The following is a 54,390-nucleotide window of genomic DNA, read 5'->3' as shown; positions in this document are numbered from 1 at the left end:
AACGACTCTGTTGCCAGCTTCGCTCCAAGACTCGCTATTGGTGGCGTGGCTTCGCCTTTTCCAAGCAGGGTTTCCACCTGCTAAGTTACTCAACCTATGCTCGGTCGCTCTGATTTTTCACATTCGTTGGCTGGTTTTCGCGCGGATCGAGCGGTTTTATATGGTTTAATACGAAAATTAACCTCCGCTAATGGCACATCGCCCTCGCCAACTGCCTCTTCGGAGCTCCGTTATACGGATTTCCCGTACATCTCCCTCTCCAACTGCCTCTCCAGAGCGTCGTTGTACGGATTTCCCGTACATCTCCCTCTCCAACTGCCTCTCAGAGCGTCGTTGTACGGATTTCCCACACATCTCCCTCTCCAACTGCCCCTTCGGAGCGTCGTTGTACGGTTTTCCCGTACATCTCCCTCTCCAACTGCCTCTTCAGAGCGTCGTTGTACGGTTTTCCCGCACATCCCCTCTCCAACTTCCTCTTCGGAGCGTCGTTGTACGGGTTCCCGGCACACTGTTCCTGGACACGGGTAAACTGGAGCGGCGATGGGCGTGGGAGGGACCGAGATGAGTTGCCATTACTCAAGTGCGGGCGTATGAGCTGGCATGGTGGGGGCAGATGAGTAACCACGACTCAACTGGAGTGGCGATGGGCGCGCGGAGGGTCCAAGATGAGTCGCCATTACTCAAGTGCGGGCGTATGAGCTGGCATGGTGGGGGCAGATGAGTAACCACGACTCAACTGGAGCGGCGATGAGCGCGCGGAGGGACCGAGGTGGGTCGCCATTACTCAAGTGCGGGCGTATGAGCTGGCATGGTGGGGGCAGATGAGTAACTCCACTAACTCTGCCCACCCAGCCTCTTCACAGCAGGTTTTTACAGCCACGAAGACTGCGTACGGAAAATTTTCATTGCAGGGATGACAACGATCCCTGTTGTCACAGAGGTTAATACGAAAATACGGGTTTCCCGCACCTCTCTCTCTCCCACCGCCTCTTCGGAGCCCCGTTACACGGGTTTCTCCACTAACTCCGCTCCTGCTGCCCTCCGCAGTTGGCTTTTCATCACTGCGAATGGCCTCATACGAAAAATTTTCATTGTAGGGGGTGACAACTGTCCTTGTTGTCATAGTTGTTTTTAGCATACATAGCGTACTTCGGTCCGGAATTGCCGCCATGTATGTGATTTTTCGCATAAAATCGGCCAAACGGCACGTTACGGAGCTTCGCCAATGTGATTTTTCGCATAAATTCCCGGCCATCACTGGTAACACGACCTCGCGGGCTCCCTCTCCGCCCTCAACCACCCCCACCAGACCAGACCACTTGTTCGAGCATGAATAGCCAATTTTTGAGCATTCAGCGTCTCGAGAACGACTGTTCGAGCGTGAATAGCCAATTTTTCAGCATTCAGCATCTTGGGAGCGACTGTTCGAGCGTGAATAGCTAATTTTTGAGCATTCAGCGTTTCGGGAACGACTGTTCGAGCGTGAATAGCCAATTTTTGAGCATTCAACGTCTCGGGAATGACTGTTCGAGCGTGAATAGCTAATTTTTGAGCATTCAGCGTCTCGGGAGCGGTTCGCCGCAACTCATCCGAAGCTTCACTCGGCTCAGGTTGCCGCTTCGTGCTTCCGGTGGAAGTTTACTCAGAAAAAAGCGCCCATCCCCCTTGTCCGCCGACTTGCCGGAAACAAAGGAAACAAGCGCTTGTTCTTGCCGCACTGTTAACGTTACTGTCATCGTCACTCGTACCGATACTCATACCCGATACGCTTACCGCACCTCGGGCCGCTCCCGTCCTTGCCCTTGCCGACACTTTTGCCGCCGCCGATCCCGTCCGTCAGTTCTGCATCACGAAGTCCTTCGCGACCTTCTCGTTCTCGTCGTCGAACACGCGGAGGACGTTGTACTGCGTGTCGCGCTGGGCGGGGATGCGTCCCGTCTCGCGGATCAGCTTCAGGCACAGCTCGATGTTGACCTTGTGAGTCGTGCCCGCCGCCGAGACGACGTTCTCTTCCATCATCGTGCTGCCGAAGTCGTTCGCGCCATACTGCAGCGACAGCTTGCCGACCTCCGGTCCCATCGTGACCCAGGAAGACTGGAAGTTCGAGATGTTGTCGAGCGCGATCCGGCTGATCGCCAGCGTCTTGAGGTATTCCTCCGGCGTCGCCTTCTCGCGCTTCATGTTCGTGTTGTCAGGTTGGAACGTCCACGGGATGAACGCCAGGAAGCCGCGGGAAGGATAGCCGTTCCGGAGGCACTCGTCCTGGGCATCGCGAATGCGGAGCAGGTGAAGCGCACGCTCCTCCATCGACTCCCCGAAGCCGATGACCATCGTTCCCGTCGTCGTCATGCCGACCCGGTGAGCCGTCGACATCACGTCGATCCAGTCGCGCCAAGAGCCCTTCAGGCGGCTGATCTTCCTGCGCGTCCGGTCGTCCAGAATCTCGGCTCCACCGCCCGGCAACGAATCAAGCCCGGCCTCGTGAATCTGGCGCACGACTTCCTCCAGCGAGAGACCGTCCGACACGTCGACCATCTTGCGAATCTCCGCCGGGGAGAACGAGTGCATCGTGATGTTCGGGAATCTCTCTTTGATCTTCTTAAGAAGATTCGTATAGTAAGAGAACGGCAGGTTCGGGTTCGTCCCGCCCTGCATCAGAATCTCGGTTCCTCCGACGTCTACCGTCTCCTGGATTTTCTGAAGGATGGCCTCGTCCGGCAGCACATAGCCTTGCTCCGAGCCCGGAGCCCGATAGAAGGCGCAGAAGCGGCAATACACATCGCAGATGTTCGTGTAGTTCACGTTCCGCCCGACGACGAACGTCGTGATCGGTTCCGGATGCCACTTGTTCATGATCTGATTGGCCGCATGGCCCATCTTCTCGACTTCGTCGCTCTCGAACAAGGCGATGATCTCTTCCTGCCCGAGCCGCTGCCCGCGAAGCGCCTGCTCCAAAATTCCATCGATGTTGCTCATGTTCCTTGCTCCTCTCCTGAACCGCTGGTCTGTTGCGTTCGCGAATAAACCGTCACAGCCTATCGTAGCATAAAAAGACCGCCGCAGTCACCTCAAGAGGCGACTTGATCGCGGCGGTACTGAATTCGTTCCTTCGTCTCCTGGAATACGTGCCGCTCATGCTCGTGCAGCAGCACGTTCGGCCTTGCGAAGTAATAGCCTTGCCCCATCCCGACGTTAAGCCGGAACAGCACGTCCGCTTCTTCCTCGCGTTCGACGCCTTCGGCCACAACCTCGCAGCTCATCTCCACGGCAGCCGTCACGATCGCCTTAAGCAGACTCTCCTTGACCGACATGCGATCGACGAACTGAATGACCGATCGGTCGATCTTGATCAGCTCCGGCGCCATCTCGCCGATCCATTGCAGGCTGGAATAGCCCGCCCCCATATCGTCGACGGCGAAGCGGAAGCCGTGACCGCGGAATTCGTTCAACACTTGGAGCATCGACTCGAAGTCTTCCACCTCGTGCCGCTCGGTAATCTCGAAGATAATCTGGTCCGGCGCGAGGCCCGGATGGCGGCCGAGGCATTCGAGGACATGCGATAGGAAAAGCGGGTGGTTAAGCGTCACGGCCGTCACATTCAGGAACACCGGCTCCCGAATCCGGCGGATCGACACCTCTTCGAGCGCGAACTTCACAACCATGAATTCGAGGCGGCTGAGCTGCTTCGTCTGGCTGGCGAACTTGAACAGCTCGTCGGGGCGATGGAAGATGCTCCCGGCCGGCCCTCGGGTCAGAATCTCCCAGCCGAACACATCCCCGTTCTTCAGGTTCATGATCGGTTGGGCGAGCACGGAGATATCGCAATCTTCCAGAATCTGCTCAAGCTGTCGCCGGGCGGCCAGCACCTGGGACGAGAGCTGTTCGGTCGAGAGGGCTTGGGCGAAGCGATACGATTCGCGGAGAAGATCCTCGCCGTCCATTCCTTCCTGATAGGAGGCGGACAGCGGAACGCAATTGCCGACAAGTTGAATGCGGCCCCGATGCTCCTTGGCGGAGCCGGCCTCGCGCTCGACGGCTTCCCGGAGCGATTCCAGCCGGCGAAGCAGCGAGGAAGGCACGAACTCGGCAGCGGACGGCTTCTCCCCGTTGATCAGCATAACGAAGTCAAGCGGTCCGAACTGGTCGATTCCGATCACCTCGGAATCGTCCCAGCGCTCCCGAACCAGGGAGGTTAAGCTATGTCTGGTCTCCAGCCGAAGAGTCGGCTGAAGCTCCTTCAAGCGGGACAGATAGGCTTCCGGACTGTCCCAGCGGAATAAAGCGAGATAACAGCAATCGCCGCGCTTCAAGTGCTTGTCCAGCATCGCCTGCACCGGCTTGCGAATCGTGAAGTCAGGCGGGAATATGCGCAGCGAACGGTCGGTCATAAGCAGTTTGGCACCGATAAGAAGTCGATTCAAGATATTCTGTACATTCACAACAGATCAGCCACCCTGTCTTCTTGTAACCGCATCGTAATTGTAACATGAATGAAAGAGCCCTGAATAGAATATCTTGACAATTTGTGCTTCTCTACAAGTCGAGCGCCTGCTCCAAATCGCGAATCAGATCGTCCGCGTCCTCAAGTCCGACCGAATAGCGGACGAGCCCGTCGGTGATTCCTCTCGCGAGGCGAACGTCGCGAGGCATCGCCGCGTGGGACATCATCGCCGGATAGCTCAGGATGCTCTCGACGGCGCCGAGGCTGACGGCCACGAGCGGCAGCTTCACCCGGCCCAGCATGCGCCGCGCCCGCTCCCCGCTTCCGACGTCGAAGGAGACAACCGCGCCGAAGCCCTTCGACTGCTTCGCGTGAACGTCGCCGCGCGGATGATCCGCAAGCCCCGGATAGTATACCTTCTCCACGCCGGGATGCGCCTGAAGCCATTGCGCAAGCTTGATCGCGCTCTGCTCGCTGGCTTCCATGCGAACCTTCAGCGTCTTCATGCCGCGCATAAGCAGCCAGCTCTCCTGCGCGCTGAGCACGGCTCCCAGGCCGTTCTGCAGTTGCTTCACCCGGCGGCCGAGCGACTCGTCCGCCGTGACGACCAGGCCGGCGAGCACGTCGCTGTGGCCGCCGAGGAACTTGGTCGCGCTATGGATGACGATATCGACGCCAAGCTCGATCGGACGCTGGTGATACGGAGTCATAAACGTATTGTCCAGCATCGTCAGCAGTCCCCGTTCCTTCGCCCAGGCCGCTATCTCTGCGATATCCGTGATTTTCAGCGTCGGGTTGGACGGGGTCTCCATGAACACCGCCTTCGTGTTCTCCTTAAGCGCCTGCTTGACCTGCTCGAAGTCGGTCATGTCCACGAAGGTGGAATCGATGTTCAGTCGGTTCAGCACCGTCGTCAGCAGCCGATACGTGCCGCCGTACACGTCTTCCGTTACGATGACGTGATCTCCCGCCGACAGCAGCAGGAATGCCGTCGAGATCGCCGCCATCCCCGAAGCGAACGCGAAGCCCCTGGACCCGCCCTCCAGAAGAGCGATGTATTCCTCAAGCGCTTCCCGCGTCGGGTTGCCCGAGCGGCTGTAGTCGTGAACCGGAGGGTTCTCCAGGTCGAAGTGATGGAAGGTCGACGCTTGGAAGATCGGCACGCTTGAGGCTCCGGTCTCCTTGTCGATCTCCTTGCCGAAGTGAATGAGCTTCGTCGAGAACTGCTTGTCGGATTGCGTCATGTTCGTTATACCCCCTCAATCTCTTGCAGCGCCGCGTCAATCGCCCCGCCCAGATCCGTTATCAAATCTTCGACATGCTCGATGCCGACGGAGAAGCGCAGCAGCCGGTCGTCGACGCCGACCTTCTTGCGAATGTCCTCCGGAATGTCCGCATGCGTCTGAATCGCCGGATAGGTGAGCAGAGACTCGACCCCGCCAAGGCTCTCCGCGAAGGCGATCAGCTTCAGATGGCGAAGAATCGGCTCGACGGTACGGGCATCCTTCATACGGAAGGAGAAAATCCCGGTGTTGCCCGACGATTGCTTCTTCTGCAGCTCATAGCCCGGATGATGCGGTAGCCCCGGGTGATACACTTCCTCGATCGCCGGATGCCCCTTGAGCCATTCCGCGATCTTGACGGAGTTGTACTCGTGCCGCTCCATGCGAAGGGCCAGCGTCTTCATCCCTCTCATCAGCATGAACGAATCCTGCGCCCCGAGTACCGCCCCGAGCGAGTTGTGCAGGAACGCCATCTGCTTGGTCAGCTCCTCGCCCTTGGTTACGATCAGCCCGGCGAGAACATCGTTGTGGCCGCCAAGGTACTTCGTCGCGCTGTGGATGACGATATCGGCGCCCAGCTCGATCGGCCGCTGCAGGAACGGCGTCAGCAGCGTGTTGTCCACGATAGTCAAGTACCCCTTCGACTTGGCCCAGGACGACACCTTCTCGAGATCCGTAATCATCATAAGCGGATTCGTCGGCGTCTCGATCAGCACGGCCTTCGTTCCCGGCGTACACAGCTTCTCCATCGCTTCGATGTCGTTCGTGTCCGCATAGGAAGCGGTAATGCCGAAGCGCGACAGAATCTGCTCCAGCAGCCGGTACGTGCCGCCGTACAGGTCCAGGGAGACGATGAGATGATCGCCTTGTCCGAACAGCGCGAAGATCGTCGTGAGGGCGGCCATGCCCGAGCTGCAAGCGAAGCCGCCGTCCCCACTCTCAAGCTCTGCCGCGGCCTGCTCGAGGACGGACCTCGTCGGACTCTTCGTGCGCGAATAATCGAAACCCGTGCTCTGCCCGAGACGGGGATGGCGGAATGCGGTCGAGAGATAGATCGGATAGTTGACGGCGCCGGTGCGCGGGTCCTCTTGCGAACCGATTTGAGCGAGACGGCTTTCAATGTTCATGAATCGAATCCTCCTGCACAAGGGGTAATGGGGGGCAAAACGGTTCGTCTGCGTACTGACTTCAGATGCCTGCGCCGAGATCGAACGGAGTCATCTGGTACACGTAGTAGTTCAGCCAATTGGAGAACAGCAGATTCGCGTGGGCTCTCCAACTGGACAGCGGCAGCTTCGTCGGGTCATTTCCCGGAAAATAATTCCGAGGAACGTCGATCCGGAGTCCTTTGGCGCGATCCCTGTCATACTCCCACTTGAGCGTGAGCGGATCGTATTCCGAATGGCCGGTCACGAAGATCTGGCGGCCGTCCCTCGTCGCCGCGAGATAGACGCCGGCCTCTTCGGATTCGGACAAAATCTCGAGCTCCGGCACGCGGGCGATATCCTCGCGCCGGGATTCGGTGTGACGGGATTGAGGAACGTAGAACAGTTCGTCGAAGCCTCTCAGAAGCGGAACGTTCCGCTTCTCGATCGTGTGCGGGAACACGCCGAACAGCTTGCTCGGCAGATCGACCTTCGGCACCCCGTAGTGATGGAACAGGCCTGCCTGCGCGCCCCAACAAATATGGAACGTGGAGGTGACGTTCTTCTTGCTCCAGTCCATGATCGTCTTCAGCTCTTCCCAATACGTCACTTCTTCGAACGGGAATTGCTCTACAGGCGCCCCCGTAATGATCATCCCGTCGAACCGCTGATGGGCGATCTCGTCGAATGTCTTGTAGAACGTCTCAAGATGCTCGGCAGACGTGTTCTTGGACGTGTGCGTCTTCGGATGGAGAAGCACCGCCTCCACTTGAAGCGGCGTATTCCCGATCAGTCGCAGCAACTGCGTCTCCGTCGTCTCCTTCGTCGGCATCAGATTCAGGATCGCAATGCGAAGCGGTCGAATATCCTGTCGATAAGCGACGCTCTCATCCATCACGAAGATGTTCTCTTCCGCCAGAATCTCTCTGGCCGGCAACGAATCCGGCACTTTAATCGGCATGACGATAACCCCTTTCCTTCTGTATCATGCAAAAAGACCCTTCCGATGAGAAGGGCCGCAACAAGTAAACGTACGCGCCTCTCTCATCTGTCAGCAACGCGACCCATTCGTCGCGCACCGCAAGAATTAGCACCGTGCGTCGAATGTCGACGCCGGTTGCCGGGCTTCATCGGGCTAGTCCCTCCGCCTGCTCTTGATAAGGATGGCAAATCTTATTCAGTTGAATTCCGAATTCGAAACTTCTTCTAATGTAAACCATAAAGACCGACCCCGTCAAGGAGCGGAATGCCCTGCAAAATGTCCTTGTAAGGGCCACGGGAGAAGATTATACTTATCACGAATTGCGCTTATTGCTTAATGAGAACGATAAAGGGGGGAGCCGGCCATGGAAGGGGATAATCCCGGGCGAAGTTGCACGTTAACGGGAATAGAAGCAGGACGACAAGTTGCCGTTTGGCGCTCGGATGAAGCCGGCTCTCCGCCGACTTATATAGAGGGATAATGCCGAGCGGACGTACGCCCTGCATGATTTATCATGCGAAGGAGCGGATTCCATATGAAGATTCGGCTGGTTAACAAAGGCGTCTTCACGCCGATCGAAGACATTACGACGACACTGCTTCCGCCGGAGCAAGGATTTTACTGGATCGACGCCGATGTCGAAGAACTGCTCTCGCTCCAGCCTCTGTTCGGCATTCACGATCTCGCCGTGGAGGACTGCTTAACCGAAGAGGAGCAGCGCCCGAAGCTTGAAGTGTACGAAAGCCATTATTTTATCGTGATCAACAGCATCCGATTCGACGATGAGGAGATCTTCCTGAGGGCGCTCAACATGTTCCTCGGCCGCCATTATCTGATAACGGTCACTCGCCAGAAGATCAACGAGCTGCGAACGATCAAGCCGATTCTGTGGGAGCAGGAGGTCGACAGCGCCGACCGGCTGTTGTACCACCTCGTCGACAGCGTTGTCGACAACTACTTCCTCGTCGGCGACCGAATCGAAGCGAGAATCGAGAGCCTTGAGGAAGACATCCTCATGCACACGAAGAAGTCCCATCTCACCGAGATCATCGGTCTGCGAAGCGAGATTCTGTGGCTGAAGAAGGTGCTCGGTCCGCAGCGCGACGTGATCGGAGCGCTCAACAAGAAGGAATTGAAGCTGTTCGACGTGCAGTTGCAGAAGTACTTCGGCGACATTCACGAGAACGCGGTGAAGATTACCGAAACATTCGAGACGTACCGCGACCTCATGGCGAACTTGCGAGAAGCTTACCAGTCGAGCGTCGCGAACCGGGCGAACGAGATCATGCGGGTGTTCACCGCGCTGACGACGATCTTCATGCCCCTCACCTTCATTACGGGCATCTACGGGATGAACTTCGACTTCATTCCGGGCATGCACGACCGGTACGGGTCCATCGTTCTTCTGTTCATTATGGCCGCGCTCGGCTTCGGCATGTTCTACGTCTTCCGCAAGAAGGATTGGCTGTGATATTGGCAACGGCGAATTCGGATCGCGGGTCGGACCGAATGCAGTGTCATTAGCGCCCCTCAGGCGCCCGCGAAGGGCGTCCGAGGGGCGCTCTTCATTACGAGACGGCGGACTTCGCTCCGCTGCGGCGGAAGCGGATGCGAATCATCCGCAGCTTCTCATACTGGCGCTCCGCCTGCCCGGCCGCTCCGGAGGGGGCCCCGTCCGCAGCGTACAAACGCTGGTATATCGGCTTCAGATAACGATCTCCGAGCTCCTGCATCGCGGTCTCGACCTGGTCGATCTCCTCGGCCGCAACCTCGGCCAGCTCGCGGGCAACGAGCGGCAGCACGTCGTACCCTTCCTCGTCCAACCGATCGATTCTCTCCACGAGCATTCGGCGCGGAATGCCCAGCTCCTTCTCCAGCTCGGCGATCGAGCTGCCTTGGCGAATGCCGGTCAGCAGCTTCTTCTTCTCCTGCACAAGCGATATGTCCTTCCCGTACTTCTCCTCCTTCTGAAGGAACAGCCACGCGGCGAGCTGATCTTCCGTCACGGCCTCCTCCACCCATTGGAGCGGGAAGGAGTGGTCTCTTGGCATGGCCGCCGCTTGCTCGAGCAGCTCGGGCCCGTACTTCTCCACCTTCAGCTTGCCGAAGCCGGGAAGCTGCTCGAGCTCTTCAAGCGTTCTTGGCACGAAGACGGCGATCAGCCGCAGCTCGCGATTCGTCGCGACCAAGTATGCGGAGCGCTTCTCCTCCGCCGCCTTCGCCCTGCGCCACTGGCGAAGCGGAGCGATCAGCTCCTCCGTTCCGAGCCGGTCGGCATAGCATTGAAGCACGGACGCGAATTGCTGGCGCCGCTCCCAGAACGGAGAGTCCTCCAGCATGCCGTCCAGCAGCGGGCGGAAGCCCAGCTTCATCTGCCCTGCGACCCCATAGCGGAACGAGGCGAGCAATTCCTCCCAGCTCGTCCCTTCGTACCAGGTCATTCGGCCGTCTTCCCCCTGGTCCGGAATCGAATGCCATCCGACGCTCCAGATGCCTTGGTATTCGCCGATGAACACTTGGCCTCTCTCCACTTCGGACTTGCCAAGCGCCCGCTCGAAACGATTCAGAAATACGATCTCCATGCTTGCTTCCTCCCCGGCGCTTCTCGCGCGATATGGTCAGGTCCGACGCTTCCGAGGCGAGGGCTGACGAACGGGAGGATCACGGTCCCCGAACGACAAGAAAGCACCCCTCCGCACTTGGCGGTGAGGTGCTTCCTCATCACGACGACTCGAACCTTGTAGTACCAGATTAGCAGATCAGGATGGTTTTGGCAATAGGGACGGGAACATTTGTTTCGTTGTCGTCACAGGATATTCTTTTGCCCAAGGATGGCGCCTGTGGTACTGTTAATTCATACATCGAAGGACGTCAGCCGCAGGCCCGTCGCGGAAAGGCAGGCACAACAAGATGCAGCATATCGGAAGCAGATGCCCCTTCTCGGGAGCGCTGCACTCGGAAGCGGAGAACTTCGTCCGCGGCAGCCGCGGGGAGCTGGGCCAACAGGCTTCCGAGATTGCGGCTCGAGTAGAAGAAGTAGGCCGGGAGCTCGACGAACGAGGCCGTTACGACCACACGTCCGAAGAGCTGATTCACGGGGCCAAAATGGCATGGAGAAACGCGAATCGCTGCATCGGCAGATTGTTCTGGAATCGGATGCGCGTGTTCGACGAGCGGGGCTGCGAGACGGAGGAGCAGGTGTTCAAGGCGCTGCTGCGGCACTTGGAATTCGCCACCAACGGAGGCGAGATCCGTCCGTCCATTACGATCTTCAAGCCGGCTCTTCCCGGCGAGCCCGACCCGGTGCGCATCTGGAACCACCAGTTGATCCGCTATGCCGGCTACGAGACGGAGGACGGCATTGCCGGGGACCCGGCTTCGCTAGCCTTCACGAAGGTGTGCCTGGCGCTGGGCTGGCGGGGAGAAGGCACACCGTTCGACGTGTTGCCGCTCGTCATTCAGGTGAACGGAGGTTCGCCCCGCTGGTTCCGCATTCCGCCCGAGCTCGTGCTCGAAGTGCCTCTGTCCCATCCGTCGGCCGATCTGTTCGGCTCCTTCCCGGCGAAGTGGTATGCGGTGCCGATCATCTCGGACATGGCGCTCGAGATCGGGGGCATCCGCTATCCGGCGGCGCCGTTCAACGGCTGGTACATGGAGACCGAGATCGGGGCGCGCAATCTCGCCGACGAATCCCGCTACAACCTGATTCCGCTCGTCGCCCGGCAGCTTGGCCTGGATATGAGCAGCAATTCGACGCTGTGGAAGGACCGGGCGCTCGTCGAGCTGAACGTGGCCGTGCTCCATTCGTTCCGCGAAGCGGGAGTGAGCATCGTCGACCATCATACGGCGGCGCAGCAATTCCGAATGTTCGAGCGCAACGAAGAGAAAGCGGGGCGTGAGGTGACCGGAAGATGGTCGTGGCTGATCCCTCCTCTGTCTCCTGCTCTCACTTCTATTTTCCACAGCAGTTATGCCGACACAACCGTTCTGCCCGGCTTCCTCGCTCAGGAGAGGCCTTACGCTTCCGGCGTTGACGGGTAGAGCGGCGATTCCATTCGAGGAGGACTTCCGCATGCACCTCAAGGATTACGACTTCCTGTCCGACAGCACCGAGATGACCTCGACCCGCTTCGTGACCTTCATCACGCCCGGGCTGCACCGATTCGACCTCGCAATCGTCACGACGAGCCGCTTCTACGGCAAGAAGCTGGTCATCGACATGCAGTCCGGACGCAGCGGCGTGCTGGCCGCGGACGATCTGGAGGAAGATGGCGTGATCGAGTCCGTCTTCCGCGTGGACGAGGAGGCGGCGGCCGAGCTGAGCGCGTTCCTGCACCTGGTGCTGGGGGACGTTCACTTCACCGATTAGTCTGGTCTGGGCAAAAGTCCCCCGCTATGTAGGCTAACAACGCGGGTTGACGGGCGCAAGCGAGGGGCGGCGGCGAGGAAAAGCGAAAACGAGCAGCGAATGGCGACAATTGGCGGAGAGCGGCTGCGGCGGGCGAACGATCGAAGCGGCACGGCGGAAGCTCCGCCGCTGCGGCGTGGGTCCGCTTGCGCGAAGAGTGGCGACGAGCCGGGCGGGGCAACCTAATTCGGACAAACAGCACGAAGGAGGTTGTTCCATGCCTTGGTTCCGACGCGACAAGCGGTCGTATGACGAGGAGCTCGACACCGTCCGGTCGCAGCGCAGCGAGCTCGTTCCCGAGGAGTTCCCCGAAGGTCCGTACGGGATGGAGCTTGGCGCCGGCGAGTCCGGTTCCGGGGAGATCGCGCCGCGAACGGACGACGCGCATCCGCTGAGCGCGTTCACCTACGAGAACCGGGAGCTGCACGCCGGCCTCGAGCGCGAATACCCCGGCGACCATCCGACTCACAGCGAGCAATAGGCGCGACTCCTCTCAAGTGGCCACAGGCGCGTGGAGGCTCAGCTAAACAATAGTTACTTAAGTGCTGATGTTCGTGCCGGTATGATGGGTGCATGGGTGCAGTTGAGTCACCACGACTCATCTTGGGGCTCCATGCGGCGATGCTTGGGGCTAGTTGAGTAACCATTACTCATCTGGAGGCTCTATGCGTCGCTGTTCAGGGACGGTTGAGTCACCACGACTCATCTTGGGGCACCATGCGGCGATGCTTGGGGCTAGTTGAGTCACCACGACTCATCTGGTGGCTCTATGCGGTGCTGTTCGGGGACCGTTGAGTCACCACGACTCATCTTGGGGCTCCATGCGACGCTGTTTGGGGCTAGTTGAGTAACCACAACTCATCTTGGGGCATCATGCGGCGATGCTTGGGGACGGTTGAGCAGCTCGAAGCCATTCTTCTCAATAGAACAAGCCCAAAACGGCCGACTCCCATCAGGAGCGGCCGTTTTGGGCTTGTTTGAGCGTGCTTGCGCGCTTGCGACCTTGCATTCATTCCTGCGTGTCTTGCGCGCTTGCACGCTTTCATGTGTGTCTTACGCGCTTTGCACGAATTCGTGCGTGCAGGCGCTCGCCGCCCTTATTCGATCGCCTGCAGCAGACGATCGAGCATGACCGCCGCCTGCGCGCGGTCGGCGCTTGCGAGCGGCGCGAAGCTGCCGTCCGGCAAGCCGGTCACGACGCCGGCCGCAGCCAGCGCCGCTGCCGCCTCTTGCGCATAGCCGGCGATCGAGGAGCCGTCGCCGAAGGCAACGGTCTCGCCGGTTGGCGCAAGTCCCAAGCCGGCTGCGTTCAAGGCGCGGTAGAGCATGACGGCCATATCCTGCCGCGTGATCTCGTCCTCCACGCCGAACGTGCCGTCAGGCTTGCCTTGCACAATGCCAAGGCTTTGCGCCGTCGCTATCGCCTCAACATACCAGGCGCCTGCCTTGACGTCTTTGAACTCAACCGCCGTCCCCGACGCGGCCTGCAGATCGAACGCACGGACGAGCAACTGCGCGAACTCGGCTCTCGTTACTTTTGCCCCTGGGGCGTAGGCAGTGTCGGACACTCCCTTCACGATGCCGCGGGCCGCCAGCCCCACAATGCTGTCGCTCGCCCAAGCCGCACGATCCAAATCCGTGAAGCCAACGGCTGCCGTCGCTACAGCATACTGACTGAAGTGGCCGGTCCTGAAACTTACGGTGCCGGTCGCGGCATCGTAGCGTCCGTTCTTCACGACCTCCGCCTGCCCGGACTCCGAGACATAGTAGACTACAACCTGCGGCGCGCGGGCTCCCGAAGGCAGCGTGTACGGAAGATCGATCCGAACCGTGCGATTGTCGCCGAAGCTTCCGACCGTCTTGCCGTCGACGCTCAGAGCAAAGTCATAGACGGCTGCTCCTCCGAGAGCTGCTCCTGACAACACCGGCAACGAGGAAGCATCCACGCGGCTGACCGTTACTTCCGCGTCATCCGTGCCCGTGCCGATGAGCAGCTCGATCGGAAGGATCAGCTTGGCGAGCCCGCTGCCGATCGCAATCGTCTTGGCCCCCGCCTTGGCGGCCGCCTTCAGCTCCTCCGCCGGCAGCTTGGCGACAACCGACTTGATATCGGCCGGAACCGGAATGTCGAACGAGAGGAGACCGTCCTTTGCCTTGTTCAGCGCAGCCTTGAACGCCTCCGCTCCGACGGTCGCCGTCGCCTTCCCGTTCCCGTCCGTCTTGACCGCGATCGGATCGGTCGAGGCCGGATTCGTCGCGCTCGGGGAAGTTCCCGGGCTCGTGCCCGGATCGGTGCCGGGATTCGTCGTCGTATCGCTGTCCTTCAGCTCCAGGACGCCGAACCGGGACGTGTTCATGTACGATTGACCGGTCGGGTCGCTCCAGATGAAGACGCTGTCGCGCGTTCCGCCGTTCTGGTCGTTGTTGACCTGCAGATCGAAGCCGATCAGCGTTCCGGCAACCGGTGCAATCGTATCGAGCGCAATCGCCGCCTCGACGATGTAGCCGCCGTCGGTCAGCTTCGTCGCGGACGTATAATTGCTCTGGCTGGCATGGCCGCCGACGGACTTCACGTTCTTGTAATTGATGCGGTATTGCCCGTCGTCCTCCTCGTAGCTGCTCGTCTTGCCGTTGTTCTGGTCGACAAAAATCTCCACCGAATCCTGTTCCCACGCGTTCGAGATCGCATCGCTCAGCATGCTGTCGGTCACGACGGCGTACACGTACAGGTACTGCGAATCCCACAGCGCGCGGAATTCGGCCTTCGCCTCTGCGCCTCCGCTCTGCTCAACAACGACATCCGTCGTGTAAGTCGGCGCATCGGCCCAGACTCCGTCCAGCTCGCCGTCCACTTCAGGCGTCCCGCGAAGGGCGATGCCCAGCTTGACCGCGTCAATATACGTCAGCGTTCCGTACCCTTCGCTGTCGCTGTCCTGGGCGCTGCGCGGATCGCTCCAGGAGACGATGACGCCGTTGCCGCCTTGCTCGGAGCCGTCATTGATTCCTTGGTCGGTGATCCGAACGTCGAATTTGACTTGCCGGCCGAGCGTTCCTTCAAGCGGAACGGCCGTCTCCAGCACGTACCCGCCCGTCGTCTCGGAGGTTGCTGCCGCTCCCCTTGCGAAGGTGCTTTTGACCATATTGCCGTCATCTACGAACAGCTCGATCTGATCGGTAGCGGTCACCGTCGCATCCGACACGGCAACCCGCACGTACAGATAGCTCTCGTCCCACAGCGTCTTCACCGAAGCTGCAAGCGTTCCGCTCGCCTCGGTGCTAATCGCAGGAACGGTATTCCAGACAGTGTCGGATGCGCCGGTCGGCGTTCCCTTGGCTGTCGTCGCCGCCTTCGGCGAGATCGGCAGCATGGACGGGCTGAGCGTCTTGACCGCTTCGACCATGCCCCAGTACGCATATTTGGCCTGATGACGATAGTCGAACGGGAACGGGGCGTCCGTACGCGGATTGCTCGACATATTCGTCAGCCACGTATGATCGTCGGAGATGCCCCACAACGTCACATTGCTGATCCAGCCCTCCGGATTGGCCTCCGTCCGACCGAGCTCGTCGAGGCGCACAAGCTCCTTGAACAGCTCCTTGTACCGGTAGCCCTGCTTGACCAGAATCGCTTCGGGAATCTCTCCCTCGTCGTACTTCGTCCCGCTGTCCGTATAGACGGACACGTCCAGCTCGGTGATCTGGTTGTCGAAGCCGGCCTCCCCGAACTTGCGAATCGAATCGGATATCTGCTGAATGGAAGGTCCGCTGATATTGATATGCGTCTGATGGCCGACGCCGTCGATCGGCACGCCTTCACCCTTCAAGCTTGTAACCAAATTGTACAGAAAATCGCGTTTCTTCGGGTCATGGGTATTGTAGTCGTTGATGTACAGCTTGGCGTCCGGCAATTCCTCGTGTGCAACCTCGAATGCCGTCTTGATGAAGTCCGTGCCGGTAAGCCGGTACCACTCGCTTCTCCGCATGCCGTCCGCCTGGCCTTCGTCGATAACCTCGTTGACGACATCCACCGATTGAATATCGACGCCCAGCGTCTTCATATGCCCCGCAACGGTGCGAATGTACGTCTCCAGGCGCTCCAGCACGAGCTCCTTGTTCTCTTCCGTTGCAGCGAGAGCTTCGCCCGAAGAGTCCTTGAACATCCATTCGGCCGCCTGGGAATGCCAGGCGAGCGTGTGCAGCCGCAGGTCAAGCTCATTCTCCTTGGCGTAATTCGCCACCTTGTCCGCGGCCGTCCAGTTCCAGACGTCCTCTGACGGGTTAAGCGAGCCCGGCTTCATGGAGTTCTCGGAGACGAGCGAATTGTAATGAAGGTCGAGCAGGTCCTTCGCGCTGCCTTCGATCTGCGCCTGCTCGACGGCCGCGCCGATCTTGAAGTAGTCGGCATACAGCTCCTTCAATTGATCCAGATCCGTCTGCGCCGGCAGCGGTCCTTCGACCGCCTCGTCATAAGCCAACACGAAGTCGTCCAGATAGAACGAACGAGCCTCGTCAGGAGCGTTGGCCGCTTCCACGTACACCTTCAGCACAGTCGGAGCCGCCGACAGCGTGAATGTGCCGCTAAGCTGCGTCCAGCCGTCCGAGGTCACCGTTGCGTTCGCGGATACGTTCGTGAACGTGCTGTCCCCGGACTGCACCGAGATGCGCAGGATGGTCGAAGCTTGCCCCTCCGCCATGCGAACCCACCCGGACAGGGTGATCTTGTTGCCGGCGTGCATGCCGCCGAGAATGTCCAGAATAGGGCCGTCGTACTGCTGTGAGACGGTCGTCAGCAAGCTGTATTGACCGCCGTCCGTATGGTTCGCCGCATCGCTGATCGCCACATCGCTGCTGCCGAACCGGCGCGTCCAATTGCCGATTCCGTTCTCGAAGTCCTCCGTGAAGCCGTCCGGCGTTACGTCCGTGAGCACAACCTCATCGATGTAGATATCGGCCGTCGAGGTGGACGAGCTCGACGATTCCAACCAGATCGTCACCGCCGTCGCGTCCTCCGGCACTTCGTAGCCTTCGAGCGCGAACGTGGTCCAGCCGTCGGCCGTGACCGTCTGGTTGCCGACAAGCCAAGGATACTTGTTGTCCAGGGATGCCGCTTCCACGTTGGAGCCGAGATGCAGCTCATCCGTTCCTTCGCCAAGCCGCACCTTCAACGACAGATCGTAGGTGCGTCCCGGAAGCATGAGGCCGGTCATGCTCTTCAGCACGCTGCTGGCTCGCGAGTCCCGACCGCTGAACTTGAGCGACTTCGTCCCTTCAGACGCCACATCGGACGAGACGCTCACCGCGCCCTCGCCGGCCCAGCTCATATTCTCCCAGCCGCCTGTCAGATCGTCCTCGAAGCTCTGCGACAGCACGACATTGCCCGAGCTTGTCCTCGCATCGCTCGGAGCAGGTCCTCCGATCTTCGCGGCGAATGTTGCCAATGTGTCGGCAACGACCATCATCTGCCGGCCAAGCCCATACTTGTCTTCCGCAGGCGTCGTGATGCTGCCGCCCACCTTGAAGGCGAACTCGATGCCCGCTTCCTCGGCCGCCGCCGCGACATCCGCGTTGTAAGCTCCATAGGGGTAAGCGAGCAGCGCAGACTGCTTGCCTGTTACTCCCTCCAGAAAGTCGCCGGCGGCGACGATGTCATCACGCGCAGCCTCATCCTCCATCGTTGTCAGGTCGGTGTGCGTCTTTGTATGATTTTCCAAGTCGAGGTTGGGATCGTCCGCGAGCGTCTGCAACTGCTGCAGCGTCATCCCGTACTTGTTCTCGCCGATCCAATCGGACACGATGAACAGCGTCGCCTTCATGCCGTACTGCTGCAGCACCGGCCACGCGTTCGTGTAGAAGTCCGGCGTGCCGTCGTCGAACGTGAGCAGAATCGGGTTATCCGGTGCCTCCGCCTCGCCGTTCATAATATCGGCGTATTCGTTCGCGGACAGCGTCGTGTAGCCGTTATCGTCCAGGTACTTCATCTGCGTGGCGAACATGGCGGCGCTCACCTGGTAGTCGTTGCCCGACTCCAGCGTCTGGTTCACCTTGTGGTACACGACGACCGGCACCTTAACGACCGGGTCCGATTCCGTATCGGGCAGCGCAACGAGCTTCACCGCGAACGTATCGACATAATAATCGACCGTTGCGCTCGTCGAAGATTGCACATAAATCTGGAAGCCGGTCGCATCCGATTCGAGCGTCAGTTCCCCCTGCAGCTTGACCCAGGCATCGGCCGTGACAGAAGCGTTGGCGACCCAGGCATACTGCTTGCTGGTATCCGCCGCGTTCTGCTGATTGATCGTCAGCACAAGCGTCTCCGCCCCGGTCGTTCCTTCCTTCAGCTTCGCGTAAATCGAGAAATCGTACGTCGCGCCCGGAACAAGCTCGTTCGCGCTCACGCCCGGACCGTTCCAGTCCGACGTTCGTCCTGTCGTCAGCAGGCTTCCCGCTCCGCTCTGCGCGGTCGTTGTCGCCTGCGCTACCGTCTCGGTGCCCCGCTTGAACCAATTGTCCGTGCCGCTGTCGAAGCTTGCGCTCATGACCGTATCCCCGGTCTCCGCCGCATCCGCCTCCCGCGCTCCCCAAGCGGCGGGCACGACAAGCGCTGCGCTAAGCAGCAAGGCGATGACGGCCTTCATCCTTCTCCGCATCTCTCTACTCCTCCCTGATGCCAGATAATAGATTCACGAATTTGCTTCCGCCCATTTGTAAGCGCTTCACCAAATTCGTATTGCTCCCTATTATGAAGGCTTCGGAAGGCAAGCTAAACCTGACAAACTATGGTTTGTTCCCTAGAAATTATAGCATTGCAGCAGTCGCGCTCCACGTGCGGCAAAAACCCTCGAAGGCCCCGAGGCCGAAGACGGCGGACGGAGTCGACGAGAGTCGAACGGTTGGAGCTCGGGTCGTATACCGGCGTTATGCATTCGTCAGCTTGCCGATTCGATCATGCTCAGAAGGCTCGTCAGACGGTACCGGTCGAAGAGGGGCCTTGCGGCATCAAACGGGACGTTCCACAGGCAATCGTCCAGAACGCACTCGACCGGGCTGTCGATATGAATCCGGGCAAGCGTGCGCGAGAGATGCAGCATCTCCAGATCATTCTCGATCTTCGCCTTGATGCTCGCGGACAACGAAGAGAGATTCGCCAGAATGCCGTCGATCGACTCGTACTCCAGAAGCAGCTTCAGCGCTGTTTTCTCCCCGATGCCCTTCACGCCCGGATAATTGTCGCTCGTGTCACCCGTAAGACCCTTCAGCTCGATGATCTGGAACGGGAGAACCCCCTTATCCTCCTTAAGGAAAGCCAGGTCGTACACCGCATAATTGTTGCGGCCCTTCTTCATGATGACGACATGCACCCGCTCCGAGACAAGCTGAAGCATATCGTGGTCGCCCGTCAGCACGTAGACGCAGCCTTGCTCGCACAGTCGGGTCGCCAGCGTGCCGATGCAATCGTCCGCCTCATAGCCCTCGATGCCGAGATTCGGGATGCCGAGCGCGGCGACGACGTCCTTCACGAGGGAGAACTGCGGAACGAGGTCATCCGGTGCGTCCGGCCGATTGGCCTTGTACCCCGTATACATATCCGTGCGGAACGTCTTGCTTCCCATATCCCAGCAGCACACGACGTGCGTCGGCCGGAACTCGTTCACCGTATCGAACAGGTATTGGAGGAAGCCGTAGATCGCATTCGTCGGCGTCCCGTCCGGCGTCCTTCTCGCGCTGTAGGATTGGGCGAAATATGCCCGGAACAGCAGCGCCATTCCGTCCACGATCAAAATTTTGTTGTCGTTCATTCGAGATTACCGTCCATTCTCCTTAAGGTTGCGGCTCAGCGCTTCCTCTCTATCTTATCGGAGAGCAGCAGCCGTGACAACGGCAGAACGGTTGGCGGATTGTGTCAGACGGCCGCCCGGCTACCTCCGCCGGGCGCGATAGTCGGATAGATTGTAGCCGGTATACCGCTTGAACAATCGGTTGAAGTAGCGGCTGTCCGAATAGCCGACGCGCTGCGCCACCTCGTACGCTTTGATTCCATTCTCCTCCTCCAGCAGCTCCTTTGCCTTCTCGACCCGCAGCTCCGCCAGATATTCGCTGATGTTCTGCCCCATCGCGTCCTTGAACAGGCTGCAGACGTAGTTCGGCGACAGATACGCGATGTCGGCCAGCTTCTTCAGGCTGAGCGGCTCGTCGTAATGCTCGCGCAGGTAAGCGAGCGTCGCTTCCAGCCAGCGCTCCCCTCCGCCCGCCGACTCCCCCTGTGCCGGCTCCCCGTCTGCCGGTTCCCCGCCGGAGGACGGCGGGGCCGTCCCGCCTCCTTCCGCGTTCTCGGTTCGCGCATCGCGGGCCGCCGCTTCGTATGTCCGCAGCCGCTCCAGCTCCGCAAGCTGCCGCCGCTGCCGCTCCAGCTCCTCCTTGACGTCCAGCACGGCGGCCACCAGCGAGTCGGGCATGATCGGCTTGAGCAGGTAATCGGAGGCGCCGAGCCGAATCGCTTCCTGCGCATACTTGAAGTCCTCGTACCCGCTCAGAATGATCACCTTCACATCCCGGCCGTCCTCGCGGATGGCGCGCAGCAGCTCCAAGCCTTCCAGCTTCGGCATGCGAATGTCGGTCACGACGATATCCGGTTGCTTCGCCTCGTACATCGTCTTGGCCAGCATGCCGTCCGCCGCCGCGCCGACCACCTCGATGCCATGCTCCGTCCAATCGACGATGTTCACGATCCCGTCGCGAATTATCCGCTCATCGTCGGCTACGAGCATTCTGATCATGCCGCTCCTCCCCCTCTCCCGTCGATTCCCGCCGCCAAGCGCACCTCGACGACCGTTCCCGAAGCGCCGTCCTCCCTCGCGCGGAACGTCAAGCCGTATGCGGGACCGTAATAGAGCTTGATCCGCTCGTTCACATTGCGCAAGCCGTAGCCCGACGATTCGTCTGCCGATTGCGCCGCCGGCTCCTCCAGCATCCGGTTGATCGCAGCCGCATCGCAGCCGACTCCGTTGTCGAGAATGCGAATCTCGATCGCGTGCCCGTTCTTGCGCGCCTCGATCCGAATCAAGCCGGGATAATCAATCCCTTCGAAGCCATGGAGAATCGCGTTCTCGACGAGCGGCTGCAGGATCAGCTTGATGACCGGCTCCCGTTCCAGTCCCGGCTCGATGGCGACGTCCAAGCTGAACTCGTTGTCGAAGCGAATCTGCTGGATGGCGACGTAACATTCGACGTGCTCGATCTCGCTTGCGAGAGCCATCTCTTCTTTGTCCTTGTTCAGGCTGAGCCGGAACAGCCGGGCCAGCGAGGTGACCATGGAGCTGATGTCCCTGGCCTTGTACCTGGTTGCGGCCATCCAGTTGATCGCATCAAGCGTATTATATAGAAAATGCGGATTAATCTGATGCTGAAGCGCCTTCATCTCCGCCGTTCGCGCCCGCTTGTTCGACTCGCCGATCTCTTCGACATAATCCTTGAGCTCCGACGACATGCGGTTGAAGTGGTCGTACAGTTGGGAGATCTCGTCGTTGCTGCGCCGGGACGGCTTCGCCTGAACGCCGATCAGTCCGCCCTCGAGCTTACGCATCGCTTTGATCAGATTGCCGATCCTTCTGGCCAAGCGGCTGGACGTATAGACGGAATACACGATGGCGAGTCCGAAGCAGACGAGTGCGCTGACGATCGCCGCTACCTTGATGCCTTCGATCCGGCTGCGCAGCTCCTTCGTATCGACGAACCCGACGAGCTTCCACGTCGTTCCTTCAATCGCTTGGTAGACGAACAAATACGTCGTGCCGTCGATGCCGATCCGGAAGTCTCCCGATTGGCCCTCCGCACGAATTCGCCCGAAGTACGGTTTGTCCGCCAGGCTCTGACCCAGCAGCTCTTTATTGTAATGCGACACGATCCTGCCCGAATCGTCGATGAGGAAGACGAAGCCGGTCTGTCCGATCTTGACGTCTCGCACGATGTCCCATATTCGCGTCTCGGGCAGGCTGATCGTCATCGCGCCGATGTCCCTCTCGTCCGTCATGCTGCGAATTCTGCGGATGAGCGTAATCTCCGGTTCGTCCGAGGCGCGCTCGATCGGCAGCGCATCCGCGGTCCAGTACATGCCGTTAAGCCTTTCGGTCGCCTCGCGGTAAGCCTCCGCGCTCTCGAGCGAACCGATCGGCCTCAGTTCCCCGATGTCGAAGCCGGACGGGAACTGCCCGACGTCGCGGTAGAACAGCCGAATCGTGTACAGCTTCTGGTAATTCGTAATGTTGGCGATCGTCTCTTGCAACTGCTTGATGTCATCTTGATAGACAGCCAGCTCCAGCTTCGTCCGGTTGCCCAGCATCGACTGAACCAGGCTGTTGATATAGACGGTGGTCGACAGCTCGACCGCCTGATCGATATGCACCTTCAGGTTCAGGTTGACTTGCTGAATCGTCGTCTTGACCGAGCTGGTAACTTCCTCCTCAATCGCACTGCTTACTTTCCCATAGGAAAATAAGCCGACGAACAACGATGGGACGATAATCGCAATCAGAAAGGAAAGCAGCAATCGGGTGTAGAGCGGCATACTCCACCTCGGCATCCGGGTTTATCATTCCGTCGATTCCATTGTAGTTCCTGCACCCGAGAGGGACAAGCGCACGGGCCGCTATTCTCCTCCGCTGCCGCTTGTTGTCGTCCACATGTCCGGCTGACGGCCGGAAGCGAGCAGATGGGCCTCCATGTAATAGTAATCGCCCCAGATGGCGCTCAGCTCCGTCACGACGCCCTCGACCCGGCCGTAGCAGCGCTTCAGCACGGCTTCCTTGTCGGCTTCTTCAAGCAGCGTATAGCGCTTCCGCAGGGAAGCGAGCATCCGCAGCGCCCGCCGCTCGTACCCCAAGCGGCGCTCGGTCTCGAACAGACCGCAGCGGGACAGCTCAAGCAGGCCGCAGCAGGCGATCGCCGCCGCCGAGGCGTCCTTCGCCGCGTCGACCGCCTCCCCCTCCGGCAGCTTGAAGTCCCAGAGCGGCACCTCGTCTTCCGGCAGGCGGGCGACGAAGTAGTCGGCCATCGCCGCTGCCGCCGCCGCGAACGAGGGATCGCCGGTATGGCGGTAAGCAAGGGCGAAGCCGTAGATGCCCCAAGCCTGGCCTCTGGACCAGCACGATTCGTCGGCATACCCGCCCTCGTTGAAGCCGCCGATCGGCTCTCCGGTGTCCGGATCGAAGTCGAACGTATGATAGGACGATCCGTCGGGGCGAATATGGTGCTTCATCGCCTGCCGCGCGTGCCGCTCCGCGGCGGAAGCGTACGCGGGATTGCCGGTCAGCCTCGTCGCCGACCAGAGCAACGGCAGGTTCAGCAGGCAGTCGATGATCATTTTGCCGCGGAGTCGATCCTCCTCAAGCCGTCCCCACGCCCGGATGAAGCCGCCGGCCGGATTGAAGCGCTTCAGCAGCTCGTCGGCCGCCCCGACCGCCAGGCTGCGGGCGCCCTCCGCTCCCGTCGCGTCATACAGCTTCACGGCGTACAGTTGGTACAGGAATCCGACGTCATGGTCCAAGTATCCCTCCCGCAGCCGATGCTCATAGACCGGCAAATAACGAGATAAATAGGCTAGCCATTCGGAGTCTCCCGTCAGCCGATAGGCAAGCAGCACCATCCCCGTCCAGAACGAGCCGGTCCAACTGCCGTCTTCGTTCAGCCGATTCGAATACACGCCGTCCCGCGAGAGGTGCGGGAACCTCGTGCCGTATGCGGCCGCCCCCTTGCGGATGCGCTCCGTGATGCGCTCAAGCTCGCGTTCGGCTTCCGCCGTCCATCCTTCCGCTTCGTAACCCGTCTCCACCATTGTTCACTTCTCCTTGCGGCGCACCGACATCCCGCAGAGGAAGCTGCGGGATGCCGGACGGAGCCGTCATTGTCGTGGTGCACGCTTATCGTCGTTGCATCTTCAGCCGCTCGTCCGCTCCGACGTCAGCCCAGCGGATTGAAGCCTGGAATCGTATACGATTCGCGGGTGTACGAGCCTTCGGCTATCGCCTGATCGAACGCTTCGTTATACCGCTTCGTCAGATCGGCCAGGGCGTCGTCGACCTTGCGCTGCCCGTTGATCACCTGGATGAACACCGCCTGCATGGCGTCCCCCTGCAGCTTCAGACCCGGAGGGAACGGCGGCCACACCGTCTCGTCGTCGTTGATCTGGAACTGGTCCAGCAGCTTGAGGTCCGACTGATAGGCCGGATTGCCGGCAATGTCCTTCAGCAGCGAGATGCCGCCGGCCTGCTTGACGAGCTCGCCCATGAACCCTGTGGAGAAAATAAACTCCATCGCCTTCCATGTCTTCTCTTTATCCTTCGCGGTCGCGGACATCATGTAGCCGGAGCCGGTCTGGATCGACGACTTGCCCTTCGCGGTGCCGTCGATCGTCGGGAATTCCGCGACGCCGACATCGAAGCCGATGTCCATGCCCGCATAGATGCCGGGGTCCCAGGAGGCTCCGCCGAACATGCCGATCGAGCCCTCCGCGAACTTCGCCCGCCCCTGGTCGGCGCTCACCAGCAGAGCGCCTTCGAGCATGCTTCCATCCTGCTGCATGCCGGAGAACAGCTCAAGCAACGGCTTATACGGCGCGAAGTCGAACTTGCCCTGCGCATGATCGAACCCGCGATTAAGCCCGATCGCGCTGTACCCCAACGTATTGAGCATCGCGACGTCGATATTGTAGCCGTCGGCCATCGGCAAGCCGAAGCCGGCCGCCTTGCCGCCGCTCGCTTCCTTGATCTTCTTCGCATAATCGCGCAGCTCGGCGAACGTGGTCGGCGGCTTCTCCGGATCAAGGCCCGCCTCCGCGAACAGGCTCTTGTTGTAGAGCAGGCGCATCGTCGAAGCCGAGTCGGTTAACGTGTAAATCTGTCCGCCGATCACATTGTTGTTCTCGACCCACACGCCGTCGAGGAATCTCGCTTTGAACTCGTCCGTGATGAAGTCGTTCAACGGCTGCCCCCACTTGTTGTCCACCATCTTGCGCGTGCTGGACGGTCCCGTGATCGTGAAGATATCCGGACCTTCCCCCGTCGAGAAGGCGAGACTGAGCACATCGTTGTACTTGTCCGCGACGACGTTGAGGTCGATCTCGATGCCGTCCGTATTCGTGCGGTTGTACTCGTCGATCAGTTCGGTCATCTTGTCCTTCAGATTGGACTGATGGGACCAGAATGCAATCTTCGTCTTCGGTCCCTCGCTTGCCGGCGATTGTTGCGTCAGCTCCTCGTTCGCCGACGGCGAAGCGCCGGAGGTCGATGTCGCTGCCCCGTTATTGTTGTTGCCGCAGCCGGCTGCGATCGCCGACAAGCCGAGCGTCAGTGCCAGCGTGAGAGCGAGCCCTCTGTTCTCCTTGCTGCCTGCCCACTTCATGGTTCCGTTCCCCCTTGATTGGATGAATTCATTATATATGAAGCCGGGGCATGTGCACGATGCCTGCGGCACTCATATCCGCTATTATCAACTCGATCAGCCTTAACTCGATCAGCCTTTGATCGCGCCGGCGGACAAGCCGCCGACAAAGAACCGGTTGGCCCACAGGTAGACGATTGCGATCGGCACGATCGCCATGCAGGACCCTGCGATCAGCAGATCCCACTGCGCCATCCCTTGCTGCCCGGTGACGTAAGCGAGCGACGTAACGCCGACCGACAGCGGCCGGTTGTCCGGCTGGGTAAGCGTCAGCGCCAGCGGCAGCATGTAGTTGTTCCACGTTCCCTGGAACGTGATCATCGTCACGACGCCGATGACCGGCGTCAGCATGGGGAGCAGCACCTTGGCATAGACGCCGAACGCGCCGCAGCCGTCGATGATCGCCGATTCGTCAAGCTCGCGCGGAATGCCCTTCAGGTAGCCGATGACGAGCAGCGTCGGCAGAATGGAGCTTCCGCCGAGCGTGGCAAGAATGAGTCCCAGTAACGAATGATGAAGCTGCGCGCCGACAATGAGCTTGAATACCGGGTAGATCGTCACCGCGCCGGCGACAAACATCGAGAAGTAGAAGCTGCCAAGCATAAACTTCCTGCCGGGAAAGCGCTTGCGTTCGAAGCCATAGCCAAGCATGGTCGAGAACAGCACCGTGCAGGCGGTGACGATGCCGGCATAACAGACGCTGTTCAGCGTATAGCGGGAGAAGTTCGCCGCGTTCCAGGCGGTAACGTAGTTGTCGAACGTGAACTTCTTCGGCAGCAGCCTCGTTCCGCCGACGAGCAGCTCCTGCGGCGTCTTGAACGACGCCATGAAGACGTATGCGACCGGGAACAAAGCGACGGCCGTTGCCGCGATCAGCAGCAGGTAGAGCAGCGGCTTCGCCGCCGCGCGAGCCCCGAACGGCCTGGAGGAGCTCTTGTGCGTTCTTGTCATCAACGAATCTCGTCCTTTCGTTCAATCGTAGTCGGCAAGCTTGCGGCTGAGCCGGAAGTACAGCAGCGCCACAAGGCTGATGACGAGGAAGGCGGCAACGCTGGCAGAAGCCGCATAGCCTTGCTGGGCGCGATAGCCCTCCATCTCGAAGAAGTAGTTGAAGATATACGTCACCATCGTCTCCGATCCGTGATTCGGCTGGCCCCTCGTCAGGACGTTTACAAGGTCGAATATTTTCAACCCGTTCAGTACGCTCAGCATCATGATCGTCTGCAGCATCGGCCCGAGCTGCGGAATCGTAATGTACGCCAGCTTCTGCCGCTCGTTCGCTCCGTCGATGATCGCCGCCTCGTACAGCTCGCTTGGAATTCGCTGCAAGCCCGCGAGCATAAGCGTCATGTTGTAGCCAAGCCCCTGCCACACCTCGATCAGAATGAGTGTCGTGAGCGCCGCCAGCGGCGAGGCGAGCACGTACAGCGGCTTCTCGATCAGCCCGGACGAGAGCAGCAGCGCGTTGACGATGCCGGTATCCGGGGCGAGCAGGATGCGGAAGATAAGGCCGACGATGGCGGCGCTGATCAGCACCGGGAAGTAGAGCGCCGATCGGAAGAAGATCTTCCCTTTGATTCGGCCGTTCAGGATGACGGCGAACACGAGCGCCAGCGGAATGCCGATCGCCAGCGATCCGAAGGTCAGCACCAGCGTATTGCCGACCGCCTTCCACCACACCTCGTCGTGCAGCAGCACGCGGAAGTTGTCGAACCCGACATAGCTTGAGCGTATGCCGTCGTAATCGTAGAACGCATAACGCAGAATCCAGAGCAGCGGGAACAGCACAAACGTCATGAACAACAAATAAGGAATGCCGACCATCGCATAGACCGAGACCAACTCCCGGGTCCGTGCCCGTCGAATCGTCATCGCACGCTTCATCTGTGAACTCTCCTTTAACCGGCGGGGGCGACTTCGAAAGTGCGCGAATGCGCTTTCCGTAGTTCTATCTTATTGGAATCGCTTCCGCGCTTAAATGCGGCTGCATTCCGAAGATGTGTCGTAGATTCGGAAAATAGAGTTTGGGAGTTTAGGAGCCTGAGGGGTTGGGAGTTGGGGAGCTTGTCCGGACAGACGAACGGCGGAGGCAGCAAGGGGTTGCCCTTGCGCCTCCGCCGCACGCTCAGTCGAGAGGAGTCTAGTCAAGCGCGACGAGGCCGATATCGTCGAAGGAAGCGGCGCCATCCAGCGAACCGACGCCGATCGTCCCTCCGCGCAGCTCGCGATCTGCCGCGCGCAGAATAACTTGCTTGTCCAGGCTGACGGCAATCGTGCCCGCCGGTCCGTCGCGATCGATGACGACGGCGTGCAAGGCGTTGTCCTGAATCCAGTCCGCAGACGTCGAATCGGCGATGACGCGGGCAATCCCTCCGCTGACCTTGTACAGCCGAACCTGCTGAGCGTCATTGTCCAGCCTCAGATAATAATAGTTGGCGTCATCCTGATAGTTGAACAGCACAACGGCGTTCGCGTCCGGATTCGCGGCAAGATCGTCGTCAACGCCGACCTTCAGCGACAGCCTGAAGCTGTCCGCATCCGCTCCGCCGAGCAGCGAATACTCGCCCGGACGGTCGCCGCTCTGCGGCGAATAGCCGGAAGCGATCAAGCGGTACGTGCCGCTGGCCGAGTCAACCGTCCATCGGCTTGCGTTCAGCGGCGTCCACCCCGGCGAGGTGCCGTCGTCGAACCCGCTGACAGCCGCCGCCGCATCGGGATACATCGTCAGCTCAAGCTGCCACTTCGCCACGTCGTTCTGCGCATTCGCGACCCGATTCGTCGTGAACGACAGGACGTCTCCTTGCTGCACCTGCACGAGCTCGCTGATCGCATACCCTCTCGTGTCGGCGCGGCCGACCGTCTGGAAGCCCGTCTTCGGCCAGACGTTGACTCCGTTCTGCTCCACCTTCACCTGGAAGTTGTCCCCTCCGGCGAAAGCGTTCTGGCTGGCGACGTTCCCGTGAATATGCACCGTTCCGCTCGCCGGAGCGACCCACCGCATTACCGCGTCAAGTCCCGTGCCCGGGATCGTATAGTCCTTCGTGTGGATCGGCGTGCTGGCCGCCGTATTCTCCACCCATCTGTCCGGCAGCAGTTGCGTGACATGGAAGTAGTCGAAGTCCGCGTTCTTCGGCACGGTGCTCGCTGCCGTGTTCATCGCGTGCATTCCGATCTTCATCGTGTCGGACGGAATCTGGTACGTGCTGCCGAACGTCGTCCAATTCGTTCCGTCGCCGCTGTACTCCGCCTTGAGCGTCACCCCCCGCTTCGTCAGCCGGAACATGATGTCGGAGCCGACCAGCGGATCGGGAATCGCATCGACCGCACGGAAGAACGTATCGGATGCAGTCTGGAATTCGCGGACGACGCGAACGATCGCTCCGCCGCGCGAGGAGTCGTACGCGCGGTCGAACTTGATATAGTTGTCCTCGTCGGCGTACAGAATCAGTCCGGCCGCCTGGTAATTGGTCGTCGGACTGAATTCAAGCTTCGTCTCGACTTGGTAATCGGGGAAGAACGGCACCTGCAGAATCAGGTTTTTCTGCCCGGTGCTCGTCGCCCATAGATCGCCCGGCTGCGTCTTGATGCGCATATAGCCGGGACGCTCGACGACCGTCCAGTAGGCCCGATCGTTGTTCGTGACGGACCAGTGGCCTTGAACGACCGTCGAGCTGAAGTCGTCCGTGCCGAAGGCGAAGCCGCCGGCGCCCGCCGGCTGCCACAGCAGCGGCTGCGTTCCCCCCGCCGACTTGTATTGCCAGCCGTAGACGGCCGAGACGACGCCGAAGTCCTTGGCATAGTCGTAGACGACCGACGCGGGACGAACCGCATACACATATCCGCCGGATGCCGCGAACGGAAGCTCGACGCCGTTCAGCGTCACCTTCGTAATGCCTGCGGCGGCGATGCCGATCGCCCGCGAGCTGTCCGCATCCGCCACGAGCTTGCTGCCGCTCAGCTCCAGCGTCGCGCCGTTCCACCTCACGGCCATGTCCTCCAGCTCTTCCTTGGCCGCGATAATCGTTGTCCCCGACTCCGATAACGTGCTGCCTCCGATCAGCGACACGGAATCGATCGTCCCCGCTCCGTTCTTCTCGACATAGGCCATTTTGCCGTTGAAGGAGTACGTGCCGAAGCTTCGTTCGACAACCGCGTTGCGCTCCCGGGACAAGTAATAGGCCGCCGTGCGCCCGCCGCTGTCCAGATCGATCGCCATCGCCGTTGCCGCGTTCGTCGCGGGCGCTACGGCCAGCGCGCTCGCCGTCACGCTGCGGCTCTCGCCGACGCCCGTCGGCACGAGCACCGTGTCGAACGTCACCGGCCCTGCGGCTGTCTTCGAATACTGCACGAATTGCTCGTTAGGCGCGGAAGTCGCTCCGTACCATCCGTCCTTGACGACAGCTCCGCCGAGGGAGGACGGGGAAGCGGGAACGATCGCGATATTGGGCTGGTCGGAGAACTGCGTCGCCGCCGCCTTGGTCGTCCCGTCGATGAAGGGATTCGCCCCCGGCATCGTATGCCAATTCTGCTCGAACGTATGGGTGCCTGTCGCCGTCGCTTCGCCGCCCACCCAGTCGGACACGATCCAGTAATCCGGCTTGACGAACAGCACGGAACGGGTATGCTCGAAGCCGGTCGTCGCATAGGTCGTTCCCTCGCTGAAGTCGAACGCCGAGCCTTGTCCGGTATACGTCATCGTGTCCTTGCTTACGGCGTTCAAGCCGTTGTACTTGCTCTGCGGCTGGCCGTCGATGCGGATCGTATTGTGCGATTCGACGTCGTCGAACTGCCACTTGGAGATCGGATTGGACGTGTTGTAGTCGTTCACGCCCGTATCCGTCAGCAGCACCTTGCCGTATGCGTAGGCAATCAGCGCATTCTGATCCATATGGCCGTGCGTGCCGGTGCTGTTCGTGAACAGCATATACTTGTCGTCCGGCTGCCAACCGGTGCGCATCGTCACCTGTTTCGTATCCGGATAATAGCTGCTGTCGTGCTGCGGCTCGGTACCGGCTGCGCCCATGCTGGCGAAGTATTGCAGCTCCTCGTCGCCGAAGTCGTTGGCAATCTGCGCATACGTGCCGAGCGCCTGGAAGGAACCGCCGTCGCCGTACACCGGACTGTAGCCGCTCGGCAGAGTGAAGTCCATCATATAGCGGGCAACCTTCACAATGTTGTTCTTGAACGTCTGCGTCATCGTATCCCCGTACAGGTCCGCCAGCCGCTTGAAGTCCCAGAACACCTGAAGCGCGACGAGGGAGTAGTTGTACGAAGCCTCGGTGTAGCCTCCGTCCAGGAAGACGAGTCGGGAAATCTGCTTGTCGATCCGCTGCTTCTGCGTATCCGACCAGACTGCTGCATCCGTGAATTCGGGAAAATAAAGCGCACTCGCATACACACCCTTCGCTTCGATCAGGGCCCAGTTGTTGCCGCCTTGAGCGTTCGGATCGAAGTTCAGCCAATTCTCCGTCTGCCAGACATTCTTGAGCAGCTCGGCGAACACGTCCGGCGTCAGCCAGGGCGAAGCGTACAGATGCTCGAGCATGCGCGGAATCAAGTAGGGCCGGAACGATACGTCGATGCTGCGCTTCGCCTGCGAAGTGCTCGGCACGTTGTAGGCGCTCGGCTGGGAGATGAAGTCCTCCAGCAGCCGGAGCGATTCCCGGGCGTACTTCTCGTCCCCGGTGGCCGCATAAGCGCCGACGATGTCGCCGAAGAACTGGAAGCGGCTGAGCGTCCAGACGTATTCGACCTGCGCCCCGGAGGGATTCGTCCAGTCCGGCCCATCCGCAAGTCCATTGTAGGAGAAAATATCCGAGCTGGAGTTGAGCCAGGTCAGCGTATCCGCCGAGTAGCCGAACCCGTTCCGCACGACGAGAACGTCCACGCCGCCGGAGCCGGCCGATGCTTGGCCGTACACCTTGAGCACGGCGGAGGTGATCGTTCCGGTCACGCCGGTCGGAATGCGGAACGACAAGTAGGCGCGCCGCGAGTTCTCGTCAAGCGGAGCGTTCGCGGCGATGCCGCTGTCTTGAACGTACAGCGTCGGACTCGCTCCGTATGAGACGTTCTGATAGGCCGAGCCGGCGCGGATGTACGAATCCTGGAAAGCCGGAACGGAGACGGTCGTTCCGCCGGCGGTAATCTCGAGCATCGGCCGGTTGGCCGACTGCTCCGAGCTGTACAGCTCGGCGTAAGCCGTGTCGTTCTTATAACGTCCCATCAGAATGTAGCTGAATTCCTTCTGCCCGCCGGCGAACGACGCGCTGACGCCGCTCGTCAGATCGACGGAATATTCCGCCTCCGTCTCGCCGATCGAGAATTCCGTCTCGGGCGTGGCGCTTCCTCCCGAACGCCAGAGAATATGGTCCGCCGTCAAGTCGGCGGTATAGGTTCCGTTCGCCGACAGCGGGAACGCCGAGAAGCCGGTTCTTGTCTTGTAGTAATCGAGCAGCTCCTCCTTGGCCAGCGCATAATCGCCCGCCTTGACCGCCGCCTCCACCGGCGTCAATCCGGAGCTGTAGCCGTAATCCAGCTTGCCGGCCGTCGTCCAGGCCGACGTTGTCCCGTCCCAGGCTCCGAACAGCTCCTCATCCGTCAGATGGCCGTTCGCATCCGTCGCCTGCGCCTGCCGCAGCGGCATTCCGGGCAAGCCGGGCAGAGGCAGAACGCCCGCCCATGCCAATACCGCGCACAGCAGCAGCTTAAAGCCCAGTCTCGATTGTCGATTCACGATTCTGTATCCTCCCTCGTCTATGTACCTGCTATCGCTCGCTCCACGCCTTGTGCAGCGCTTACATTTTGGCCTGCGCCTCCTTTCGCACTCATCATAGGACGAGCTCGAAGCGACTGTAAACGGGGCTGAATTCGAATTTGGTGTCGTCAATTCCAATTTTCCGGTTCCTCCCCTCCGAACAACTCGTGCCATTCGGAATAATCGGTGCCGAGCGGTGGATGGAGTACCATACATCGGCCGGAATTGGGAGGGAATAGCGGCGTTTTATGTGATTTCCAACCGCCTCTTCAGAGCATCGTTGTGCGGGTTCCCGCACATTGTTCCTAGACACGTGTCAAACTGGAGCGGCGATTGGCTCGCGGAGGGACCGAGATGAGTGAAATTTCGCATAAATCCGGCAGCGACAAAAAAAGATATCCCGCAGCCCGGCCGCTTGCAAGCCGGACTGCGAAATACCTTCTATCTGCCTTGGCTTATTGCGATTCGCGGCCGTCACCCTTCACCGGATTCGGAATCGGAATCGGAATGCGATAATCGCGGGATGCCGACATAATATCGGCCCATGCCCAGTAATCTGTCGGCACGTCCGTCCACAGCACCGGCTCCGCTCCGGCGAACGGCTCGCGGCCAAGCGCCGCATTCAACGCCCGGACGGCCTCCGCGCGAGTCAGTCCGTTGTCGGGGCGGAACGTCCCGTCCGGATAGCCTCGCATCCAGCCCTGCGCTTGAACGGCTGCGATCGCTTCCGCCGCCCAGCTCAGCTTCACATCTGCGAAGGCCGATTCGCCGCCGGCTGCGGCATCCAATGTGTTCCAGCGCGCGAGCACTGCTGCCAGTTCGGCCCTTGTGACGGTCTCGTCCGGCCGGAATTGGCCGTTCCCGCTTCCGGTCATAATTCCTGCGGCATACACCCGGTTAATGGAGTCGGCCGCCCAGTGATCGGAGGCAACGTCAGCGAGAATAGTCTGAGCGCTGCGGACATCGGATGGGTCCGGCATATTGCGCGCCACCATTGCCGCCAGCTCCGCCCGCGTGACCGGCTTCGAAGGGCGGAACGTCCCGTCCTCGAAGCCATTGATGTAACGACGGTATTCGCGAATCTCCGGTTCGGCCAGACGAAGAACCGTGAAGGTGCTGAATTTATCGACCTCGATCTCGACGCCGACCGGCTCTCCCTTGTCGTCATAGCGGATGTCCGCCTGTTGAAGCACCTCCTCGCCGTCGCTGTGCTCGATGAACACCGCCAGCGACGCGAGATCGTCCTTCCTCTCCGAAGTGTCGATGGGGAACATCAGCTTCGTCGGAAGTCCGGAGTAATTCGTCTCAACGATAACCGGAAGCCCGACCGCCTGCGCTTCCCCGTACTCCTCGGCCGCCTTCACGGCCGAAGAGTCGAGCGCCCTCCGCTTCGCCTCAGCCTGCTCCTTATCGCTGCGAATCGGCACGATGCGCACCTTCAAGCCGTCGGCCTTGTCGCCAAGATTCGCCGCGACGTTCTGCGGCAGCGTGACCGTCACGTCGCCGGTCCGGACTTCCAGGACAATGCGGCGGTCCGACAGCAGTCTCGCCACGGCCAGCGGTACCGAGAGCGTATATTCATCCGCCTTGTCGTTAGGCAGATCGTCGAGAAGGATAACCGCTTTGCTCTGTTCTGCGGAGATCGCTCCGCTCACGATCGCCTCCGCCATCGCCGCATCCAGCTCAACCGCATCGACCTTGCCGCCGCTCGCCGTCACCGTTCGGACAATCCGAATCGGAACAGCCATGCCGTTATCGGCTCCGAAGCTGACGACCGCTTCGCGGACTTGCCCGGGGCTTGCCGTGTTGGCGGCGGCATTGCCGGGGGCGGTCGAATCGACTGCAGTCCACTTCGCATACAACGTTACCGCCGAGGCCCCCATAACAAGCGTTTCGCCTGCGGCGTAATCCGTCCCGCTCCCGTCGGGAGCCGTATTCCAGCCCGCGAATTCACAGCCCGTCCTTGCGAGATTGCCGTCGTTGCCCAGCACGATGACGCTCAAGCCGCTCTCGTAGACGTTCCCGTCCGTCGGCGCGCTTCCGCCCGTATGTCCGTTGCCGTCATAGCTTACGCGATAAGCTGCCGCCAACGGCGGCGCCGCATAGCCGAACGCTTGCAGCTCTGCAAGCTGCATCCGGTACGATCCGTCCACGCTCATCAGCCTCGTGCCCTCGACCTTCACATACCTCGCGCGCGTCTCGTCGAACGCGAAGCTCTGCGCCCCGGCACCCGGCCGGGCAAATTCCGTTCGTGACGCGACCGTCGCCCAATGGATCGCATCCGTCGACACCTGGATCGTGAAGTCCACCGGGAACCCCTTGCCCACATCGTCCTCATTGCCGTTCCGCGGATACAAGTCCACCCGATCGATCATGTAGTCCGCCCCAAGATCGACGCTCAGCCATTCCGTATGGCTCTCTCCAAGCTCCGAATCGCTGCTCCAGCCGTTCCCCGCCGTCTGGCCGTCGACCGCAGCCTCCTTGGAGAAGCCCCAGCCCTCCACCGAGCTCGACGCCGTTACCGTCTTGTTCAATGCCTGATTGACGAATACGGCGTCAGGGGCCGCAATCCATTGCGCATACAACACGATAGAGGAAGACGCCACGACAATCATGTCCCCCGGTGTGTACCCCGTCCCGCTCCCGTCGGGAGCCGTATTCCAGCCCGCGAATTCGTAGCCCGTCCTCGCGAGATTGCCGTCGTTGCCCAGCACGGTTGCGTTCGAACCGCTCTCGTAGACGTTCCCGTCCGCCGGCGCGCTTCCGCCCGTATGGCCGTTGCCGTCATAGCTTACGCGATAAGCTGCCGCCGACGGCGGCGCCGCATAGCCGAACGCTTGCAATTCCGCAAGCTGCATCCGGTACGCCCCGTCCACGCTCGTCAGCTTCGTGCCCTCGACCTTCACATACCGCGCGCGTGTCTCGTCGAATGCGAAGCTCTGCGCCCCGGCACCCGGCCGGGCAACATCCGTTCGGGACGCGACCGTCGTCCAATGAACCGAGTCCGTCGACACCTGAATCGCGAAGTCCACCGGGAACCCCTTGCCCACATCGTCCGCGTTGCCGTTCCTTGGATACAAGTCCACGCGGTCAAGCATATAGTCGGAGCCAAGATCGACGCTCAGCCATTCCGTATGGCTCTCTCCAAGCTCCGAATCGCTGCTCCAGCCGTTCCCCGTCGTCGTGCCGTCAACCGCCGCATCCTTGGAGAAGCCCCAGCCCTCCACCGAGCTCGACGCGGTCACCGTCTTGTTCAGCGCCTGATTGGCGAATATCGCGGCATTGATCGTTAACGGCAGCTCTCTGCTTGCCGTCGCGCCGCTGCTGTCGGTGACCGAGACCCGAACAATCGCTGTCCCGGCGGCGGACGCCTCGGGCATCCCGCGCAGCTCGCCCACAGCCGGATCGATCGTCAGCCCTGCCGGCAACCCGTCGGCGCTCCACGTATACGGCTTCAGCCCTCCGGTCGCATACAGATTATCGCGATAGTCGACAGCGACCATGCCGGCATTCAAATATCCGTTCCAGATTCCGAGCGGGCTTGACGAATCCGGATTGCCGAACGCCTGCAATTCCGCAAGCTGCATCCGGTACGATCCGTCCACGCTCATCAGGTTCGTGCCTTCGACCTTCACATACCGGGCGCGCGCCTCATCGAACGCGAAGCTCTGCGCCCCGGCGCCCGGCCGGGCAAATTCCGTTCGGGACGCGACCGTCGTCCAATGAACCGCATCCGTCGACACCTGAATCGTGAAGTCGATCGGGAAGCCCTGGCCGACCTCCTCGTCGCTGCCGTTCCTCGGATACAGATCCACGCGATCGATCGCATACTCCGCCCCGAGATCGACGCTCAGCCATTCCGTGTGGTTCTCGCCCAGCTCCGAGTCGCTGCTCCAGCCGTTCCCCGTCGTCTGGCCGTCCACCGCAGCCTCCTTGGAGAAGCCCCAGCCCTCCACCGAGCTTGAGGCGTCCACCGCCTTGCCTTCCGCCAGATTAACCGACTCGCCTTGATCCCGAACCGTTATCGTCACATCCCGGCTGGCCGTCGCGTTGACGCTATCCGTGACGGCGACATGCACGGTGGAGACGCCCGCCGCCTCGGGTACGCCGTAAACCTCGCCCGTAACCGAATGAATGCTTAATCCCGCCGGCAGATCCTCCGCGCTCCAGGAATAAGGCAATACGCCGCCTGTCGCATGCAAGACCGTGCTGTATGCCGATCCCGCGGTCCCGTCCGCCAATCCCGCCTCCGATACGTTCAGCGCGCCTGCCCCATTATCGGCCACGATGTAGATCGGACTTTGCGTCAGATGCACGGATACGGCATTGCCGTTAACCGCAACGTTCTCGGCATTCCCGAACATATCCAATACCTGTACGGATTCCGCCTGGGTGGGGAAGTTTATGTCCATCGGAGCGGCATTCGTCTCTCTCCATAACGCAATGATGCTTTGCGAGCCCTTCGTGAACGCATAGCCCCACGTTCCGGGCTCCGTGCGAATGCGGCCCAGCCCTGTCGCATTGTTCAATATGCTGGCCATCCCGGCTTGCGCGGCGTAGACCAGCTTGGGCACATAGCCGTTGTAGAACATGCCGTAGCTGGCGTCGACGGCCTGCGCATCGGCTTGATTGGACAGCGGATCGATCATCGCGAACCAGAATACTTTATCCACCTTGCCGCTGCCCGCGCTCATCAGATATTGGCGCTGCATAAGCTGGGCCTGCAGCAGCTCGTTCGCCGCATAGTCGGCATCGTCTATAGCGGGGTAGGCGGTCTCCGTGATGGCTAGCTTCTTGCCTGCCCCGCCGGGCGACGACTGCACAATCTGCCACAATCGATCCAACTGCTCCTCGTAGGCTCCCGAGGACAGCGACTTCTCCGGCCCGATTCCCAATCTTCTCTGATCGTAAGGATGAATATCGATCGTATCGAACTTGCCGAAGGAGCCCGTCCCTCCGAACTCCTCGAACCATTCCGGGAACGGCCCCCAATAATCCGAAGCATCGTCGTTCACCGGAGCGCCGAGCGAAGGGCCGACCAGCTTGATCGTTCCTCCGGCATTGCTCGCGGCGGTCTCGATCAGATTGACCATATCGACATATTCCGGAAGGCTCTCCATCGAAGTCTGGGTCGTATCCCAGAACTCGGGGCCGTTCGGTTCATTCCACGCCGACACGTAGGGAATGGCATTCTTGTAACGGTCGAAGAACGCTTCGACATACTCGGCGAAGTTGTCCATGCTGTCCGGGCGGGGCGCCCAGCCCGTCGATCGCTTGGCCCAATCCGGCGCGAACGCCATAATGTCGAAGTAGCCGATTCCGTACGGCTCCAGCATGGCCAGCGTCTTGTCCAGAGGCTCCCAGTTGTACACGCCCGCTTCCGGCTCCTGAACGGCCCAGATGTTCTCGCCGTCCAGCCATGGCCGAATCCACTTCATCCCCGCCTTGGCCGTCAGCGGAATTTGGTACGCCTGCCACGTAATCTGCCGCCAGAACGTATTCATTCCGAAGGTGATTCCCGAATCGGCCACGTCGTTCACATCCTGCTCGGGAACGATGGCCAGACGCGTCTGAGCCGAGGCGCCGCCTGCCTGAACGGCAACCGTATAGACCCCGTTGGGCAGCGCGCCGGGCGCAAGCCGAACGGTCCGTTCGGAGCGGGCCGGCACAAGCTCGTTCAAGATCTGTCCCTGCTCGACGCTCTCCGTCCCTCCTATCGGCGTTATGGTGTACTCGACCGCAACCGGAGCGGCGGCGGCTCCCGTATTGAACACATTCAGCGTCAATTCCGCCTGTTCGCGATCGGTGTACACTCCTCCTACAATCGGGGAGGCCAGCCGCAGGTTAACGCCTTCCGGCTCATAATGCTCAATCGCAACCAACGGAATCAAGGCCTCGTAGTTCGGATCTCCTTCGCGTGCGACTCCGACGTACAACGTGTTTACGTAAGAGCCGTCCAACGGAGCGTCCAAGTTCGACATCAGCTTGAGATAATCCGTGCGGAATGCCAGAGTCAGCGGCTCGCCCGTCCCCCGCTCGGCGGGAGCGGTCAGCACGCCGTCGATCGTGGCGACATCGTCGATCTCCATCCGGTATCGGATGTCCTGCTCGGATGCCGCTCCCGGCTCATCCGATACGATCGAATCGGCCGAATCGCGGGTTACTGTCTCGTAATATGTGACATAAGCCGGATCGTCGGGGTGATCGGAAGCGCTTACAGCGGCAATGAGGGCAAATCGATACTCCCCCGTGCTCTGCGGCGTCCAGTTCCCCAACATATACGTGGGCGTATCGAGGATGCTTTTTCTGCCGAACAGGTCGTAGAACATCCATTGCTGCCGATACAGCCCCTCCCACTCCACGGTGACATTCGGCTGCTGCAGCGTCGGACTTCCCGTCTCCGCCAGTCTCGCCGTATCCAGCACCGTTGTGAGCGGAGGCTCGGAATCCGCAATCGGCGTCGGATCTCCGTACGCCTTAAACAATCTTAACTGCATTCGATACGAGCCTTCTACCGTCCTTAGATTCGTCGCTTCGACCTTCACATAGCGGGCGGCTATATCGTCGAACGCGAAGCTCCGGGCAGCGCCGTCCGGCTTCTCGTAGCCGGTCACCGTCCTGACGGTCGTCCACTCCAAGGCGTTCGTCGATACTTGGATCGTAAAGTCGATCGGGAACCCTTCCCCGATGTTGCCATCGTCGTTGCGCGGGAACAGCTCGATCCGATCGAGCGTGTGCAGAGCTTCCAGATCCACGCTGAACCATTCCGTATGATTCTCGTACAAGCTCGACGAGCTGGACCAGCCCGGCTGAATCTTGTTTTCCTTTAACAGGCTCGCACGCGAGAACCCCCAAGCTTCCACGGAACTGGATGTCGTCACCTCGATCGACTCGTTCACCAGATTCACCGACTCGGCAGCTTCGACTTTACCGAATGGGAAGGAGAAGGAACCGGCCATTACGGCGGCAATCACCATCGATATCAACCATCTTGAACGGAACACTCCTTGCACGGTTGCAACCTCCTCGCAGATTATCCTTTGACAGCCCCCGACATAATGCCTGCGATAATATACTTCTGAAGAAAGACATACAGCGCCAGCACCGGAGCCACACTCAGCACGATCATCGGGAACATATGCGACCAGTCATTGGCATACTGCCCGACGAACGAATAGACGGCGATCTGAACGGTCTTGAGCTTCTCGGTATTAAGAAAGACGACAGGCAAGAAGAAATCGTTCCAAATCGTCAGAAATTGCAGGATAAAGACCGTCGTTCCGATCGGCTTCATCAGCGGCAATACAATTCGGAAAAATATTCCCGCACCGCTGCAGCCGTCGATTCTCGCCGCTTCCTCCAGCTCCTTCGGCAAGGAGCGTATAAATCCGCTGAACAAGAAGACGGTTAACGGCATGCCGAAAGCGATGTACAGGAAAATAACGCCCAGCGGAGTCCGGCTCAACCCCAGCGAATGAAGCAGCTTAAATAACGGAATCAGATTCAACTGCATGGGAACGATCAACCCCGCGACAAAAAATCCTTGAAGCAGGGTCGCTCCCTTGCCCTTCCGCCGCGCCAGCGGATACGCCGCCATCGAACCTATGAGAAGGATCAGAAGGGCGCTAATAAACGTGATGGTTACGCTATTCCACAGCGCGACATCAAAGTTCGATCGGCTCCAGGCTTCCGAATAGTTGCCCCAGTGGAATTCCCCGGATAAGCCCAACGGATTGGCGTACATGCTGCCATTGTTCTTCAACGAAAAGGAGAGCAGCATGAAGAGGGGATACGCATAGACGAAGGTGAACAAGAGCAGGAGCAGCAACTTAGGCAACCGTTGCATCAAGCGGCGATCCAAGCTCACGCCTCCACCCCTCTCCTGTTGAGCGCCCACAATTGAATCGCCGTAATGACGAGGATGATCAGGAACATAACGATCCCCATCGCCGTCGCTTCGCCGAAACGATTGTCCAAGAAGGCTGTATTATAAATAATCGAGCTGATGCTCTCGGTGGCAAACCCCGGTCCGCCCTTGGTCATGACCATAACCAGATCGAACATCTTCAAGCCTGCGATCATCCCGGTAACGATCGTAATCGTGAATGCCGGAGCCAGAAGCGGAAGAATGACATGCCGGAACCGTTGCAGGCCAGTCGCCCCGTCCATGGAAGCCGCCTCGATATATTCCTGGGGAACGGATTGCAGATTGGCCAGGAAGATGACCATACACCAGCCGGCCCCTTGCCATACGCTCACGCCTGTTACGGACCAAATCGCCAGCTTAAAGCTGCCGAGCCAGTCCTGCTGCAAGGAAGATAGACCGAGCCAATCCAACAAATAATTCAGGCTTCCGTTAATCGGGTCCAGAATATAGGACCAGATATAGCCGATGGCAATCATACTGATGACCTGCGGACTGAAGAAGACCGTACGGAACCAATTGTCCGCTCGCCTGCCGCGGTTCACCAACACGGCCAGCAGCAGACCGAAGACGATCTGGCCTATCGTCAAGCCGACGGCATACCTTATCGTGTTGCGGAATGCCGCTCCGAACCTGCCATCGTTCCACAGACCGAGGAAATTATCCAGTCCCGTGAAGCGATAATGCGGGTCCATGCCGTTCCAGTCGGTCATGGAGAAGTAGAAGCTTTGCAGACTCGGATAAATGAAGAACACGCAATAGAACAACAATGCCGGAATTGCGAATGCGTAGGAGACCTCGCGGAACCTCTTGCTCTTCAACATGCTGCCGCCTTCTCTCTGCTTGCCGTTAGTTCCCGGATTCCACACTCTTGTCCCACGATTTATCGGCTGCTTCGAGCACCTTCTCGAAGGTGGAGGCTCCGCCCAGCGCGGCTTGGGTCTCCTTCGTGAATGCGTCGCTCTGCGGACCTGCCGGCCAGCCCACATCGAGGAATGGATAAGAGGAGCCGGTGCGAATGATGTCCAGAATATCCGCGAAGATCGGGTTGCTGTCCATCGCAACCGTCTTGAGCGTGGAGAACTGTCCGGAGCCGATCAATGCGGGCACATTCTCTTCGTCATACAGGAATTCGATCAACTGCTTGGCCGTATCCTGGTTCGGGCTGCCGGACCAGACGGACAGGCCGGTTGACGGGGCGGCCGACAACCAGAGCGGTTGTCCCGGCTCGTTGCCCGGGAATGCGAACATGCCCATCGTGATGCCGGCGTCGGATGCCAGCTTCTCGTAGTCTCCGATGGCCCAGTTCCCGTTGACGATCATTGCCGCTTTGCCGTCGGCAATCAAGGCGTTGGCCGAATCGTTGCCGAGTCCGTTGATGTTTTTGCCCAAGTACCCTTTATCGAGCAGCAGCTTCAGTTGCTCTCCGGTCGACTTCCAGCTATCCGACGTGGCGAATTGCACTTGATTGTCATACCGCTTCTGGTCCCAATCCGGGTCCTTGGCATACACCGTCGACGGAACGAGCGCATACCAGGTGAACATGCCGCTGCCGTCCTTGGCCGGGAATGCGAACGGCGTTACCCCTGCGCTTTGCAGCCGATCCGCCACTTCAAGCAGCTCCTCCCAGTTCGTAGGAACGTTTAATCCCTGCTGCTCGAAGAGAGTTTTGTTATAGTAGACGCCGAGGAAGTTTTTCGCCCAAGGAATGCCGTACACCTTGCCGTCTTGAGAGAAGGGAGACAACTGACCCTGGTCAATGTCGGCCACCGGCCCAAGCGAGCTCAGATCCGCCAGATAGCCGGCATTGATCGCCACGCCGATCTTGCCTCTGCCCGGCCATTGCAAGAACAAGTCCGGCACGTCTTCCTTGGCTACCAGATGAGCCTTCAACGTCTGTTCATATTGCTCGTTCGGCGCGCGAGCGACCGAGATCTTGACCCCCGCATTCTGCTCTTCGAACTTCTTCGCCAGCTCCTCCAGTCCAGGCAAGTCCTGCCCCGGCACCGAAATTCCCAGAGCCACGTTCTTCGGCGAAGTCGACGCGGACGGCGATGCGCCCGCGGTTCCGCCGGACGACGGACTCGCCGTATTGCTTGCCGTATTGTCGGAACCGCAGGCGGTAAGGGCAACTGCCGATAAAGCGAGTGCAGCAACGAACGATGTTACTTTTTTCATTTGTTTCTCCCCTTGGCGTGAGTGTTGTGGTTCCCCATCAGTATTTCATAAACCGGACTATGTAAAAAACGACATCTTCTTCGGAAAAGGACGATCTTTACGGAATTCTTATTCGGACCCGGAAGCGATAGTATAATAGAGTAACACTGCCGCAACCTTGGGGGGCCATCATGACTATCGGACTCAAGTGGAAGTTGAACCTTGCCTACACGGTGCTGATTATTCTGCTTATCTCCCTAAGCAGCTACTTCAACTATCGCTACTACATTATGGATATCCGCAAAAACATGGACGCGACGACCGGAACCATTACCCAGCAGATCGAGTACAATCTCGATCAGTATTTGGATACTCTCGTGTCTCTCAGCATGCGCCCGCTTATTCACGAGGACGGCATCAAATCCGGGATGGAAGACCTGCTCACCCGCACCCCGGCCGCCGAGCTGAACTTCACCGAGCTGCAGGTGCTCGAGGATGAAGTGAACAACTTCTTCTTGTATCCGCATGCCGACGAGGTAACCGCCGTTCATCTGATCGACAACTCGGGATCGGAGCTGCGTTATTTTCCAATTATGCAGAGAGAGTACGACCTGGCCCCCGCTGACAGTCCCTACTACAACGCAGCCAAAGCGGCCAACGGCAAATTTGTCATTACGGAGACGCTGGCCGTGCCGCTGCTGTATAATCGCGATGTCGTCAACAACGTCTTCTCCATCTATCGGCAATTGAACGTATACGAGACGGACAAGCCGTTCGCCATGCTCGTGCTGGACTTCAAGCTCGACAAGCTTGCCAACTTCGTCAACAACGAGGTGCTCGGGGCCGATTCCGTCGTCCGTATCGTAAGCGCTAACAATCAGATTGTGTATTCCACCCGTCCGGAGGAGATCTCGACCGCTTATTCCCCGCCGGACGCCAACCGATGGTTCCTCGGGGAGAGCCGTCTTCAGAAGGCGGATTGGCGTGTCGTCGTGGGCGTTCCTATCGGCTCCGTGACCCATCGGACCGATCTGCTGCTTGTCTCCTGCTACATTGTCGGAGTTGCGATTCTGTTCGCCATGGTCATCTCCGGATGGTTCGCCACCGCGATTACCAGACCGCTTCACCGCTTGCAGAGGCTTATGAAGAACGCGGAGAACGGGGAATTCAATGTCCAGTTCCATACCAAGTCGAAGGACGAAATCTATCATTTGGGCAATAGCTTTAATCATATGATCGCCAAGATCAAACATTTGATCAACAAAGTTTATCTGACCGAAATCTATCAGAAGGAGGCGGAGTTCGCAGCGCTTCAGAGTCAGATCAGCCCGCACTTCCTCTTCAACACCCTTGAGTCCATTCGCATGATGGCCGAGATCGACGGGAGCGCTCGATCCGTGCAGATGATCACCTCCCTGGGCCGCTTGTTGAAGGAAAATATGCAGCAGAAGAAGTGGATCGCCTGCCGGGAAGAAGTCGAGTATATCGAGAACTACTTGCTTCTGCAGTCGATGCGGCTGTCCTATCCGTTAAGCTATACGATCGAATGCGATCCGGAGTTGAACGACCGGCCCATTCTGGCCTTCCTGATCCAACCTCTCGTCGAGAATAGCGTGCTTCACGGCATTCGCCCGTTGCTGCGCCCCGGCGACATCCGGATTCAACTGAAGAAGGAGGGAGCTTCCCATATGCGGATCAGAGTGGCGGACAACGGCGCAGGCATCCCTCCCGACGAATTGGAACGTCTCCGAACCCGTCTGTATCGGATGGACTCGTCCGGCGCCTCCGGCATCGGTCTCGTTAACATCAATCTGAGGATGAGACATGCCTTCGGACAAGGCTATGCGCTCCAAGTGTCCAGCACTCCGAATCAAGGAACAACGGTGGAGTGGACCGTTCCGTTGACATTCGATTCGACTTCCAAGGGGGAACTGGCCAATGGGACAATTTAAGCTGGTCGTCATTGACGACGAACCGTTGATTCGGATCGGGCTGCCTTCCGTCATCCGTCGCATCGCTCCGCAATGGGAGGTCGTCGGCACCGCGGCGAACGGGTTCGAGGGGCTGGAGCTCATAGACGCCGTTCGTCCGGATCTGGCGATTATCGATATCTCCATGCCCCAGATGGACGGGATTGCGCTTTACGCGGAGTTGAAGAAGCGAAGGGAAGCTCCATACTGCATCGTGTTGAGCGGTCATTCGGAGTTCGAGTATGTCCGCTCCATGCTGCGGATGGGCGTTCTTGATTACTTGATCAAGCCGATCGAGGATAATCGAATCTTGAGTCAATTGCGGCAGGTGGAAAATATGGTTCTGGAGGATTTCCGGCGCAAGCTTGTGGAGAACGAACAAAATCGGCAGTTAAGCGAATACTGGGTTCATCAGTTGATTCACGGGAACCTGTACGGGGTTGAGGAATGCGAGCGGCAGTTGCGCCAGCTCGGGATTCCCGCTTCTTCGATGTGTTATGCGCTCTGCGCCGTTCACTTCGACATTCCCGCCGAAGAAGAAAAAAGCCGCGGCACCTATCGTTTCTTCCTGTTCAAAACAGCGCAGGAACTAATAAAGGACAACGGCATCGCGATTCAAGGGGAAGACGGTCGGATCGTTCTCTTGCTCTGGTCGGATCGGGCGGAGCTTGCGGACGAGCTTGTCACGAGCTTCGAAGGCCAATTCGTCGCCTTCGTGCACGAGTTCTCCAAAGTCAGCGTCACGGTCGGTTCAAGCGCCGTGTTCGATTCCTTCTCCCGATTCCGGGAAGCATGGAGCCATGCCAAGCTCGCGCTTCATGCCGCGATCGACAACCGGAACAAACAGGACCAAGGCTTGATTGCGAGGGTCAAACAATATATCGGGAACAATCTCAACAACAATTTATCGCTGCAGAATGCCGCCGACCATGTTCATATGAACGCCAATTACTTAAGCGAGGTGTTCAAGCAGTCGACGGGCCAGAACTTTATCGATTACGTCATCGAACAACGAATCGAGCTGGCCAAACGACTGCTGGAGGACGATCGGCTCAAATTGTACGAAATCTCGCAGATGGTCGGCTACCAGAGCTCCAAGCACTTCACCGCGCTGTTCAAGAAAGTGGTCGGCATTCTTCCGTCGGACTACAAGCGTTTGATCGGCAAGTAAGCAGGCTCGCGCAGGAACGTCCCGATCCGGCCGGCCGCCTCAAGCAGCCGCTCCTCCGGCTCGACGAGCGCAAGCCGGACGTAGCCTTCGCCGCGCGAGCCGAACGCGCTGCCCGGCACGACGGCGACGCCCGTCCGCCGCAGCAGCTCCTCCGCGAAGCTCTCCGACGTCCAGCCGGCCGGAACCGGCGCCCAGACGAACATCGTCGCCGCCGGGCGCGGAATGCTCCAGCCTTCCCGCTCCAGCGCCTCCAGGAACAAGTCCCGGCGCTGCTCGTACAGCGCCGACGCCGGAGCCGGGGCGGTCATGTCCTTGCGGAGCGCGGCGATCGCCGCCTCCTGCACCGCATGGAACACGCCGAAGTCAATGTTCCCCTTGAGGCTTGCGAGCGCCCCGAGCGCCTCGCGGTTGCCGACCGCGAAGCCGATGCGCGCTCCCGCCATGTGGAACGACTTGGACAGCGAGTGGAACTCGATCGCCGTGTCCATCGCGCCCGGCACCTCCAGGATGCTCGGAGGCCGGCAGCCATCGAACGCCATCTCGCTGTACGCGTTGTCGTGCACAAGCAGCACGCCGCGCTGCTTCGCCACGCGCACCGCCTTCTCGAAGAAGGCGAGGTCCGCGACCGCCGACAGCGGGTTGCTCGGGTAGTTCAGCAGCATGAACCTGACCCGGCTCCAGATCGCTTCCGGCACCGCATCGAAGTCCGGCAGGTAGCCGTTCTCCTCGAGCAGCGGCAGCGGGAACATCTCCACGCCCGCCACGGCCAGCCCCGCCTGATAGACCGGATAGCCCGGATCGGGGAGCAGCGCCCCGTCCCCCGGCTCCGTCACCGCGAGCGCCAGATGGGCAAGGCCGTCCTGCGTCCCCATCAGCGAGACAATCTCCTTGTCCGGGTCGAGCTTCACGCCGAAGCGGAACGCGAACCATTCGGCGACCGCCTCGCGGAACCGCTCCGAGCCGAGCGTGCCGGGATAGCTGTACATCGCCTTGTCCATGCTGGCCGAAGCGAGCGCAGCGCGCACTTCCTCGGCAGGAGGATACGCCGGCGTGCCGATGTCCAGCGAGATGACGTCGATCCCTTCGAGCCGCGCCTTCCGTTTCCCCTCCGCGATGTCCGCGAAGATCGAAGACCCCAAGCGGTCCAGTCGGCTCGAACGCCACTTGCTTGCCTTGCTTTTGCCATTCGAGCCGCTCCTTGCCCCCTTGCCTTCCATTCCTTCAATTCCTTCTATGTCTTCCTTCCCCTTCATGCCTTCCACGTCTTCCTTCCCGGTTGCATCCCTGTTTGTCCGAACCTTATCGCGGCGTCGTCAGCTCGATCTCGTGAATAAACCACATCATGCAGCCGAGGAACAGCGCCAGCCCTCCGTACATGATCCCATACCGCCAGCGCACTCTCGTCGGCACGTCGTAGTATTGGTCCGATTGGTAGGCTTCGCCTTCCAGCCGCACCCTGAACCTTACCCGGCCGTTCTCGTCCGGTCTCCCGACCTCGACGATGCCGACGCTCTTGATCGTGCACGGCTGGCTGATCGTAATCTCGCCGCGGAACGAGAGCGGCTCCCAACGGAACTCCGCCACATGCTGGCCGTCCATCCGGCAATAAGCCGTGAACGGAAGCTCGCGGCGGTGGTTCTGCCCGGACAGGTACCAATCCGGCAGATCCGGGTCCACGTCCGCCTCGTAGATCCCCTCCACGAACACGGGATGCGGCTTCTTCTTGCCGAAGAACTGCCGGTACATCTGCCACAGGAACCATACCCAGATCAGCGCGAACAGAATGCTGTGCGTCATCCAGATCACGAACGGGCCGATGACCGCCCCCGCGACCCACAGCCAGCGGCTGACGGCGCCGATAATTCGGCCTCCATCCAGCGGCTTGACCGGAAGCAGATTAAACAGGTTGAGGAAAAATCCGACGTAAGCGAGCGCGTACCAGAACTCATAGCCGGTCTGTTGCCCGATCAGGAAGCAGACGAGCGCGCCAAGCGCACCGAGCAGCGGCCCGCCGATGGCGACGGCGGCTTCCGTCTCCGCATCCTTCGGATTCCGCTTGAGCATGATGAGAGCGCCGAGGAACGGGATGAAGTACGGCGCCGACACGGGCAGCCCCCGCCGCTTCGCCGCGATCACGTGCCCCATCTCATGGACGAAGATCAGCGCGACGAACCCGAGCGCGAACGTCCAGGGGTAGATCAGCGCGTACGCCCCGACCGTCACCGCCATCGAGAGCAGCGGCTTGCCGAATTTAAGCAGGAGCAGCAGCAGCCCTTTGCCCTTGGAGAGCAGGAACAGCAACCCCGCCCCCCATGCCCAGGAGCCCTTGCCGCGCTTGCCCGGTCCATCGGGCGCGCCCGACGATCCGCCCGGCGACCCTCCCGGTGGCGTTCCCGGCGGCGTTCCCGCTTCGGCGCTTGGCGTATAACCCGGCTGGTCCGGCCGTTCATCCTGCACTCGGTCTTGCGGCTCCTTCGGATCGTTTACCATACCTTCGCCAGCTCTTCCTCCTTGAAGCCGACCGTGGCCATCTCGCCATCTGCAATGACGGGGCGTTTGATCAGCATTCCGTTGCTTGCGAGCAGGGAGATTCTCTCATCGTCCGACAGCTTGGGCAGCTTGTCCTTCAATCCGAGCTCCTTGTAGGCATTGCCGGACACGTTGAACCACTTCTGAATCGGCAGTCCGCTGAGCCGAATCAGCTTCTTCAGCTCTTCCGCGCTCGGCGGCGTCTCGACGATATGGCGCAGCTCCAGCTCGTGTCCTCTCGACCGCAGCCACTTGACGGCATCGCGGCACGTTCCGCAGTTGGGATAATGATAGACGATTAGCGACTTGCTCATGCTGGTCGATTCCTCCGATACGTATTGTGGAAAATAAGGTCTGTTAAATGTGAAGCAAGGCATCCAGCGGGCCATCGCACCCTCACGCGGGCTCAAATGTCGGTTTTTCCGACATTCGGCGGACCATGGCACCCTCGCGCGAGCTCGAATGTCGGTTTTTCCGACATTCGGAGGGTCATCGCATCCTCGCACGAGCTCAAATGTCGGTTTTCCCGACATTCGGCGAGAGCTGCCTACCCCAAAGAAGCAGTACGGCGGCGGAAAAAGCTACAGAGGCGGAAGCCCCTCCAGCGTGCGTTCGAGCTCCTGCAGGTCGGGCGGAAGCTCGGCTCTCAGCTCCAGCCGCTCCTCCGTCACCGGGTGACGGAAGGCGAGCAGCGACGCATGCAGCGCCTGCCGGCCGATCGCGTCCTTAACGAGCGCCGCCAGCTCGGTCGCCTCCCATTGCGGATCGGCGTAATACGAGTCTCCGAGCAGCGGACAGCCGATCCAGCCCATATGGACGCGGATCTGGTGCGTGCGCCCGGTGCCGAGCCGAATGTCGAGCGCCGAAGCTCCGCACGGGTACGCGCGCGAGACTTCGTAGAAGGTCAAGGACGGAGCCCCGTCCGCGAGCACGGCCCGGCGATGGGGATCGGTCGGAACGCGGCCGATCGGCTCGTTCACTTCTCCCGCTTCCTGCGGGGGACGGCCGAAGACGTAAGCCCGGTAGCGCTTCTCGATTGTCCCTTCCGTCATCTGCACGGAGAGCTGCTGGTGCGCATACGGATGCTTGGCGATAACGACGAGACCGGACGTGTCCTGATCCAGCCGATGGACCGGACGGAAGCGGCAGCTCTCGCCCTTCTCTCTCCAGTAATGGACGACGCCGTTGGCCAGCGTATTCGCGTAATGGCCGGTCGTCGGATGCACGATGATGCCGGCGGGCTTGTTCAGGACGAGCAGGTGCTCATCTTCAAATACGATGTCGAGCGGGATCGGTTGCGGCAGGATGTCCTCGGAGCTCTCCTGCTCCATGCGGAACTCGACGACGTCTCCGATCGCAAGGCGGAAGCTCGGATACGCCTTCTCGCCGTTGATCGTAAGTCCTTCCTCCGACTGCTTCAGCTTGACGAACAAGCGGCGGGAGACGCCGAGCCGCTTGCGCAGCACATCCCGAAGCATCCGGCCCTCGTCGCGTTCGTCCGCGACGTGCACAACCGGTGCGTAATAGCTGTCTGTCATTGCACGTTCTGTCATTCCGCGGCCGACCTCCGGGAGAACACGTTCGCGCCCCGCTCGTATTCGACGTCGGGCACCTTCAGCATGGCGTTCGCCTTGCGAGCCGCCATGAAGAAGTAATCCGACAGCCGGTTCAAGTAGCGCAGCACCTCTTCCGGGCAAGGCTGGGCCGCCGCCATCGTCACGGCCCGCCGCTCCGCTCTCCGGCAGACGGTCCGGCAGACGTGAAGCTGCGCCGCAAGCGCGCTCCCTCCCGGAAGAATAAACCGCTGCAGCGGCGGCAGCCCCTCCTCATGCCGGTCGATCCATTCCTCCAGCCGCGCCGTCATCGCCGCATCGACCTTGAGCTGCTCCGGCTTCGGCGCGGCGTAGCTCAGGTCGGAGCCGCAGTCGAACAGCTCCTGCTGAACCTGAAGCAATTGCTCCAGCAGCCGCTCCCCTTCCCCGCCGCGCTCATCCTTGCCTTCGTGCTCCGCCAGCCAAGCCGCGGCTTGTCCGACCAAGCTGTTCAGCTCATCTATCGTTCCGTAAGCCTCGATTCTCGCGTCGTCCTTGGACACGCGAGCTCCGATCACGGACGTCGTTCCTTTATCTCCGGTTCGAGTATAAATCTTCATCGTTCCCGTTCCCCCTCTTCATTCGCGGCCCCCGAATCTCGACCGCCACGCCGGACACGAGCATCCGCAGCTCCGCGCTGCGCTCCGCCAGCCTCCGGTTCGCCTCGGCCAGCTCCCTGGCGTACCACCTCTCCCAAGGATCGTCCGCCAGCCCCGGCGCAGGCTGCTCCGTCACGACGATGCTCCGGCCGTGATAGCGCAGCAGCGCATCGACGACCCGCCGGAACTCCTTGCCCGCCCGGTCCGTTCGGAGCGCGAACAGGTCCTCCGTCTCCGGTATCCGCTTCGGCCTGCCCCTGCGGGGCGGCTCGGCGGGCGCAGGCGGAAGCGTCATCTGCCGAACCTCGCGGACCGCTCTCCGCAGCCAGCCGGACAGGCTGTCCAGCACGATCACGCGATTGTCCGCACGGAACGGATTGGACTTCAGGTTGATCTGATCGATCCGGTCGGACAGCTTCTCGTCCGCCTTCCAGCGCATCCACACAACTCGCTCTTCTTCCATCAGGGCCGATTCGTCCGGACGCCCTCCGACGAGGTCCTCCCGCTCGTTCGGCCAAGTCGGGCAGCTCAGCAGGATCGCCTCCCGCGCAAGCGACGCCGCCCACCTCTCGGCGTAAACCGATTTACCGCAGCCAACACCCCCGGTGACCATCCACAGCATGTGCGATCCCTCCCCGGACCTTGCCTACGCCTAACTATAGCACAAAAGAAAAAGCCCGGTCACGGGAATGACCAGGCTTACCGGGGAATAGACGCAAGCTTCATATATTCGATAATTTTCGTATCCAGCAATCGACTGATTTCGATAACGGACTCGGAGAGGAACGACTCTTCCTTCAGGAAAGCTTCGGTCATCCTTCTTCTTAAATCATCGATTTCGTCCGCCAAATTCCCGAGATTGGAAGAGTGGGACAGGGCCGGCTCTGTTTCTGAATCGGACGGGATAAGATGGGCCGCGGCATCGGGATTATTCAGGGATGATTGCTGTTCCGCCATCGCCATGCTCTCTCCCCTTTCACTGATGAATAAACACCAAGCGGGATGAAAAACAAGGGTAATTATAGCAGAACATAGAGAAAAAGACTAACTATTTTGGGTGTTTCTGCAAGATTAACGCAATTTGTTCAAAAATCCGCCGATTCTGTCCAACGCTTCCGTTAACTGAGTTACAGATGTGGCGTAGGAGCATCGGATGAAGCCTTCCCCGCCCTGGCCGAATACATAGCCGGGAACGGCGGCAACCTTCGCTTCCAGCAGAAGCCGGGAAGCGAACTCCTCCGAGCTTAACCCGGTATTCGCGACCGACGGGAATGCGTAGAACGCGCCCTGCGGCTCATGGCATTCCAGCCCGATCTGACGGAAGCCTTGAACGACGAGACGGCGGCGCTGGTTGTACGACTCGATCATCCGGGCCATCTCTTCCATGCCGTTCGTCAGCGCTTCGAGCGCCGCCACTTGCCCCATGATCGGGGCGCACATGACCGTGTACTGGTGAATCTTGAGCATCGCGCCAATCAGCTCCGGATGGCCGCAGGCGTAGCCCATGCGCCAGCCGGTCATCGCGAACGCCTTGGAGAAGCCGCTCACGACGATCGTCCGGTCCTTCATGCCGGGGAGCGAAGCGAAGCTGACATGTCTCGGGCCGTAGGTAAGCTCCGCGTAGATCTCGTCGGCGATGACGATCAGATCGTTCTCCTCCACCAGCTTCGCGATCGGCAGCAGATCGTCGTAGCTCATGATCGCTCCGGTCGGGTTGCTCGGGTAGCAGAGCACCAGCGCTTTGGACTTCGGCGTGATGGCCGCCCGGAGGCCGTCGGCCGTCAGCTTGAACTGATCCTTGGCGAACGTCTCGATCCCGACCGGAACGCCCCCGCTTAAGGAAGCGATCGGATTGTACGGGAGGTACGTCGGCTCGGGAATCAGAATCTCGTCCCCGGGCTCGATCAGCGCGCGGATCGCCAGGTCGATCGCTTCGCTGCCTCCCACCGTGACGAGAACCTCGTCCGCCGGGTTGTAGCTGAGCTCGAAGCGGTCGTGCAAGTATTGCGCGATCGCTTCGCGAAGCTCGGGCATCCCCGCGTTCGAGGTGTACTGGGTCTTGCCCTTCTCAAGCGAGTATACGGCCGCATCGCGATACCGCCAAGGCGTCACGAAGTCGGGCTCCCCGACGCCGAGCGAGATGATGCTGCTGTCCTTGCTGGCGCTCACTAAATCGAAGAAGCGCCGAATTCCGGACGGAGGAATGGCGCGTGCGCTTGCTGCCAAGTAATCCTGCATGCGGCTGCGCGGCGACCGGGCCCCTTGCTCGGCTGTCTCGGGCTGTTCCACATTTCTGATCATCGGAATACGATCCTTCTTTCAGTAGGTTTACGGCGAGATAAGGAGACGATGATCGTCTTCGAATTCCTCGAAAATGATGCCGTCCTGTTTGTATTTTTTAAGAATGAAAAAGGTCTTGGTCGAGATAACGGATTCGATGGTAGACAACTTATTCGACACGAACGAGGCGACTTCCTTCAGATTCTTCCCCTCGATCTCGACGCACAGGTCGTACGCTCCGGACATCAGGTACACCGACTTCACTTCCGGGTACAGATAAATCCGCTCCGCGATGCTCTCGAAGCCGCGTCCCCGCTCCGGAGAACATTCCACCTCGATCAGCGCCGTCACCTTCTCGTCGTCGACCTTGCTCCAATTGACGACCGCCGCATATTTGACAATGACGTGGTCCTTCTCCATCTCGTCGATGGCCGCGGATACCTCCGTCTCGGTAGAGCCCAGCATCGTTGCGATCGTACCTGCGGATAACCGCGCGTCTTCCTTGAGCAGATCCAAGATCTTGGACTTCAATTCACTCATAGAGATCCCTCCTGAATACCTCTCATATTACATCAAATACAGGCTCAATGGAAAGAATCAATTGTTAACGGTTGTACGCGAGAAGCCCCCGCCCGGAATTCTCGGTTCCGGAGGGGGGCTGGCTGCGGCGCTTCCGCGGTCGGTCGGTTCACATGTACGGCGTATGCGAATGCTGCATGCCCGATTGGTGCTGCTGGGCGCCCTGCGGCATGTAGCTCGGCTGCTGCCAGACGGGAGCCTGCTGGTAGCCCCATTGCGGCTGCGCCGCTTGCGGAGCGCTCTTGCGCTGCTGGACGAATTGATTCGTCTTCTGCTGCGTCTGCTGATACTCCTTGAACTGCTTGTCGATCTCTTGGCGCAGTGCCGGGGACGCTGTATTGTACATTTTCTGCTGGCTCATCGCATTGTACAGTTCCCCTTGCATCGCCAGCGTCGTGTTCAGCAATTGAGTGAAGTGCTGGCGGACCGTCGGACAGACCGCCTCCGTCGCCGCCGTCGCATACTCGCGGGTAACGCGCTTCAGATCGGACAGCACCGTATAGGCGAGATCCTCATCCGGCATAAACTGTTGGTTCATGGCTTCGAATACCTCCTTGGATCGGATTAGCCTTGCGGCTGAGTCGGAGCGAGCGATTGGTGCTGCTGCAGGCAGCCCAGCAACGCTTGGTATTGCGACTGGTGAACCTGCGCTTGATGCATCAGCACTTGGGAGATTTGAGGATTCGTGCAGCTCAGCGCACCCGCCGTGCACTGCTTGATAAGCAGATCCTCGTTCGACAGCGAATCGGCGATGTACTCGAGTTCCTTGGCCGTTATCGGCAGCATGTTCATGGACAGAGTCCCTCCTTGCGTCTAGTCATGGACAACGGAGTTAGTGTGGCTCGCGGCGGCCGAAGTTATCCCTGATCTGCCGGAATAAACGCGCAATAAGGGTCGCTCTCCATATAATCTCCCGTTACGGCATAGGCGCGGGCCCGCGAGCCGCCGCACAGCGATCTGTATTCGCAGACGCCGCACTTGCCCTTGAGCCGGGACTTATCGCGCAGCTCCATCAGGACAGGCGATTCGCGGTAGATCTCGGTCAGCGGACGCTCCCGCACATTGCCGCAGGAGATGGGCAGGAAGCCGCTCGGATACACGTCGCCGACATGGCTGATAAACACGAAGCCGTCGTCGTTGAC

General features: G+C 60.1%; 38 protein-coding genes and 1 riboswitch (1 of these 39 cut by a window edge). Of the genes, 7 read left to right on the top strand and 31 right to left on the bottom strand.

Translation table 11 applies throughout. The features are described 5' to 3' along the window. Positions 1 to 1,836: 1,836 nt before the first annotated feature. The 5 genes from mqnC to metA all read right to left on the bottom strand — a co-directional run bounded on the left by mqnC (position 1,837) and on the right by metA (position 7,830). On the bottom strand, positions 1,837 to 2,976 hold the full coding sequence (gene mqnC, locus E6C55_RS20255; RefSeq protein WP_136371636.1) for a cyclic dehypoxanthinyl futalosine synthase: 1,140 nt from the start codon (positions 2,974 to 2,976) through the stop codon (positions 1,837 to 1,839). 92 nt (positions 2,977 to 3,068) lie between these two features. Next, positions 3,069 to 4,439, bottom strand: coding sequence for an EAL domain-containing protein (locus tag E6C55_RS20250; protein WP_136371635.1), 1,371 nt, complete (start codon positions 4,437 to 4,439; stop codon positions 3,069 to 3,071). Between the two features lie 94 nt (positions 4,440 to 4,533). Then, the gene (locus E6C55_RS20245) at positions 4,534 to 5,685 is read right to left on the bottom strand and encodes a trans-sulfuration enzyme family protein (protein WP_136371634.1); all 1,152 of its coding nucleotides are present in this window, start codon (positions 5,683 to 5,685) and stop codon (positions 4,534 to 4,536) included. A 5-nt stretch (positions 5,686 to 5,690) separates the two neighbouring features. Further along, the gene (locus tag E6C55_RS20240) at positions 5,691 to 6,851 is read right to left on the bottom strand and encodes a PLP-dependent transferase (RefSeq protein WP_136371633.1); all 1,161 of its coding nucleotides are present in this window, start codon (positions 6,849 to 6,851) and stop codon (positions 5,691 to 5,693) included. Between the two features lie 61 nt (positions 6,852 to 6,912). Further along, positions 6,913 to 7,830 (bottom strand): homoserine O-acetyltransferase MetA, encoded by a 918-nt coding sequence (gene metA, locus E6C55_RS20235; RefSeq protein WP_136371632.1) that lies wholly within the window; start codon positions 7,828 to 7,830, stop codon positions 6,913 to 6,915. A gap of 80 nt (positions 7,831 to 7,910) precedes the next feature. Beyond that, positions 7,911 to 8,033, bottom strand: a riboswitch (SAM riboswitch). A gap of 353 nt (positions 8,034 to 8,386) precedes the next feature. Here metA and corA point away from each other — a divergent pair. Then, positions 8,387 to 9,322, top strand: coding sequence for a magnesium/cobalt transporter CorA (gene corA / locus E6C55_RS20230; RefSeq protein ID WP_136371631.1), 936 nt, complete (start codon positions 8,387 to 8,389; stop codon positions 9,320 to 9,322). Positions 9,323 to 9,419: 97 nt separating this feature from the next. Here the strand turns inward: corA and E6C55_RS20225 are convergent, their stop codons facing one another. Next, positions 9,420 to 10,433 (bottom strand): HRDC domain-containing protein, encoded by a 1,014-nt coding sequence (locus E6C55_RS20225; protein ID WP_136371630.1) that lies wholly within the window; start codon positions 10,431 to 10,433, stop codon positions 9,420 to 9,422. A 328-nt stretch (positions 10,434 to 10,761) separates the two neighbouring features. On the opposite strand from E6C55_RS20225, the gene E6C55_RS20220 reads away from it, so the two are divergent. The 4 genes from E6C55_RS20220 (at position 10,762) to E6C55_RS20210 (ending at position 12,740) form a co-directional block, all read left to right on the top strand. Next, the gene (locus tag E6C55_RS20220; RefSeq protein WP_136371629.1) at positions 10,762 to 11,892 is read left to right on the top strand and encodes a nitric oxide synthase oxygenase; all 1,131 of its coding nucleotides are present in this window, start codon (positions 10,762 to 10,764) and stop codon (positions 11,890 to 11,892) included. 31 nt (positions 11,893 to 11,923) lie between these two features. Then, positions 11,924 to 12,220, top strand: coding sequence for a DUF3055 domain-containing protein (locus tag E6C55_RS20215; RefSeq protein ID WP_136371628.1), 297 nt, complete (start codon positions 11,924 to 11,926; stop codon positions 12,218 to 12,220). Between the two features lie 99 nt (positions 12,221 to 12,319). Next, complete coding sequence (locus tag E6C55_RS35095; RefSeq protein WP_269145556.1) at positions 12,320 to 12,445, top strand: hypothetical protein; 126 nt, start codon at positions 12,320 to 12,322, stop codon at positions 12,443 to 12,445. Positions 12,446 to 12,476: 31 nt separating this feature from the next. Beyond that, entirely contained in the window at positions 12,477 to 12,740 is a 264-nt protein-coding gene (locus tag E6C55_RS20210; protein WP_136371627.1) for a hypothetical protein, read from the top strand. A 616-nt stretch (positions 12,741 to 13,356) separates the two neighbouring features. On the opposite strand, the gene E6C55_RS20205 is transcribed toward E6C55_RS20210, so the two are convergent. The 13 genes from E6C55_RS20205 to E6C55_RS20145 all read right to left on the bottom strand — a co-directional run bounded on the left by E6C55_RS20205 (position 13,357) and on the right by E6C55_RS20145 (position 42,549). Continuing rightward, the gene (locus E6C55_RS20205) at positions 13,357 to 18,909 is read right to left on the bottom strand and encodes an endo-1,4-beta-xylanase (protein ID WP_136371626.1); all 5,553 of its coding nucleotides are present in this window, start codon (positions 18,907 to 18,909) and stop codon (positions 13,357 to 13,359) included. A 279-nt stretch (positions 18,910 to 19,188) separates the two neighbouring features. Beyond that, a complete protein-coding gene (locus E6C55_RS20200; RefSeq protein ID WP_136371625.1) occupies positions 19,189 to 20,058 on the bottom strand; it encodes a 5'-3' exonuclease in 870 nt (289 codons plus the stop codon). A gap of 120 nt (positions 20,059 to 20,178) precedes the next feature. Further along, a complete protein-coding gene (locus tag E6C55_RS20195) occupies positions 20,179 to 21,036 on the bottom strand; it encodes a response regulator transcription factor (protein ID WP_136371624.1) in 858 nt (285 codons plus the stop codon). Continuing rightward, complete coding sequence (locus E6C55_RS20190; RefSeq protein ID WP_136371623.1) at positions 21,033 to 22,838, bottom strand: sensor histidine kinase; 1,806 nt, start codon at positions 22,836 to 22,838, stop codon at positions 21,033 to 21,035. The genes E6C55_RS20195 and E6C55_RS20190 overlap by 4 nt, the downstream gene beginning before the upstream one ends. Before the next feature lie 66 nt (positions 22,839 to 22,904). Next, a complete protein-coding gene (locus E6C55_RS20185; RefSeq protein WP_136371622.1) occupies positions 22,905 to 24,089 on the bottom strand; it encodes a glycoside hydrolase family 88 protein in 1,185 nt (394 codons plus the stop codon). Between the two features lie 125 nt (positions 24,090 to 24,214). After that, the gene (locus E6C55_RS20180) at positions 24,215 to 25,654 is read right to left on the bottom strand and encodes an ABC transporter substrate-binding protein (protein WP_136371621.1); all 1,440 of its coding nucleotides are present in this window, start codon (positions 25,652 to 25,654) and stop codon (positions 24,215 to 24,217) included. A gap of 111 nt (positions 25,655 to 25,765) precedes the next feature. Further along, positions 25,766 to 26,644: a carbohydrate ABC transporter permease gene (locus tag E6C55_RS20175; RefSeq protein ID WP_136371620.1), complete on the bottom strand. Its 879-nt coding sequence runs from the start codon at positions 26,642 to 26,644 to the stop codon at positions 25,766 to 25,768. A 21-nt stretch (positions 26,645 to 26,665) separates the two neighbouring features. After that, positions 26,666 to 27,577, bottom strand: coding sequence for a carbohydrate ABC transporter permease (locus E6C55_RS20170; RefSeq protein WP_136371619.1), 912 nt, complete (start codon positions 27,575 to 27,577; stop codon positions 26,666 to 26,668). 256 nt (positions 27,578 to 27,833) lie between these two features. Beyond that, complete coding sequence (locus tag E6C55_RS20165) at positions 27,834 to 32,426, bottom strand: heparinase II/III family protein (RefSeq protein ID WP_168735773.1); 4,593 nt, start codon at positions 32,424 to 32,426, stop codon at positions 27,834 to 27,836. Between the two features lie 476 nt (positions 32,427 to 32,902). Beyond that, positions 32,903 to 39,460 carry a discoidin domain-containing protein gene (locus tag E6C55_RS20160; RefSeq protein ID WP_136371617.1) on the bottom strand — a complete coding sequence of 2,186 codons (6,558 nt, stop codon included), beginning with the start codon at positions 39,458 to 39,460 and terminating at the stop codon, positions 32,903 to 32,905. A gap of 20 nt (positions 39,461 to 39,480) precedes the next feature. Continuing rightward, on the bottom strand, positions 39,481 to 40,314 hold the full coding sequence (locus E6C55_RS20155; RefSeq protein ID WP_136371616.1) for a carbohydrate ABC transporter permease: 834 nt from the start codon (positions 40,312 to 40,314) through the stop codon (positions 39,481 to 39,483). Beyond that, positions 40,311 to 41,195 carry a carbohydrate ABC transporter permease gene (locus E6C55_RS20150; RefSeq protein WP_168735772.1) on the bottom strand — a complete coding sequence of 295 codons (885 nt, stop codon included), beginning with the start codon at positions 41,193 to 41,195 and terminating at the stop codon, positions 40,311 to 40,313. Before E6C55_RS20150 ends, E6C55_RS20155 begins: the two co-directional genes overlap by 4 nt. 25 nt (positions 41,196 to 41,220) lie before the next feature. Beyond that, positions 41,221 to 42,549 (bottom strand): ABC transporter substrate-binding protein, encoded by a 1,329-nt coding sequence (locus E6C55_RS20145; protein ID WP_136371614.1) that lies wholly within the window; start codon positions 42,547 to 42,549, stop codon positions 41,221 to 41,223. Positions 42,550 to 42,719: 170 nt separating this feature from the next. On the opposite strand from E6C55_RS20145, the gene E6C55_RS20140 reads away from it, so the two are divergent. Continuing rightward, a complete protein-coding gene (locus E6C55_RS20140; protein ID WP_136371613.1) occupies positions 42,720 to 44,480 on the top strand; it encodes a cache domain-containing sensor histidine kinase in 1,761 nt (586 codons plus the stop codon). After that, positions 44,467 to 45,669 (top strand): response regulator, encoded by a 1,203-nt coding sequence (locus E6C55_RS20135; protein ID WP_136371612.1) that lies wholly within the window; start codon positions 44,467 to 44,469, stop codon positions 45,667 to 45,669. Before E6C55_RS20140 ends, E6C55_RS20135 begins: the two co-directional genes overlap by 14 nt. On the opposite strand, the gene E6C55_RS20130 is transcribed toward E6C55_RS20135, so the two are convergent. The 12 genes from E6C55_RS20130 to E6C55_RS20075 all read right to left on the bottom strand — a co-directional run. Continuing rightward, positions 45,645 to 46,886, bottom strand: coding sequence for an aminotransferase class I/II-fold pyridoxal phosphate-dependent enzyme (locus E6C55_RS20130; RefSeq protein WP_136371644.1), 1,242 nt, complete (start codon positions 46,884 to 46,886; stop codon positions 45,645 to 45,647). The genes E6C55_RS20135 and E6C55_RS20130 overlap by 25 nt on opposite strands. 82 nt (positions 46,887 to 46,968) lie before the next feature. Then, complete coding sequence (locus tag E6C55_RS20125) at positions 46,969 to 48,126, bottom strand: site-2 protease family protein (RefSeq protein ID WP_230986773.1); 1,158 nt, start codon at positions 48,124 to 48,126, stop codon at positions 46,969 to 46,971. 26 nt (positions 48,127 to 48,152) lie between these two features. Next, positions 48,153 to 48,512, bottom strand: a complete 360-nt coding sequence (locus tag E6C55_RS20120; RefSeq protein WP_136371611.1) for an arsenate reductase family protein — start codon at positions 48,510 to 48,512, stop codon at positions 48,153 to 48,155. Between the two features lie 267 nt (positions 48,513 to 48,779). Next, the gene (locus E6C55_RS20115; protein ID WP_230986772.1) at positions 48,780 to 49,751 is read right to left on the bottom strand and encodes an RluA family pseudouridine synthase; all 972 of its coding nucleotides are present in this window, start codon (positions 49,749 to 49,751) and stop codon (positions 48,780 to 48,782) included. Next, entirely contained in the window at positions 49,748 to 50,350 is a 603-nt protein-coding gene (locus E6C55_RS20110) for a cob(I)yrinic acid a,c-diamide adenosyltransferase (RefSeq protein WP_136371610.1), read from the bottom strand. The genes E6C55_RS20115 and E6C55_RS20110 overlap by 4 nt, the downstream gene beginning before the upstream one ends. Then, on the bottom strand, positions 50,322 to 51,011 hold the full coding sequence (locus E6C55_RS20105) for a bifunctional adenosylcobinamide kinase/adenosylcobinamide-phosphate guanylyltransferase (protein WP_136371609.1): 690 nt from the start codon (positions 51,009 to 51,011) through the stop codon (positions 50,322 to 50,324). The genes E6C55_RS20110 and E6C55_RS20105 overlap by 29 nt, the downstream gene beginning before the upstream one ends. A 77-nt stretch (positions 51,012 to 51,088) precedes the next feature. Further along, on the bottom strand, positions 51,089 to 51,352 hold the full coding sequence (locus E6C55_RS20100) for an aspartyl-phosphate phosphatase Spo0E family protein (RefSeq protein WP_136371608.1): 264 nt from the start codon (positions 51,350 to 51,352) through the stop codon (positions 51,089 to 51,091). A 108-nt stretch (positions 51,353 to 51,460) separates the two neighbouring features. Next, the gene (locus E6C55_RS20095; protein WP_230986774.1) at positions 51,461 to 52,627 is read right to left on the bottom strand and encodes an aminotransferase class I/II-fold pyridoxal phosphate-dependent enzyme; all 1,167 of its coding nucleotides are present in this window, start codon (positions 52,625 to 52,627) and stop codon (positions 51,461 to 51,463) included. Between the two features lie 90 nt (positions 52,628 to 52,717). After that, positions 52,718 to 53,209 carry an Lrp/AsnC family transcriptional regulator gene (locus E6C55_RS20090; RefSeq protein WP_136371606.1) on the bottom strand — a complete coding sequence of 164 codons (492 nt, stop codon included), beginning with the start codon at positions 53,207 to 53,209 and terminating at the stop codon, positions 52,718 to 52,720. Positions 53,210 to 53,357: 148 nt separating this feature from the next. Continuing rightward, on the bottom strand, positions 53,358 to 53,786 hold the full coding sequence (locus E6C55_RS20085; RefSeq protein WP_136371605.1) for a spore coat protein: 429 nt from the start codon (positions 53,784 to 53,786) through the stop codon (positions 53,358 to 53,360). A 26-nt stretch (positions 53,787 to 53,812) separates the two neighbouring features. Beyond that, positions 53,813 to 54,040 carry a hypothetical protein gene (locus E6C55_RS20080; protein ID WP_136371604.1) on the bottom strand — a complete coding sequence of 76 codons (228 nt, stop codon included), beginning with the start codon at positions 54,038 to 54,040 and terminating at the stop codon, positions 53,813 to 53,815. A gap of 65 nt (positions 54,041 to 54,105) precedes the next feature. After that, on the bottom strand, positions 54,106 to 54,390 hold the final stretch of the coding sequence (locus E6C55_RS20075) for a TIGR04053 family radical SAM/SPASM domain-containing protein (protein WP_136371641.1). It continues 789 nt past the right edge of the window; the window shows 285 of its 1,074 coding nt (coding positions 790–1,074); its start codon lies off the right edge, out of view; its stop codon occupies positions 54,106 to 54,108.

It is taken from the genome of Cohnella fermenti, assembly GCF_004801405.1.
Classification (GTDB): Bacteria; Bacillota; Bacilli; order Paenibacillales; family Paenibacillaceae; genus Cohnella; species Cohnella fermenti.
Note: the sequence above shows the minus strand (reverse complement) of the source record. Positions and strands in the feature narration are given on the sequence as shown.

Bases quoted from the DNA above. Each gene is read 5' to 3' on its own strand.
- mqnC (WP_136371636.1), bottom strand. From the start codon at position 2,976: ATGAGCAACATCGATGGAATTTTGGAGCAGGCGCTTCGCGGGCAGCGG.
- E6C55_RS20245 (WP_136371634.1), bottom strand. From the start codon at position 5,685: ATGACGCAATCCGACAAGCAGTTCTCGACGAAGCTCATTCACTTCGGC.
- E6C55_RS20240 (WP_136371633.1), bottom strand. From the start codon at position 6,851: ATGAACATTGAAAGCCGTCTCGCTCAAATCGGTTCGCAAGAGGACCCG.
- metA (WP_136371632.1), bottom strand. From the start codon at position 7,830: ATGCCGATTAAAGTGCCGGATTCGTTGCCGGCCAGAGAGATTCTGGCG.
- corA (WP_136371631.1), top strand. From the start codon at position 8,387: ATGAAGATTCGGCTGGTTAACAAAGGCGTCTTCACGCCGATCGAAGAC.
- E6C55_RS20225 (WP_136371630.1), bottom strand. From the start codon at position 10,433: ATGGAGATCGTATTTCTGAATCGTTTCGAGCGGGCGCTTGGCAAGTCC.
- E6C55_RS20220 (WP_136371629.1), top strand. From the start codon at position 10,762: ATGCAGCATATCGGAAGCAGATGCCCCTTCTCGGGAGCGCTGCACTCG.
- E6C55_RS20215 (WP_136371628.1), top strand. From the start codon at position 11,924: ATGCACCTCAAGGATTACGACTTCCTGTCCGACAGCACCGAGATGACC.
- E6C55_RS35095 (WP_269145556.1), top strand. From the start codon at position 12,320: ATGGCGACAATTGGCGGAGAGCGGCTGCGGCGGGCGAACGATCGAAGC.
- E6C55_RS20210 (WP_136371627.1), top strand. From the start codon at position 12,477: ATGCCTTGGTTCCGACGCGACAAGCGGTCGTATGACGAGGAGCTCGAC.
- E6C55_RS20205 (WP_136371626.1), bottom strand. From the start codon at position 18,909: ATGCGGAGAAGGATGAAGGCCGTCATCGCCTTGCTGCTTAGCGCAGCG.
- E6C55_RS20200 (WP_136371625.1), bottom strand. From the start codon at position 20,058: ATGAACGACAACAAAATTTTGATCGTGGACGGAATGGCGCTGCTGTTC.
- E6C55_RS20195 (WP_136371624.1), bottom strand. From the start codon at position 21,036: ATGATCAGAATGCTCGTAGCCGACGATGAGCGGATAATTCGCGACGGG.
- E6C55_RS20190 (WP_136371623.1), bottom strand. From the start codon at position 22,838: ATGCCGAGGTGGAGTATGCCGCTCTACACCCGATTGCTGCTTTCCTTT.
- E6C55_RS20185 (WP_136371622.1), bottom strand. From the start codon at position 24,089: ATGGTGGAGACGGGTTACGAAGCGGAAGGATGGACGGCGGAAGCCGAA.
- E6C55_RS20180 (WP_136371621.1), bottom strand. From the start codon at position 25,654: ATGAAGTGGGCAGGCAGCAAGGAGAACAGAGGGCTCGCTCTCACGCTG.
- E6C55_RS20175 (WP_136371620.1), bottom strand. From the start codon at position 26,644: ATGACAAGAACGCACAAGAGCTCCTCCAGGCCGTTCGGGGCTCGCGCG.
- E6C55_RS20170 (WP_136371619.1), bottom strand. From the start codon at position 27,577: ATGAAGCGTGCGATGACGATTCGACGGGCACGGACCCGGGAGTTGGTC.
- E6C55_RS20150 (WP_168735772.1), bottom strand. From the start codon at position 41,195: ATGTTGAAGAGCAAGAGGTTCCGCGAGGTCTCCTACGCATTCGCAATT.
- E6C55_RS20145 (WP_136371614.1), bottom strand. From the start codon at position 42,549: ATGAAAAAAGTAACATCGTTCGTTGCTGCACTCGCTTTATCGGCAGTT.
- E6C55_RS20140 (WP_136371613.1), top strand. From the start codon at position 42,720: ATGACTATCGGACTCAAGTGGAAGTTGAACCTTGCCTACACGGTGCTG.
- E6C55_RS20135 (WP_136371612.1), top strand. From the start codon at position 44,467: ATGGGACAATTTAAGCTGGTCGTCATTGACGACGAACCGTTGATTCGG.
- E6C55_RS20130 (WP_136371644.1), bottom strand. From the start codon at position 46,886: ATGGAAGGCAAGGGGGCAAGGAGCGGCTCGAATGGCAAAAGCAAGGCA.
- E6C55_RS20120 (WP_136371611.1), bottom strand. From the start codon at position 48,512: ATGAGCAAGTCGCTAATCGTCTATCATTATCCCAACTGCGGAACGTGC.
- E6C55_RS20115 (WP_230986772.1), bottom strand. From the start codon at position 49,751: ATGACAGAACGTGCAATGACAGACAGCTATTACGCACCGGTTGTGCAC.
- E6C55_RS20110 (WP_136371610.1), bottom strand. From the start codon at position 50,350: ATGAAGATTTATACTCGAACCGGAGATAAAGGAACGACGTCCGTGATC.
- E6C55_RS20105 (WP_136371609.1), bottom strand. From the start codon at position 51,011: ATGCTGTGGATGGTCACCGGGGGTGTTGGCTGCGGTAAATCGGTTTAC.
- E6C55_RS20100 (WP_136371608.1), bottom strand. From the start codon at position 51,352: ATGGCGATGGCGGAACAGCAATCATCCCTGAATAATCCCGATGCCGCG.
- E6C55_RS20095 (WP_230986774.1), bottom strand. From the start codon at position 52,627: ATGCAGGATTACTTGGCAGCAAGCGCACGCGCCATTCCTCCGTCCGGA.
- E6C55_RS20090 (WP_136371606.1), bottom strand. From the start codon at position 53,209: ATGAGTGAATTGAAGTCCAAGATCTTGGATCTGCTCAAGGAAGACGCG.
- E6C55_RS20085 (WP_136371605.1), bottom strand. From the start codon at position 53,786: ATGAACCAACAGTTTATGCCGGATGAGGATCTCGCCTATACGGTGCTG.
- E6C55_RS20080 (WP_136371604.1), bottom strand. From the start codon at position 54,040: ATGAACATGCTGCCGATAACGGCCAAGGAACTCGAGTACATCGCCGAT.